Origin of the sequence: Streptomyces gobitricini (assembly GCF_039532985.1) — a bacterium.
Classification (GTDB): domain Bacteria; phylum Actinomycetota; class Actinomycetes; order Streptomycetales; family Streptomycetaceae; genus Streptomyces; species Streptomyces gobitricini.
This window is the reverse complement of the sequence record NZ_BAAASR010000015.1, coordinates 210085-267755: the sequence shown is the minus strand read 5'-3', so window position 1 is coordinate 267755 and position 57671 is coordinate 210085. Positions and strand designations below refer to the sequence as shown.

The following is a 57671-nucleotide window of genomic DNA, read 5'->3' as shown; positions in this document are numbered from 1 at the left end:
CCGTCTCGAACGGCAGGTTGCCCAGCCCGAGAGGGGGGAAGACCGGCACCTCGGGGCAGTCCACCGTGCCGTCCGGAAGGACCAGGACCGGTGCGAAGTGCCCTGCGGTCGCCACGCTGCACCGGCCGGTCGCCGGATCGTAGATCGCGTACAGGCAGGTCGCGCCGGTGATGCCCTCGCCGTCGCCGGCCTCCTCCTGGTCGATGCGGGACACCAGCTCGTCCAGGTGGCCCAGCAGCTCGTCCGGCGGCAGGTCCAGCGCGGAGAAGTTGTGCACCGCCGTCCGCAGCCGCCCCATCGTCGCGGCGGCGTGCAGACCGTGCCCCACCACGTCGCCCACCACCAGCGCGACCCGCGCCCCGGGCAGCGGGATGACGTCGAACCAGTCACCGCCCACCCCCGCCTGCGCCGGCAGGTAGCGGTACGCGATGTCCAGAGCGCTCTGCTCCGGCAGCACCCGCGGCAACAGGCTCCGCTGGAGCGTGACGGCCATGGCGTGCTCCCGGGTGAAGCGGCGCGCGTTGTCGATGGCGACCGCCGCCCGGGCGGCCACCTCCTCGGCGAAGGCGAGGTCCTCCTCCTCGAACCGCTCCGCCCGCTCCGAGCGCCAGAAGTTGGCCATGCCCAGCACCACCCCACGCGCCTGCAACGGCACCGTGACCAGCGAGTGGATGCCGTACGCCAGGGCCGCGCCGGCGCCTTGGGGGTCCTGCGCCCGCCAGCCGTGGGCGACGTTCAGATCCGGCTCCAGCACCGCGTGCCCGCTCCCCAGGGCCGCCGCCATCGGCGTGGTGGGGACGGCGAACCGGATGAGGTCGCCCACCGGCTGGAGCGGGTGGTCGTCACGGATGCCGCTCACCGCCGCGCGCCGCATCTCGGTGTGCGTGCCCGACGGCTCCTCACCGCGCAGGACGGGGTCGAGCAGCTCCACCGTGACGAAGTCCGCGAACCCGGGGACCGTCACCTCCGACAGCTCCTCGGCGGTCCGCACCACGTCCAGCGACGTCCCGATCCGCACCCCCGCCTCGTACAGCAGCTTCAGCCGCTCCCGGGCCACCTCCGCCATCCCCGACACCGCCCGCAGCTCGGTGGTGTCGCGGAGCGTCGCGACCGTGCCGGACGCCCCGCCGTACGGGGCGGTGGGCCGGGTGTTGACGGCCAGCAGACGGTCCCCGGCCAGGTGCACCTCGTCGGTGACGGCACGGCCCGAGGCGAGCAGCTCCGCGGTGCCCACGTCCAGACCGAGGTCGGTGACCGGGCGTCCCTCCGCGTCCGGCGGCAGCTCCAGGAGTCGGCGGGCCTCGTCGTTGACCAGCGTCAGCCGGCCGTCGTCGCCGATGATGAGGACCCCCTCGCGCGCCGCGTGCAGAACGGCGTCGTGGTGTTCGTACATCCGGGTCATCTCGGTGGGGCCGAGGCCGTGCGTCTGGCGGCGCAGCCGCCGGCTCACCAGCGCCGAGCTGCCGACCGCCAGCGCGAGCGCGGTACCGGCGGAGCCCAGGAGCACCGGCAGGTGACGGTTGACCGCGTCCCCCACGCTCTCGATCGAGACACCCGCGCTCACCAGCCCCACCACCGAACCGTCGGCGTCGGTGACCGGGACGACGGCGCGGGCCGCGTCGTTGGGAGCACCCTCGAAGATCTCCGTGAACGCGGTCCCGGCCGCGGCGCGCTCCACGCCCTCGGCCCGGCTGCCCACCAGCGACGGCTCGTTGTCGGCGACCCGCGTCCCGTCCGGGGCCATCACCGCGATGAAGTCCAGGCCGGAGCCCTCCCGGGCCCTGATCACCGAGCTCTGGAGCGCGGCGGTCGGGTCCGGGCTCGTGAGCGCCGCCGCGGTGCCCGGGGCGTCCGCGAAGGACTCGGCGGCGGCGAGCGAGCGGTTCTGGGCGTCCCGCTCGCCGTCGTAACGGGCCTGGAACGCCAGTGCGACCACCGCGGCGGTGATCAGGAGCACCGCGACCAGGATCTGGAGCAGCAGGACCTGTCCGGCGACGGTGCGCACACCCAGCAGGGGCCGCACGCCCCGGTGCGGCGGGCGCTGAGTCTCCGAGGGCCGGGGCCGGTCAGGAGCGCTCGGTACGCGTCCCGGGGCCGGGCGGCCCGACGCTCGCCTGGTCCGTCCGAGACGTCCGCTCATGCCCTATTTCTAACACCGCATCGGCCGCCGGAGCGACCTTACGGCCGGCCGCGGCGGCCGGACCGGCCGCGTCGGCCGCGCAGACGGGCGGCCTCCCGGAGGGTTCGGCCCCCTGACCGCGGGCCTCGTCACCGACGCGCGGGCCGGGAGCAGGGCGGTGGCCCGTACGGCGTCGGGCTCACGGGAACGGACCGGCGGGGCAGCAGCCAGCCGCGTGCCCTCGGCATGGCCGCGCACGCCCGGACCGCGCACGCCCGGACCGCGCACGCCCGGACCGCGCACGCCCGGACCGCGCACGCCCGGACCGCGCACGCCGGGACCGCGCGGGCGTGGTCGCGGGACGGCGAAGCGGTCGTCGCTCCGGTGAACGCGCCCGCCGCGCCATCCGTACCTAGGGGCGGACGCGTCCCCCGGTCGCCGTCGGCAACCGGAGTCCGAACCACCAGCAGGAGCAGCGGAGTTGAGTCACAGGCGCATACCCAAGCGAAAAGCCGTCCTCGCAGGAGCCGGGGCGGTCGGCATTGCCGCGGCGGCGATCCTGCTGCCCAACGCCAATGCTTCCCAGTCCGGACCGGAACCGCGGCAGGTCACCGCCAAGACCCTGAGTGCCGCGTCCGCCGCACAGGTGGCCAGGCGACTGGGCGAGTCCCTCGGGGACTCCTACGGCGGGGCGTACTACGACGCGGCCAAGCGGCAGCTCGTCGTCAACGTGGCGGACGGCGACGACGCGGAGAGGGCCGAGGTCGAGCAGGCCGGCGCGGTCGCCCGGCCCGTACGGAACAGCACCGGGGAACTGACGTCCGCGACGCGGACGCTGTCGCGGGAGGCGGGGATACCCGGGACCGCGTGGGCCGTCGACCCCAGGACGAACCAGGTCCTCGTCACCGCCGACCGCACGGTCACCGGCGACCGGTGGGAGAAGCTGGAGTCGGCGGTCGATTCCCTGGGGGCGGGCATGGCCCGGCTCCAGAAGTCGAAGGGGGAGTTCAAGCCCTTCGTCGACGGCGGGGACGCCGTCTTCGGCGGTGGCTCACGCTGCTCGCTCGGCTTCAACGTCACCACGCGGGACGGCCGGAAGGGGTTCCTCACCGCCGGGCACTGCACCGCCGCTTCGCAGCAGTGGGCCGACCAGAACGGCACGCGGCTCGGATCCGTACGGGAGAGCGTCTTCCCCGGCCAGGGCGACTTCGGCCTCGTCACCTACGACGACGCCGACGCGGAGGCGCCGAGCGTCGTCGACGTGGGCGGCGGGCGGAAGCTGCGGATCAGGCAGGCGGCCGAGGCGGCGGTCGGACAGCAGGTGTTCCGGATGGGCAGCACCACGGGGCTGCGGGACGGTCAGGTCACCGGCCTGAACGCCACCGTGAACTACCCCGAGGGCACCGTCACCGGGCTCATCCAGACCAACGTGTGCGCGGAGCCCGGCGACAGCGGCGGCTCCTTGTTCACCCGGCAGGGGGATGCCATCGGCCTCACGTCGGGCGGCAGCGGAAACTGCGACGTGGGCGGTGAGACGTTCTTCCAGCCCGCGACCACCGCTCTCGCCGCGGTCGGCGCCACCATCGGCGGCTGACGCCCGCCGGGGCGCCGCGCGACCGCCCGCGCGTTTGCACCCCTGCCGGGATCCGGGTGCGCCCCGCCACGCCTCGCTTCCTCGCGCGGGTGACGGAGCCGGGTGGCCGGGGCACACGGGTCGCCTCCCGCCCCCGCGGCGCACATCCCAAGCCGTGCGTCGCGGGGGCATGGGCGCCCTCGTCCGGATCGTGAGGTCCGGGATGTGCGTGCGCGGGGCGTGCGGGTCACTCCCCCCGCCTGGGCCGCGTGCCGCGGGCGGTACGGGTCGTCCCCCCTCGCCCGGGCAGGGCGGGCGTCCTGTGGTGGCGGCCAGCCCGTGGCCGGGAGCCGGGGCCGGCGCCGGTGCGGCGCGGTCCCGCCCGGTGCGCCGCACGGCACGGGTGGCGACACGCTCCCCGGGGACGGGCGGCGGCCGGAAACGCGGCGCCCGGGCGCGGCCCGCCGCCCGCGAGGCGCCGCGGCCGTGAGTCGTGCCGCGCGCCGGTGGTGCCGGGCGCGGTCGGCGCGGGGTCGGCCCCCTCCCCGGGGGCGGGCCTACGCGCCGGGGATGAGGATCAGGGGCGTCCAGCGGTTCCGGGGGGCGTCCCGGCCCGCCGCGGACCGGCGGGGCGGGCGCTGCCGGCCGCGCACCAGCAGGGTGAGTGCCGCCAGCGTCACGGCGGTGCCCACCATGCCCAGCGGCGTCACGCCCGGCGGTCGCTCTCGTCCCATGGTGGTCACTCCCTCGGTCGGTCCCACCGACAGAGTGCTCCCGGCGGGCCGGTGCGGCGGCCGCGCGGGCCCGCGCCGGGCGGGAAGCCGCCCGCCCGGCCTAGTACGGCACCGCCGGGAGTTGGGCCGACCGGGGGAATCCGGGTGTCTCCGCACCGGCCGGGGCGCTCCATCCAGCATGGTGAGGGCCATGCCCTCGTACCCATCCGCCGACGTGACGCCGGTCGCCGCCCCTTCCCCGGCCCTGCCGGCCCCCCGCGCGGGCACCCCGTTGGCGGGGCGGATGTTCACCGCCCTGCACGACCGGAAGCTGGTCTACAACGCCTGCTGGGAGGATCCGGCGCTCGACCGCGCGGCCCTCGGCATCCGGCCCGACGACCATGTTTTGGTCATCACCAGCGGTGGCTGCAACGCGCTGGACTACCTGCTCGCCGGAGCGGGCAAGGTGACGGCCGTCGACGTCAACCCACGCCAGAACGCCCTGCTGGAACTGAAGGCGGCCGGTGTCCGGCGCCTGTCGCACGGCGAGTTCTTCGAACTGTTCGGGGCGGGCCGCTCCGGACGGGCCCACGAGATGTACCGCGACGCGCTCCGCGGCGACCTGTCACCCTTCGCGCGCCGGTACTGGGACGGGTACATCGAGGCCTTCACCGGGCGGGGCTGGCGCAACTCCTTCTACTACCGGGGCACCTCCGGCTTCCTCGCCAAGGGCCTCATGCTCTTCCTGCGCCGCTTCCAGGGCCTCGGCCCCCACCTGGAGGAGCTGCTGGAGGCGCCCACCCTCGCCGAGCAGCGGCACATCTACGAGTCCCGGCTGCGCGACAAGCTCTGGTCGGCGGCGCGCCTCGGCGCACAGCCGCTCGCCCTCAGCTTCGCCGGGGTGCCGCCCCAGCAGCGCCGGGAGATCACCGAGGAGTACCCCGGGGGCACGGCCCAGCTCATCCACGACGGACTCGACGCGATCTTCGGCCGGCTGCCCGTCACCGACAACTACTTCTGGCGCGCCTACATCACCGGCTCGTACACGCCCACGTGCTGTCCCGAGTACCTGAAGGCCGCCAACTTCGCCCGCCTCCGCGACGCCCTGCCCCGTCTGGACGTGCGCACCACGACGGTGACCGGATACCTCACCGCCGCGACGCCCCGGCCGGACGTGTCGAAGTTCGTGCTGCTGGACCACATGGACTGGATGGCCTGGCGCGACCAGGCCGCCCTGGCGGAGGAGTGGCAGGCCATCGTCGACACGGCCCGCCCCGGCGCCCGGGTCATCTACCGCAGCGCAGGACTGCGCACCCGCTACCTCGACCCCGTGAGCGTCGTCCACGAGGGCCGTACGCGACGGCTGACGGAACTGCTGCACCGCCATCCGGAGCTCGCCGCCCGCCTGCACGAACAGGACCGGGTGCACACCTACGGCAGCTTCCACATCGCCGACCTGCCCTGACCGAGGGAGCGCCCATGGGCATCCGGACCGACCTGCGCACCATCCGCCACATGGCTTTCCCGCGCGTCGCGGGCACGACACCCGCCGAGCGCATGGAGTCGTACTACCGCTCGACGGCCGACGACTACGACGCCTTCCGGGAACGGCTCCTGCACGGCCGCCGTGACCTGATGGATCTGCTGCCGGCCGCACCGGGAGGCCATCTGGTCGACATGGGAGCGGGCACCGGCAGCAACATCGCGCACCTCGACGAGCGGCGGCGCAAGGACTTCCACCGGATCACCCTGGTCGACGTCTCCTCATCGATGCTGGACGTCGCCGGCCGACGGGTCGAGCGGTGCGGCTGGGACAACGTGGAGACCGTCCTCGCGAGCGCCACCGACTACCGGCCCCGGGACGGACAGGCCGACGTCGTCATGTTCTCCTACGCGCTGACGATGATGCCCGACTGGTTCGCGGCCGTCGACCACGCCCGCGCCATCCTCCGGCCCGGTGGGACGATCGCCGTCTGCGACTTCTACGTCTCGCGCAAGCACCCCGCCGGCGGCGCGCGCCACGCCGCGTGGCGCCGCCACCTGTGGCCCGCCTGGTTCAGCCACAACAACGTCTTCCTCTCCCCGGACCACCTGCCCTACCTCCGCGCCCGGTTCACCGCGGTCCACGTGCGTGAACGCCTCTCCCCGGTGCCGTACCTGCCGGCCCGCGTGCCGTACTACCTCTTCATCGGCACCAAGGACTGAAGGGCGGGCCGTACGGTCGGCACCCACCAGTTCGCCCGGCCGAGCAGCGCCATCAGGGCGGGCGCCAGCAGCAGCCGGATCACCGTGGCGTCGACGAACACCGCCACGGCCAGGCCCACCCCCACCACCTTCAGCAACAGCAGACCGGACGCCGCCAGCGCAGCCATCACGACGATGACGACCAGCGCGGACGCCGTGAACAGCCCCGCCGTGCGCTGGACGGCACGCGCCACCGCCTGCCGGGTCGACGCGCCCGCCTCGTGCTCCTCCACCGTCCGCGACAGCAGTAGCACCTCGTAGTCCATCGACAGACCGAACGCCACACACAGCACCAGCACGGGTACGACGGTGTCGGTCACCCCGGTCACCGTGAACCCGCCGAGCCATCCGCTCAGATGCCCGTCCTGGAACACCAGCACCATCACACCGAACGTGGCGCTCAGGCTGAGGACGTTGAGGACCAGCGCCTTCAACGGCAGGACCACGCTCCGCGTGCACCACCCCAGCAGCAGTAGCGTCACCACGGCGATCAGCGACAGCGCCGGCACGACGCGCGCCCGGATGGTGTCGCCGAGATCGGCGAGCCATGCCTGCGTGCCGCCCACCAGCGCCGGTACCGGCGAGGAGACGGCCCGCACCGCCCGGGCCACCCGCGCGCCCTCCGCCGTCTCCGGGCCGACGTCGGTGACGACCGCCGCCCACACGCCCGCCGGTGACGCGTAACCGTGCCCCGGCACCGGCGGCCCCACCCGGCGGCCCGCCCGGTACGTGCCCGTCGCCGTCTCCACCCGCGCCACGTGCTCCAGCCGCGCCAGCCGCCGGGCGTAGCCGTCCAGCGCGGAGGCACCCGCGCGGGCGTCCAGGCCCGGCAGCGCCACCTGCACGGGATGGAGGGCGTGGTGGTCGAAGTCGCGGCGCACCGTGTCCGTGGCCTGCCGCGTCGCCGAACCGGCCGGCAGCGCCCGGTCGTCGAACGTGCCGAACCGGGCGCCGGTGAACGGCAGGACCAGCGCGGTCAGCAGCACGCCCAGCACCAGCACCACCGGCACCGGCCGGCGCATCACCCCGTACGCGAGGCGGTACCAGCGGCCGCCGTCCCGGACCGCCCAGGGGCGACGGCGGCGTACCGAGAGCGCGTCGATCCGCGGGCCGAGCAGGAGCAGCGCGGCGGGCAGGGCGGTCACCGCCAGCAACGCGCTCAGCGCCACCACGGCGATCCCGCCGTACGCCACCGAACGCAGCATGCCGAGCGGGAACACCAGCAGCGCGGCGAGGCTGCCGATCACCGTCGCGGCCGAACACACCACCGTGCGGCCGGTGCTGCACACCGTGGCCACCAGCGCCAGGTGCGTGGCCTCGCCCCGGTCACGCTCGTCGCGGTACCGTGCCCGCTCCTCCCGGTAGCGGGCCAGCATGAACAGGCTGAAGTCGACCGCCAGCGCGAATCCGAGCGCCGTGGTCAGGTTCAGCGAGATCACCGACACCGTCGTCAGATGGGACAGCCCGCTCAGGAACGCGATCGCGCCCACCACCGCGCACACCCCGACCAGCAGCGCCAGCCCGGCCGCGACGACGCCGCCGAAGACGACGACGAGGACGGCCGCCGTCAGCGGCGCGGCCAGCAGTTCCGTACGGTGCAGGTCCATCCGGCTCTGCCGCTCGATGGCCAGCCCCACCGGCGTCGGACCCGTGGCGGCGACCGTCAGCGGACCGTGCCGGCCCGTCAGCTCACGCAGCAGCGGCTCGACGTCCTTGTGCGCGGTCGCCTCACTGCTCGCCACCCGCAGCAGCACCAGCGCAGACCGCCCGTCGCCGCCCCGCAGTGACGCGGGGCGCCCCGTCCAGTACGAGCGCACCCCCACCACCTTCGGCAGCGCGCGCGCCCGTTCCGCGAGCCGGGTCCCGGCGCGTACCGCCGCCGGGTCGTCCACCGATCCGCCCTCGGGCGCCGTGGCCACCAGCGTCACCGTCGGGCTGCCGCTCCGGAACGCCGTGGACAGCGTGTGCTCGGCGCGCGCCCATTCGGAGCCCGGGGGCGTCGTACCGCCGTGGTGCATCTTCCCGGTCACGCCCACCGCCGCCACCGCCGCGACCAGCAGCGCGCAGCCGGTCAGCGCCAGCGTACGGACGGGGAAGCGCAGGACCAGTTCGGCGAGCGCGCCCAGCGGGTCATCGGGCAGGAGACCCGGCCGCCGTTTCACGATCCCGGACCGCACATGTGTCTCCTGACGCCTTCGCCCCGGAGCCGTCACCGGGGTCGGACTCGGACTCCTCAACCTTCCACACGGGCCGCCGGTACGGTCGGCGCGACCCGGCGGGTGTACTCGGACGGGGGAAGCGGCGCTCAGACGCCGTCCGGCTCCGGGTCGGGCTGCGGCCGTGTGTGCGAGGCGGCCCTGGTGTGGATGAACAGGTCCTGCCGGCCGGGCGGAGTGGCGCTGTGCCTGGGCAGCGGAAGCTCGTACCGCACGGGCTGCCGGTGGTCGGCCATCTGGCGCCGCACGTTGTAGACGCTGCCGAACTTCCACAGCATCCGCGCGAAGTTCGTCTGGCCGCGCGCGAGGTTGCGGCCCAGCACGCTCATCGCGCCGATGGCGTTGCGCAGTCCCAGGTGCTTGCGGTTGAGCACGGCCTGCGTCCGGACCAACTCGCGGTAGAACTCCTCCAGGGGGAGGGTCGTGGGCACGACGGCGTGCTGGATGTCGAAGAGCCGGTAGTCACGGGTCGTCAGCTGGCGGGACTCGGTGTGCCAGATCTCGGTGCCCGGGTAGGGCGTCATCACCGTGAGGTGGACGATCTCCGGTACGGACAGGGCGAACTCCCTGACGAGGCGGAAGCGTTCCGCGTCCCAGGCGGGGTCGACGATGAGGTTGATGGCGACCATGATGCCCAGCCGGCGTGCCGTCTCCAGGGCCTTGAAGTTGTCGTCCGGGCTCACCCGTTTGCGGTACAGGTCCAGGCCCTCGGCGTCCAGGGCCTCCATGCCCAGGAACATGTACCGCAGGCCGAGCCTCGTCCAGCGGGCGAAGACCTCCTCGTTGCGCAGCAGGACGTCGCTGCGGGTCTCCAGGTAGTACTGCTTGCGGATGCGCCGGCGCTCCAGCTCGGCGGCGATGCCATGGCCGTGCTCGGGCCGGATGAACGCCACGTCGTCGACGATGAAGACATTGGGCTCCCGGATGGACGCCATCTCCTCCGCGGCCGCCTCGGGGGACGCCTTGCGGTAGCTGCGCCCGTAGAAGGTCCACGCGGAGCAGAAGGAGCAGTCCCAGGGGCAGCCGCGGGTGAACTCGATGGAGGCGCACGGGTCGAGCTCCCCGATGAAGTACCGGTTGCGCTTGCGCATCAGGTCGCGCGCGGGCCGCGGGCTGTCCAGGCTGTCCAGCAGCTTCGGGGCGGGCCCGCGGCCCTCGGCGCACACGACGCCCGGGACGTCCTTCAGGCCGCCGTCGCGTGCCGCGGCCAGCAGCGGCTCGACGGCCGGCTCGCCCTCGCCGCGGACGATCGCGTCGACCGCTCCCTCCGCCTGCTCCAGCACGTGCTCGGCGATGAACGAGATGCTGTGGCCGCCCAGGAAGACGAAGCACCCCGGGGAGGCGGCCTTGGCGTGGTGGGCGATCTCGATCGCCTCGGGGATGTTGGCCAGGTAGTTCAGCGAGATACCGAGGGCCTCGGGCGCGAACGACTCCAGCTCCCGGTCGAGCAGGTCGCGCGAGAGCACCTGGAGGTCGACGACGCGCACCTCATGACCGGCGTCACGCGCTGCCGCGGCCACCCGTTCCAGACCCAACGGCTCGAGTCGCAGGAAGATCTCCGAGTACATCAGAGCACTCGGGTGAACCAGCATCACGCGCATCTCAGTCTCCAGCCGACGGCGGCACAGGGCAGCTACGTGTACCATTTCTGCCTCTTTGCTCACATTTCTCGCAGGAGCCACGCCGAGGGCCGGGGATACGGGCCCGCCCGGCCGCCCGGCCGCCCGCTTTCCGCGAGAACCCGGCGCGCCGCGCCCCCGCGGGGGCGGGCCCGGGGGCGGAGGAGTGGACGGGGCGCGGCGGGCGGGCCGGGCGGGGCCGGGCGCACCAGCCAGTTCCCCACCGCGACGGGCGGGCGGCGGTGGGACCGTGGGGGCCGGCGGCTGGTTCCGGCCGGGGGCCCGGGGCGGCCGAGGAGGCCGGGCCGGCGGGTCGCCGACCGCGGGAGGGACGGGGCGGTCCGCGCCGGGGTGCGACGCCGGTCCGCGCGAGCCGGGAAGCCGCGTACGGCCAGGCGGTGCGCGGCCGTGGTCCGGCCACGGCTCCGGACGGTCGCGGGCGGGGCCCCGGCGGAGGTGATCGCCACCCGGAGCGGTCTTCCCCCGCCGCAGGCGGCAAGGCCCCGAAGCGGGGCCCGCCGCGCGGCACGCGGACCACCCCCGCCCGTCCCCCGGGCCCGGCGGGGCACGACCGGCGGGCGGGCCGCGCGGGCATGCCGACCCGCCGCCAGGAAGGGGCGGTCTTGTGGCGGGGCCGGGAGCGGGCCAAGGTGAACGCGACCGGCCGTCCCCCTCGATCGGAGCGCCCGTGGCACCCTTCCTCCTGCCCCACCAGCGGATCGGCGACGGACCCCACCGCGTCCTCGCCGTCCACGGCTGGCTCGCCGACCGCGCCGCCTACGCGCCCCTCCTCGCCGATCTCGACGGCGACGCGCTCAGCTATGCCCTCGTGGATCTGCGCGGCTACGGCGAGGCGAAGGACGCCCCCGGCCCGTACACCACCACCCAGGCGGCCGCGGACCTGCTCGCCCTGGCCGACCGGCTCGGCTGGGAGCGCTTCTCCGTCGTCGGGCACTCGATGGGCGGCAGCGTCGCCCAGCGTGTCCTGGCCGCCGCGCCGGGCAGGGTCCGCAGGCTCGTCGGCGTCTCGCCGGTCCCGGCGGGCGGGCTGCTGATGCCGCCGGAGCAGTGGGAACTGTTCGCCGGGGCCGCCGGGAACCCCGCCAACCGCCGCGCCATCATCGACGTCACCACCGGCGGTAACCGGCCGGCCGCCTGGCTCGACCGTATGGTGCGCCGCTCCCTGGACCGCAGCGACCCCACGGCGTTCCGCGCCTGGCTCGACTCCTGGGCGTGCGAGGACTTCCACGCCGAGGTCGCCGGCAGCGACGTACCCGCCCTCGCGGTCGTCGGGGCGCTCGACCCGGCGCTCGGCGCCGAACTGATGCGGCACACCTGGCTGCGCTGCTACCCCAAGGGCCGGGTCACCGAACTGCCCCTCGCGGGCCACTACGCGATGGACGAGACGCCCCTGGAGCTCATCCGGGTCGTCGAGGACTTCCTTCGCGCGGACGGACCGGCGTGACCGTCCCGCCGCGGCCGGTGCCCGACGTCTTCGACCCCCGGCTGTACGCGCGCGGGATCCCGCACGACGCCTACCGCGAACTGCGCGACCGGCACCCGGTGGCCTGGCAGGACGAGCACGAGGTGCTGGGCTGGCCCGCCGGGCCCGGCTTCTGGGCGGTGACCCGGCACAGCGACGTCGTACGGGTCCTCAAGGACGCCCGCGGCTTCTCCTCGTGCCTGGGAGCCACGCAGATCCGCAACCCCGACCCGGCCGACCTGCCGTTCATCCGCCGCATGATGCTCAACCAGGACCCGCCCGCCCACGGCAGGCTCCGGCGCCTGGTCAGCCGAGCGTTCACACCCGCGCGCGTCGAGCGCTTCGAGGCCGCCGCCACGACCAGGGCCCGGGACCTGCTCACCGCCGCGTACTCCGCCGCCCGCGACGGCGACGGCACCGTCGACGCCGTCCGCACCGTCACCGACGAGTACGCCCTGCTCAACCTCACCGACCTGCTCGGTGTGCCGGCGGGCGACCGGGAGCTGCTGCTCACCTGGACCGAGCGCGTCATCGCGTACCAGGACCCGGACGAGCCCCCGGTGCCCGGTCCGGACGGCACGCCCGTCAACCCGCGTTCGCCCGCCATGCTCAAGGAGATGTTCGGCTACGCCCAGGACCTCGCCGCGTACAAGCGGGACCACCCCGGCGACGACGTCCTCACCTCCCTCGCGCACGCCGATCTGTCCGAGGGCGAGCTGGAGATGTTCTTCTTCCTGCTGACGGTCGCCGGGAACGACACCGTCCGCAGCGCCGCCCCCGGTGGGCTCCTCGCCCTCGCCGCGCACCCGGAGGAGCAGCGGGGACTGCGCTCGGGGCGGTTCGGCGTCGCCACCGCCGTCGAGGAGCTGCTGCGGTTCCACCCGCCCGTGCTGCACTTCCGCCGCACGGCGGCCGAGGACCGCGTCCTGCGCGGCCGGCGGGTGCGCAGGGGCGACAAGGTGGTCGTCTTCCATGCCTCGGCCAACCACGACGAGCGGGTCTTCACCGACCCGCACCGCCTGGACCTGGCCCGTTCCCCGAATCCGCACGTGTCGTTCGGCGACGGCCCGCACGTCTGCCTGGGCGCGCACTTCGCCCGGCTCCAGCTGCGGGTCCTCCATGAGCAGGCGCTGCGCGTCCTGCCGCCCTACGAGCCCGCCGCGCCGCCCCGGCGACTGGTGTCCCACTTCATCAACGGCCTGAAGTCACTGCCCCTGCGTCTCCTTCGATGACACCAGCACGCCGACCTTGTCGATCCGGTGCTCGGGATTGCCCCTGTCGTCCCGCCAGAAGTTCCCGGCCGCGTCGTCCTCCGGCGTCGCGCACGTGGAGACGGTGATTATGGCCTTGGCCGGCCGCTCGCCGGGCTTGCCCGGAACGGCGGCACGCTGCTCGGCGAGGGAGGCCGCGGAACGGAAGGACGTCTTGCGGGTCTCGGTGATCCGGTACTCGTGGACCGTGCCGCCCGAGGTCACGAAGACCGAGTCGCCCACCTCCAGGGCCGGCAGGTCGCGCAGCGGGCCGCCGGAGGAGAGGCGGTGGGCCGTGACCAGGTAGTTGCCGATCTCACCCGGCCCCACGCCGCCCTCGGGACCGTACGGGCTGGCCGCCACGCCACGGTTCTGGATCCTCGTGCCCGGCCAGTCGTCGGTCGTCCCCTCGTACGGCACGACCCGCAGATCCTTGACGCCGATGTCCGGGATGGCCAGCACGGCGGCCTGCGTGCGGGCCGTCTCACCGGGCGGCGGCTCGGGTGAGGGCGCGACGGACACGGAGGGCGCGGCGGGCGTCGGGGCGGGGGCCGCGGGCGCTGGATCGGCCACGACCACGGCGGTGGGCGTGCCGGGGACGGGGGCCGCCGCCATGGGGCGCTCGGCGGCACCGCTGCCCCCGGTGGCGCAGCCGACGAGCGCGACGACGAGGGCGCTCGTGAGCGCGGCGGAAGCGGTGCGGATGCTGAGCATGGGGTTCCGGATCAGTAGCCGGTGCGGGCCACCGCTCGGAAAGGGCGGCCGCTTCTGGTCACACCACCGTAAACCGGTCAGGTGTTCCCTGGGTAGTCCCGACAGCGCAGCGCGACGGCACCGTAGCCGACGGTCGCGCCGCCGCCTCCGTTCGCTGGACTTGAACCAGGAAGGACTCGCGGCCGGACCGTGCCGCGCACGCACGGTGGAGCGGCATGTGAGGTCCCGGATGCGGGACTCCCTGGCGGCTGACCGGGCTGACCGGGCTGACCGGGCTGACCGGGCCGACCTGACTGAGCGGGCCGTCCGCCTTCGCCGTGGCACCGGCCGCCGCCCGGGCGCGGAACGAGTCCCGCCGCCAGGACGACCACACCGGCTCGATGATCCGGGCCCTCACCCGGAACGGTGAGGGCCCGGATCATCGAGCCGGTGTGGAGCGGTGAACCGTCTGTACGGCGACGAGCGCTCCCGGACTCCTACGCGACCAGAAGGGGCGGCGTCACAGACGCCACGCGGTCCCCGCGCCGTTCACCGGCGACGTGGGCGATGAGCCCCGGGCCGCGGCACGGGCCGTTCGCGGTGGCGAGGTACGGCGCCGGCCACGCCCCGTTCACCGGCGCCCCTGCGGATCCGGCAGCGGCACGCCGACCGCCGGTGCCCGCGGTCACCGCCTCCCGGCGCCCTGGGAGACCCGGCGTGCGGCGCGGCGGCGCTTCAGGGCGCGCCGCTCGTCCTCGGTGGTGGCGCCCCAGACGCCCGCCTCCTGGCCGGACTCCAGCGCCCACTCCAGGCACGGCTCCCGCACCGGGCAGCGACGGCACACGGCCTTCGCGTCCTCCGCCTGGAGAACCGCCGGGCCCGTGTTCCCGATCGGGAAGAAGAGGTCCGGGTCCTCGTCGCGGCACACCGCCTGCTGGCGCCAGTCACTCATGGAAGTCTCCCAATCCGTCGAATGGTTCGTCCTCTTCGGGTCGCCGCGAGGGGAGGGGTCGAAACAGATCGCCGTAAATTGGCGTCAATTGCCTGACACTCGAAGCCGGACGGGCGCGGCGGTGGCCGGCTCCGGCAGGCGCAGCCCGCGCCAGCCCGGCGTGAGCGAGCCGAGGACGCTCGCGTGCCGGGCACCGGTGCATGCCGGGACCGTCCCGGCGAGCCCATGGACGGTCAGGAAACCGAGCACGGCGAAGGCGTACGCCTCCTTGGCGGCCGACGGCAGCCCCAGGTCGCCGGAGCCGCGCAGGGGCACGCCGCCGAGTTCCGTACGGAGCATGGCCATCAGCACCGGGTTGCGGGTGCCGCCGCCCGAGGCGAACACCTCCGTCGCGCGCACCGAGCGGGCGGCGTCGGCCACGGTCCGGGCGGTGAGCCGGGTGAGGGTGGCGACGACGTCCTCGGCGGGCAGCGCCTCGTGCCCGGCCAGGGCGGCCCGCAGATAGGGCAGGTGGAACCGTTCCTTCCCGGTGGTCCTGGGCGGCGGCTGCGCGTAGTACGGATCGTCCAGCAACCGCCGCAGCAGCGCCTCGTCGACCCGGCCCCGGCCGGCCAGGGCGCCGTCCTCGTCGTAGCCGAGCCTGCCGCCGGTGAGGTGGTGCACGGCGGCGTCGATCAGCGCGTTCGCCGGCCCGGTGTCGAACGCGGCCGGGGGGCCGGATCCGGCGGCCACCGTGATGTTCGCGATGCCGCCGAGGTTGAGGGCCACCGGCACGCCGGGGCGCCCGCGCAGCCACAGGAGGTCCACGATGCTCACGAGCGGAGCACCCTGGCCGCCGGCGGCGACGTCGCGGGTGCGGAGGCCGGACACGACGGGACGGCCGGTCGCCTCGGCGATCCAGGCCGGCTCGCCGAGCTGGAGGGTGCCGTGCACCGTACCGTCCTCGCACCAGTGGTACACGGTCTGCCCGTGCGAGACGATGAGGTCGGCGCGCCCGCCGCACAGCTCCTCGTCGGCCCGTACGGCGAGGGACGCGAAGGCCTGGCCCACGCGGGTGTCCAGCCGGCACACCTGCTCCATGGTGGTGACCGCCGGCGGCAGGGCCGCGGCCAGGGCGGCACGCACCTCACCGGGGTAGGGCGCGCTCGCCATGCCGAGGGGCGTCAGGACGAGCGTGTCCGCCTCCAGCGAGAGGTCGGCGGCCGCGGCGTCGACCGCGTCGTACGACGTCCCCGACATCAGCCCGATGACCCGCATGGCCCTCCTCGTCTCAGTCGCGCAGCGCGCGGCGGTGGTCCCCGCCCCGCAGGGTGGCCAGGGCCAGGGCGCTGACCGCGCACGTGACGGCCACGTAGTAGGCGGGGATGTCCGCCTCGCCCGTCCGTTCGACGGCCGCTGTGATGACGAGCCCCGCACAGCCCGCGAAGACCGCGTTGGACAGCGCGTACGCCAGACCCAGGCCGGTGTACCGCACCCGGGTGGGGAACATCTCGGCGAGCATCGCCGGCCCCGGCCCCGCCATCAGCCCGACGACCGCCCCCGCGGCGCACACGGCGAGGCCCTTCGCCGCCGTCGGGGCCGCGGGATCCCGCAACAGGTCCAGCAGCGGGAACGCCGCCAGCGCGGCCACCACCGCGCCGGAGACCATCACCGGGCGCCGGCCCACCCGGTCGCTCAGCGCCCCCGCCGGGAGGATCGCCGCGGCGAAGCCCGCGTTGGCGAGGACGGTGGCGGTCAGCGCCTGCCGGAACGAGGCGTCCAGGACGCTCTGCAGGTACGACGGCAGTACGACCAGGAAGGTGTACCCGGCCGCCGACCAGCCCATCAGCCGCCCCACGCCCAGCGCGATCGCCCGCACCGTCTCCCGCGCGGACGCACGCACCGTGTGCGGTTCCGCCGGTTCCGCCGGTCCGTGACCGCGCCGCCGTCCGCCCGCCGCCCCCGGTGCCGTGCGGCCCGGTTCCGCCGTCCGCGCGCCGACGGCGACCGGTGCTCCCGGCGGGCGCCGGAACGACGGTGACTCCTCCAGCCGGAGCCGCAGCCACAGCGCGCCCAGGCCCATGGGCAGCGTCAGCAGGAACGGCACCCGCCACCCCCAGGACCCCAGCTGCGCCTCGCTCAGTACGGTGGCGAGCCCCGCCGCCACCGCGGCCCCGCCGAGCAGGCCCAGGGCCACCGTGAAGGACTGCCACGCCCCGTACAGGCCGCGCCTGCCCGGTGGGGCGAACTCCGTCATGAGGGACACGGCACCGCCGAACTCCCCACCGGCCGACAGGCCTTGCACGATCCGCAGCAGTGTCAGCAACCAGGGCGCCGCGGCGCCGATCGTGGCGTACGAGGGAAGGAGACCGATCAGGGTGGTGGCCGCCGTCATCAGCAGCACCACCAGGATCAGGGTGGGGCGCCGCCCGGCGCGGTCGCCGAGCCGGCCGAAGAGCGCCGCGCCCACCGGCCGGAAGAAGAACGCCAACGCGAACGACGCGTACGTCCTGACCAGCGCCTCCGCGTCGCTTCCGCCCTCCGGGGTGAAGAAGGTGGCGGCGATGACCGTGGCGAAGTAGCCGTAGACCCCGAACTCGTACCACTCGATGAAGTTCCCCACCGAGCCCGCGACGAGCGCTCGGCGCGAGCGCGGCGGCTCGATTGGCCCCGAGGGCCCCGCCGCCTCCTCTGCGGGGCCGTGCACGGAGGTCGTCATACGGTGCCCTTCCGGCGTGGTCGGCTACGACATCGCTTCCCTTCCCGGTCCGCCGGGGAAACGGTGCGGCAGTACGGCAAGGCCGGTGGCGCGCGCCTGGGCCGTCCCGTTCACGGCCGTACGGTGCGAGGCGCCGCCGGCGGGCGGGCCCGGGCCCTTCGGGGTCGCCCGGTGCGGCACCGCCCGTGGACGGCGGCCGGGCGGCACGGCGAGCCTCCGGGGGCGTGGAGCATGGATGCGTGGACGAGGCGCCGGTGGCGCGGCGGAAAGCGATGGACGCCAACGGACCGTGCGGTGCGGTTCGCCGGGTCGGCCGCAGGGGCCGGCGGCCGCGATCCGCGGGCGTTACGCCGAGGTGCTCGACACCACCCGCTCGGCACCGGGGCTCAGGGGTCTCCCTTCCAGGCGTCGGTCAACCGGGCCGCGTCAGCACGGTGTTCGCTCTGAACGGCTCAGGCGCGGGCAGCCGCGCCGGCACGGAGATGGCGGCACATGCCGGCGGTCGGCACGTGGACGCGGCACGTGGACGCGGCACGGGCACGGGGGCCACGGGCAGGGCGGCGCCGGGCACGGGTGGCGGCGGGCACGGGCGGCGGCGGGCAGAACGGCGACGGGAGCCGCTCACCGAGCGGCTCCCGTCGTGACGGTGGCCCGCTGAGGGCGGAGCCCGTCATGTGCCGTTGGTCGCGTCGGGCTCTCTCTGCCTGCGCATCAGCGCCGAACCGGCCAGGAGCGCCGTGAACATCGCGCACGTCACCGCCGCGGCGCCCGACCATGCCCACGACCGTCCCAGGCTGCTCTCCAGCAGGGTGAACCCGCTGCTCCCCGCCATCCCGTGGAGCGCCACCACACCCACGGACACCGCGGCCGCGGAGCCCCACACGCGGGCGGAGTCGCGCACGATCAGCCACTCACCGAGTACCAGGCACACCACGGTGACGACGAGGGCCATGGCGTCCGAGTACCCACCGGACCGCAGACCGGCGAGGTTCGTGGGCAGGTGGAGGATGCCGCAGGCGAACAGGGCCGCCGCCGCGGGCCAGCGGAGCGCGGAGCGTGACGTCGGAGCGTCGTCACCGGCGGCCGGCTCGTGGTCGAGGACCTTGGTCTCCGGTGCCGGTGCCGCGGTGGCCGAAACGGACCGGGGCGGGCGGACGCGCGGGTTCTCGGGTACCGACGGGAGGGGGCCGGACGGCGCCGCGTCGGGCGTCGTTCCGGGCGCCACGCCCGGTGGCACCAGCGGGGGCTCACCGTCGGCGGTGCCGAGGATGCTCACCAGCTGGACGACGTCCTCGATGGGCCTGCCGACGGCCGCGGCGCGCAGCGTCGTGTCGCTGTCGTCGAGCGTGTGGCCCGCCGCGTTGAGCATGGCGACCAACTGCCGGACCTCTTCCAGGGGCCGCGCGACCGCGGCGGCACGCAGCGCCTCGTCGGCGGGGCTGTCGACGGCCTTGGTGTTCTTGAGCTGGGTCACCAGAGCGGCGACCTCCTCCAGCGGGCGGTACGTGGCCGCGGTCCAGATCAGTGTCCGTATGCGCTCGTCACTGTCCTCGTCGTCCGCGCCCGTACCCGCCGTCTCGCCGAGGACGGCGTCGACCAGCGCGGCGTCGACCGCGGCGGCGGAGTCCGCGTCGGGGGCGGCGCCCTCCGCCGGTGCCCCCTCGGTGGGGGCCGCGTCGCCGGACGCCGTGTCGCCGGGTGCCGCTTCGCGGTACGTCGTGTCGTCGGGCGCCTCGCCGGCCGGTGCGGTGCCGGTGCCCGTGCCGTCACCCGCCGGGTCGGCCGTCGTCCCGTCGCCGGCCGGCGCGCCGTCAACGGGCGCCGCCTCCGCGGCGGGGCGCTCCACGGCGGCGGCGTCGCGGTACGTGGTCCCGGGGTGCGCGGGCTCGGGGTACGCCGCCTGCGGGTACGCCCGTTCCGGGCGCGCGCCCACGCGGTACACGGCTTCGTCCGGGCCGGCGCCCGGGGCGTCGGCCGTGGCGGGCGCGGGCGGGGCGTACCCGGCGGCGTCGGTCCGCGCCGCGTCGTCGGCCCCGGGCGCCGGGGCGGGCGCCGGAGCGGGCGCGGGCGCGCCGTTCGTGGATGCCGTGGGGGGCGCGGGGGGCGCCACCTGCGTGTACGTGCCGTTCGTGTGCGTCGTTCCCGCCGGGGGTGCGGGCGGCGCGGGCGGCGCCGCTCCCAGGCGTACGGCCTCGGCGTGTGCCGCGTCGACGGGCACCGTGCCGAACGGCGGCGCCTCCGTGTGCGCCGCGTCGACGGGCACACCGGCGGTGCCGGGCCGGTCGGGCGGGTGGGGCGGCTTCGCCCGGTCAGGGGCCGCTGCCGCGGGGCGAGTTGTGGGGTCATCGGTTGTCATGGCGTGGCTCCGTTCGCCGGACTCCGGTGAGGCACACACCGTGTCGGTCGTCGTGCGCCGACTGGGCGCGCGGTTTGCACCATCTAATGGGCAATCACGCCAATTGCGCCATCCGGGATGAGCAGATGGGCGACCCGCGCCCCACGCCGCCCACCACCGGTCAACGGCTGCGAGCGTTTTGTACCACAAGAAACGATTTCCGCCATTTGCGCCCTCTGGCGGAGTGCGGTCCACTGGAAGTGGAAGCAAGTATTCCTTTCCGCACGAAGGGATGGTGGCATGACGTCCATCGAGCCTGAACTCCGGGACCGTACGAAGGTCGGGGAGAGCGAGATCGAAGCCGCTCTCAACCCGGGCGAAGCCGAAGGTTTTTACCGCGACACCCGTGAATGCGGGATCCTGGCCCTCGAGGCGGGCGCGGGCAAGCTGCTGTTGTCGCCCCCGACGCCGCGGCCGAAGAAGGGTTGAACGGGCAACTGAACAGGGGAGGACGGCGCTTGGAGCCCTCGGGCGGCCGTGGCGCGTACGCCTTCCCACTCACCACGGCCTCCGCTCCCACGGGCGGAGGCCGCTCCCTGTCCGGCCGGATTCCGGTGCCGTTGCCGCGCCGGACGCGGCGCGGTGAAGCGCGGTGGAGGGACCGGAGCACCCGCTTGCTCCATCCGTGGCGAGCCGTCCCTTCCCACCGCCCCGGTCCCGGCGGACGGACCGGCTGACCGCCCGCCTCGCGGCCGAGTCGCGGACGGCGGTTCGCCGGGAGGGCGCGGGAGAGCCTCTCCGCCGTTTGCACCCCATGGCGGACTGGGTTCCACTGGGAAGTGGAAGAAGGTATTCCTATCCGCGTAAGGGGATGGTGGTATGACCTCGACCGAACGTGAGCTCCGGGACCGTACAAGGGTCGCGGACAGCGACATCGAAGCGGTCCTCAACCCCGGTGAGGCCCAGGGCTTCTACCGCGACACGCGTGAATGCGCGGCGCTGGCCCTGGAAGCCGGCGCCGGCAAGCTGCTGTTGGCGCCCCCGGCGCCGCGGCCGAAGAAGGGCTGAAGGGCAGCTGAATGGAGCACTCCAGCACTTCGACGCCCCTGACGGGCGCGGTGCGGGAGCTCGCCACCCAAGTGGTCTCCGCTCTCACGAGCGGGGACCACACCCAGGTCTCCGCCGGTCCGGCGGTCACCATCGGGGACGACGACCTCGGCCTCGCCGCGGTACGCGTCTTGGGGGCGGACGTCCTGCTGCCGAGCGTCCTCCACCGCACCCCTCCCGCCCCCTCCGACCTGGCGGTGTGCGAGAAGGCGGTGCTCGCCTACCCACCCGGGCCCACGTCCTCCGCCACGTCGCGCTGGAGCCACTGGGCCATGACCCGCACCCTCCGCGACCTGGGCGCCCCGCCCGCCGAGGCGTCCCCGCGGGACGCCGAACCGGACGACGCCACCTGGCTGGAGGGCCTTCCCTGGCAGGGTCTGACGCACCACCTCGCCCTGCTGGCCGCGCTCGCGGTGCCCGGCCACGACAACGCGGTCGGCCGCGTCGCGGGCCGACGCACCGTCGACGTCGCGCGCGGCTTCGTCCGCGCGGTACGACGCCGCGGCTGGCTCCAGGCCGCCGGTGCCGGACGCTGGCTGGCCGTCCTCGACGACGTACCGGAGACGCTCGGCCTGGACGCCGGGCTGGAGTTCGTGGCGCACATGGGCGGCGAGGACCCGCAGGTGGCGATCCACCTGCACGTGGCACGGCACCTGCGGGCCGGAGTCCCGCTGTGACCGCTACGACGGCGGGCACGACCACCGTCGACGTGCGCCGGGTGGCCGAGGCCGCGCTCGGCTGGCTGTCCGCCAACCGCGCCGGCTTCCGGCTCGGTGACGACGCCCTGGAGCCGGACGCCGACGTCAACACCTCCTGGAAACCGCTGGGCGAGCTCGCCCAGACGTGCGTCTGCGTCCGCCGTCGCACCCGGCCCGGGACCTTCCTCCACGACACCGCCACCGACCTGCTGGAGCACGCCTGGCGCGAGACCCGCCAAGGGGCCCTCTTCCTCGACCTGCAACGGCTCGAACCGTGCGCGACGTACCCCCTGGAGGTGTACGCCGCGTTCGCCTCGGGCGGCCTGCGCCACCCCGCGTACGAGGACTTCACCGCCCACCTCGTGCGCACCCGCAGCTGGCGCACGACCGAACTGCTGCCCAACCGGCTGCTGAGCATCCTCAACTCCGAGCGGCGCTCGGGCCTCACCCCGCACGAGGCGGCCCCCGGCGCCCTGCGGCGCACCTGGCTGGGCGGCCTCCCCGAGCCGTGGACGTTCGAGCGCACCGCCGGGTACACCCTCACCCACGTCGTGTTCCACCTGACGGACTGGGGGCACGACGTGCACGGTGTACCGGAGGACATCGCGGACTACCTGGTCACCTGGCTCCCCGCCTGGCTCGACAGCTGCGTGGAGACCTCGCACTGGGACCTGTGCTGCGAACTGCTCGCCGTCGCGGCGAGTCTGCCCCGGCCCCCCGCGCCCGAACTCACCGAGGACGCCTGGGCGGCGGTGGCCGAGGCCCAGGACGGTACGGGCGCCCTGACGGAGATGGGACGCGGGCCGCGTGGTGAGGACGTCCTGCGGGTCTTCGCCAACTGCTACCACTCCACGCTGGTCGCGGCCTTCGCCGCCACCCTGACCGCCGCCCGCCGGCCAGACGGCCGGGACACCGACCGACCTCATCCAGGAGTGCCGGCATGACAGCCGCCAGTACCCGCCTCGTCCACACCGTCGGCGTGGGCGCCATCGAATGGCTCTACGCGCACCGCGACGGGTTCCGGCTGGAACCGGACGTCGACCCGGCGATCGGCTTCCTGGAGCGCTTCAAGCCGGTCGGCGAACTGGCCGTGATCTGCAAGGTCCTCTTCCGCGAAGGGGTGGCGGGCTCCCGCCAGGCCGACCTCGCCCGCCGGCTCCTCGACCACGCCTGGCGCGAAGTCCTGGACGGCGGCCGGATGCTGGTGCGCGGTCAGCGCATCGAGCCGACGTCCCCCATCCCCTTCGAGGTGTACGTCCCCTTCCGGGAGCTCGGCTACAGCCAGCCCGAGCTGGAACGCGCCATCCGGATCAACCACCGGCTCACCGGCTGGGCCGCCCTCGAGGTACAGCCCGTCCGGCGCCTCGGCCTGAGCGCCTTCGAACGCCGCTTCGGGCTGGCACCGAGCCTGCCCGAGGACGAGGCGCTCTCCCGCACCTGGCTCGGCCGCACGCCGGAGCCCTGGACGGTCAGCCCCCACACGGCGTACGACATCACCCACACCGTCTTCCACCTCACCGACTGGGGAGAGAACCCCGGCGGCCTGCCGCCCGCCGTCGCCGGACATCTCGCGCTGTGGCTGCCGGCCTGGCTCGACGACTGGCTGGATCTGGAACGCTGGGACCTGCTCGGCGAGTTGCTCGTCGTCGACGCCTGCCTGCCCGCCCCCACGTTCGACGCCGCCGCCTGGGAGGGCTTCGCCGCGGTCCAGCAAGCGGACGGCGCCATGCCCGCCCTCGGCCCGATGCCGGAGGGCGACCCCGAGGACGTCTTCGACATCGTGTACCACTCCACCCTCGTCGCGGCTTTCGCCTCGGCGCTGGCCACATCACGCGCCCTGGAGCGGCTCACCGCCGAGGCGCCCGCATGAGCCGACCCGGCCCCCATGACGGGCAGGACCGCGACGACGCGGAACTCCTCGACGAGGCCGTACGGGCCGTGGCCGCGCCCGACGTCGTCTTCGCCCTCTCCCGGCATGGCCGCCGGACCGTCCGCGCGGGCGGCACCGCGCCGCCCGCGCCCGTACCGCGCGAGAGGCTGCGGTACGAGATCGGCTCGGCGTCCAAGACCTTCACCGGCCTGCTGCTGGCCGACCTCATCACCTCCGGCGCCCTGACCGGCAACGATCCGGCCGCCTCCCTCCTCGACCCGGCGAGGCCACCGGGACGGCACCCCGTGACCCTGACACACCTGATCACCCACACCTCCGGACTGCCCCCGCTGCCCGCGGACTTCTACCCCCAGGCACTGCCCCGCTGGTCCACCAACCCCTACGCCCACTACCCGCCCGAACGCGTCGTCCGCGCCTTCTTCCGCGCCCGCCTCCGGTACCGCCCCGGCACCCGGTGGCGCTACTCCAACTTCGCGGTCGCGGTCCTCGGACACACCCTCGCCGTGGCCACCGGCACCCCCTGGGAACGGCTCCTCACCGACCGCGTACTGCGTCCCCTCCGGCTCGGCGACACCGCGCTCCATCCCACCGGCCCCGGCACCGACGCCACCGGCCACCGGGAGGACGGCACCACCCCCACCCCGCCCCTGCGCATCGGCGGCTTCGCGGCGGCGGGCGCGATCCGGGCCACCCCGCACGACCTGCTCACCTTCCTCGAGGCGCACCTGCGCCCCGACGGCTCCCCGCTGACCGCCGCCCTGCTGGAGGTACGCCGCCCCCTGCTGCGCCGCGGTTTCGGGCACGTGCACACCCACTCCCTGACCTGGTTCCACCACCCGGCCGAGGGCGGAACCATGTACTTCCACATCGGGGCCACCAGCGGCCAGACCGCCTTCCTCGGCTTCCGCCCCGACAGCGGCACCGCGCTCGTCGCCCTCTCCACCCGCCGCTACAGCCGCAAGGACAGCCTCGTCCCGACCGCCTACGCGCTGCTCAGCTCCTCGGAGGCCCGCCCGGGCTGACGACCGGATCCGTGCCCGGCCGCCCCGGCCGGATCGGACCCGGTCCGTTCGCGACCGCCACCGGTGATGCCGCCACCACCCTGACCCCCGGTCCGTCGCCCGCCACTTGCCGCCCGCCGCCCGTCGCCCGCCACTCGCCGCCCGCAGGTCCCCGTCTCCCGAGCCGGACCGCTCCCCCTGCCGAAGGGCCTCGCCGGCCCCATCCGCGCCCTCGTCGAGGGCGGCGGCCCCCTCAGCGCCCGCGTCAAGGGCGGCCCGGCCACGACCCGACACCCGGTCCGCGCCTCACTCGCCGCCCTGGGCCCGTACCAGCGTCTCGCCCGCCTCCGAACGGTAGTAGAGCACCGCCCGCCCGGCCCGCCGGTGCCGCACCAGCCGGGCGTCCAGCAGCACCTTCAGGTGGCGGCCCACCGAGCCCAGGCCCTGCCCGGTCAGCGCCACCAGCTGCGTGGTGCTCTTCGGCGTGTCCAGCAGGACGAGCACCCGCGCCCGCGCCGCCCCCAGCAGCGCGCCCAGCGCCTCCGGCACGGCCACCGCCGGTCCGTCACCGCCGGCCAAGGGACCCGCGCACGGGTACACCACGGCGTACCGGTGCGGCGCGTCCCACGAACACCAGCCCTCGCGGGGCGTCACCGGCACGAACATCAGCCGTGCACCGGAGATCTCCCGTGGCGGGTACGGGTGCTTGTTGACCTGGAGCCGGTCCCCGCCTAGCCAGCGCATCCCCGAGCGCATGTCGTCCAGCGCGCCCGCCCAGCCGCCCCGGCTCAACCGGGCGGTACGCGCCACGACATCGGCCTCCAGGATCCGCCGCCGTCTCGGCCACTCGGGCAGGACCGTGCGCGTCCACACCCACTCCACCAGCCGGGCCATACGCTCCGGCAGGTCGTGACGGTGCAGCAGGGCAGGGAGCGGCCCGCCCAGCGACACGGTCAGATCCGCGCGGGCGACCTCCGGCGGCCAGGTGCGGATCCGCTCCAGCTCCTCCTCGAAGTCACCCGTGCCCTCGCCGTCGGGGGTGGGCGTGACGAAGTCCGCGTTCCACGTGCGCCCCAGAGCCGCCCGGACGAGCAGCGCCGTGACGGGGTCGCCGGCCAGCCGCTCACGGTAGAGCGGCACGTGGGCGTCGAGCCACCCCTGTTCACCCGGGTGTGCGGCCGTACCGCGCTCCAGCGTCTTCAGGCACGAGACGGCCTCGGCGAGCGGCGACACCACGAACCGGCTCCCGGCCAGCGTGTCGGCGTTGACCTGCCACCATCCCATGCCACCCCCACCTTTCGCACAGGGGCGAAACAGTAACGCCCCCACCGAGCGGCCTCCGAGACTCCGTCCATGCGTACCTACCGGGATCTCTTCCGCACACCGGAATTCACCCCCCTCTTCCTCGCCTCCGCCGCGCAGGTGGCGGCCCAGACCGTCAGCGGGCTGGCGCTGGGCACCCTCGTCCACCGGGCGACCGGCTCGGCGTTGCTGTCCGCGCTCGCGATGTTCGGCCCGGCGCTCGCCCAGGTCGTCGGTGCGACGACGCTGCTGTCGGCCGCCGACCGGCTCCCCCCGCGCGCCACGATCACCGGCCTCGCCGTCCTGTTCGCCCTCGGCACCGCCGCCCAGGCGATCCCCGCGCTTCCGGTGTGGGCGGTCTTCGCCGTCCTCGCCGGGCTCGGTGTCCTCGCGTCGCTGGGTGGCGGAGTGCGTTACGGGCTTCTCCACGAGATCGTCGCCAAGGACGGCTATCTGCTCGGTCGTTCCCTGCTCAACATGTCCACGGGCGTCATGCAGATCTGCGGGTTCGCCCTCGGCGGCCTGCTCGTCACCGTCCTGTCGCCGCGCGGTGCGCTGCTCACCGGCGCCGCGCTGTACGGGGCGGCCGCCGCCGTCGCCCGCTTCGGACTCGCGCGCCGGCCGCCCCGGGCGACCGGGCGCGTCTCGGTGGCCACGACGTGGCGTGACAACGCCCGCCTGTGGTCCTCCCGCCCCCGGCGGTACGTCTACCTCGCCCTGTGGGTGCCCAACGGCCTGGTCGTGGGCTGTGAAGCGCTCTTCGTCGCCTATGCCCCCGAGGACGCGGGTACCCTCTTCGCGTCCGCCGCCGCCGGCATGCTGGCCGGCGACATCATGACCGGCAGGTTCCTGCCACCGCGGTGCCGCCGGCGGCTCGCCGTCCCGCTGCTCCTGCTGCTCGCCGCTCCCTACGGGCTCCTCGCGCTCCGCCCGCCCCTGCCGGTGGCGGTGGCAGCCGTCGCGCTCTCGTCGCTCGGCTACTCGGCGAGCCTGCTGCTCCAGGAGCGTCTGATGGCCCTGACGCCGGACGGACTCGGCGGTCACGCCCTCGGGCTGCACACCTCCGGCATGATCGCCATGCAGGGTGTGGGCGCCGTCCTCGCGGGCACCGCCGCCGAACTCACCTCGCCCGCCACGGCGATGGCGGTCATGGCCACCGCCTCGGCCACGGTCACCCTCTGCCTCGCCCGCGGCCTGCGGCCCGGCGGCCGGGGACGTCCTGCGGCTCTCGCGCCCGACGGGCCTCCGAGAACCCGCTGGCGTGCGCGCCGGTAGGCCCGGCGTGGCCAACACCGCGCCCGCGTACCCCAGTTGATAGTACGACTAACTTTTGTCGTGCTTTGGGGCGCCGACGGCCCGGACATCCACTGGGAGGAAGCGACACATCCCTGGAGGAGACCGCATGGTGGACGTCGAGCGACTGCTGGCCGACTGCCTGCGGGACGCGCGCACCGCGTCCCTCGGCGTCCTGCCGCTCGCCGCGGAGGGCGCCGCGTACGCCGAGGCCCGACGCACCTTCCTCGCCGCCGGGCTCAGGGCACTCCGCGACGACCTGCCGGAGACCGGCTGGGTCCAACTCAATCTGGCACCGTGGCCGGACGCCTGGCCGGCACTCTACCGGCGGCTCGCCGAGGTCGCCCACGAACTCATCGGCTGCGGCTGGGCGAACGACTTCTTCTTCATGCACAAGCCGCCCGGTCTGCGCATCCGGTTCCACACCGGCCGCCCGGCGGGCGCGGCGGCCCTGCGCGCCGAGCTCCTGCGCCGCTTCGACCGCCGTGACGGCGCGTGGACGAGCCCGGCGGAAGGCGTGTACGAGCCGGAGAGCTACCTGTTCGGCGGACCGCGCGCCATGCCCCTCGTCCACGCTCTGTTCACCGCGGACTCCCTGGCGTGGCTGGACCACCACGCGGCACGGGACGGGGGAGGGGCGCCGGCCCCCGCCGACTGGCGGGTGTCACTGACCCTGCTGCGCGCGGCCCTGGACGGCCTGGGCGTGGTGGGCTGGGAGCACCGGGGAGTCTGGGAAGTCGTACGGGAGGAGACCGGACGCCGCCTCGTCGACGGCCTGCGCGACACGCCCCGGCAGCGGGCCGCCGAGGGGATCCGCGCGTACTGGAACCTGTCCTGCGAGGAACAGCTCGCCACCCTCCCGGAGGCCTGGCGGACCGGCCTGCGCGGTCACCAGGACGCCGTGCGGCGGGCCGCCTCACGCTGGCGGACCGACTACTTCGAGGCGGGCGACGCGACCGTCGGCCCCCGCCGGGCCGCCGCCCACCACGCCATCTTCCACTGGAACCGGGGCCGGTTCTCGCTGGCCCGTCAGAGCCTGCTCGCCGAAGCGCTCGCCGCCGACGCCGCGACCTCTGCGGCCCCTGCGGCCCCTGCGGCGCGTGCGGCCCGTGCGGGCGCGCCGGGCTCCACCGGCGCCACGGTCTGCTCCGGTGCCCCGGACGGGCCTCCGGGTGCCCCGGACGGTCCTCCGGGTGCCTCGGACGTACCCGGCGCCTCGAACGTACCCGGTGTCCTGGACGTCCCCGGCGCCTCGAACGGGCCCGGCGCTCCGGTCGTACCTGGCGCCCCGGACGTACCTGGTGCCCCGGACGGGTCCCGCGCCCCGGACGGGCCCGGCACTCCGGATGTACCCGGCTTCCAGGGGGTGTCCGGTGCGTCCGGCGCGGGGGCCCGCTGAGATGGGCGGGGAGCGGACCCCGGTTCCGGGGACAGCCGGAGGGACGGACAGCGGACCGGGCGGGGGCGAGGGCGCGGCGGTGCTGCTGCGGATCGCGGGAATGCCCCTCGCGGCCTGGACGTCCGCCGGTGACCCCGACCTGTTCGGCCGGGTACGGGACCACGCCCGCGCCGAGGAAGGGCGGACCGTCCGCGCACGGGACCTCGCCGAACGGCTCGGAGCGGACGTGGTGCCGCGCCCGGACCTGGCGGCCGGCGACCGCGGAGCGGTACTGGCGCTGCGCAGGCGCCTGCACGCGGGCCACGCGCCCGGCGCGCGCGAACTGGACCTGCTGGACCGCCTGTCGGGCCGCGCCGTCACGACCGGACTGGTGGACGAGGCCCGGGCGCTGGCGGACGAGACGGAGCGGGCCCACACCGAACGGGCGGAGCTGGAGCGGGCGGTGGCCGACGGGCACCGGCGGGTGGCGGCGCTGGCCTGGGACCTGACCCGCACCCACCCCGTGCTGCGGGACCTCGTGGAGAGCGCGGCGCCCGGGCTCCTCGCGGACGTCGAACGGCGCTTGGCGTGCGGCGAGTCCTGGACGGGCCGGAGCCTGCGCAAACGCACGGCCTGCGTCTGGCGCCTCATCGGCCGGGCGGCCGCCAAGACCACCCCCAGGGGCTGGGCCGGGCAGCTCGCCACCGCCCCGCTGCTCACGGGGGCACCCGGCGACCTGCTGATCGCCCCCGGCACCACGCTCGGCGCCCTCGCCGCCGGCGCGACGGAGAACGTCCACCTCGTCCGCTCACGGCCCCCCGGCCCGCCCGACCTGCGCACCGCCGAGGCCGGCACCCTGCTGGCGCCCGCGCCCCTGCACTTCACCGAACCGCCGTGCTCGGTACGGGCCTACGTCGTCGACCCGCGTGAACCCGGCAGGCTGCGCCACGTCGTCCTGCGTCGCACCCGCGTCCTGGACACCGTCCTGCGCCTGCTCGCCGAAGGGCCGTGCCCGCTGGGCACGCTGGAGAAGACCCTGCTCGGCATGGCGGGCGGTGCCAAGGCCCCGGATCCGGCTGTCCTGCGCGGCTTCCTGCAGCACCTGCACACCGTGGGGCTCCTCCAGGTGTGCGCCCCTCCCCGGTTCCGGTACAGCGCCTGGACGCCGCCCGAGGCGGCCACGGCGAGGGGCGCCCTGCCCCGGCCGTGCGAGGACACGGACGGCGGCTGGTTCCTGGACTCGTACCGCGCCCCGGTCGCCCCGGTGCCCGCCGCGGCCGCCGAGCGCGTACGGCGAGGCCTGCGGGTGGCGGCACGGATCGCGGCCCTGCGCGACGCGGACACCGCTACCGCACCGCCGCCGGCGCCCGAGCTCGCCGGGATCACCGAACAGCCCCGCCCGGTCAGCGAGATCCTCGCCACCCTGCTGCCTCTCGCCGACGCCGACGCCGACGCCGACGACGGCAACGGCAAGGACAACGGCCGGCGTCCCGCCACCACCGTACGGCCGCACCGCTACCAGGGCTGGCCCGTGCCCACCGACCCCGGCTCCGGCTACGCACGGCTTCTCGCCCACCTCGCCGCCGCCCCCGGGCCGGGCCCCGTCGACGTGGACGACGCGCTGCTGGACGCCCTCGGCGCCCCGCCCGCCGACGACGCCCTGCCGCCCTGGCCCCTGGACTGCCTGCTGCGCCCCCTGCCGTCCATCCGGGGCGGCGGGCCGGTGGCCGTGCTGGAGACCGCGTCCGCCGCCGGCGTGCTCGACGCCCGGTTCACCGACGGTCTGCACGCGCTGTACGGCGGCCACCACAACGCCGACGCCCACCGCGCCTTCCTCGCGGCCGTCGAACGCCGCACCGGCGTACGGTTCGTGGAACTGCTCGTACCGCCGCTCGCCGAGCGCGCCGCCAACGCGGTGCGCCGCCCGGTCACGACCAGGTGGTGGACCGGCGACCCCGACCCGACGCCGTACTACGGGCGGTCCGGCGGCGGCGCCCACTACCTCCCGCTGGACCGCATCACGGTGCGCCGCAGCGGTCCGCGGATCGTCGCCGAGGCCGACGGCCGGCGCCTCGTGCCCGTCCACCACGCCACCCGCACCCCCGCACCGCCGTACGACCTGCTGCTGCGGGTGCTCCTCGCCGCCGGTCACCCGGCCGGCTCCCACCTCCTGCGCCTGGACGGCCTGGACGGTGCCCTGCCCGGACACACGCGGCTGCCCCGGCTGACCGCCGCCGGCGAACTGGTCCTCGCCCCGGCCACCTGGCGACTGGACCGGACGCGGCTGTGGGGGCCGGGCGACGACGCCCTGCACAAGGTCCGCGTCCTCGCGCTGCTGCGGAGCGCGCACGGGCTGCCCCGGCACGGCTTCCTCCGCACGGCCCCGGGCGCGAAGCCCGTCCCGGTGGACCTCGAGGCGCTGACGGCCGTACCGGTCGTCGACCGGCTGTGCGCCCAGCGGCCCGGCGGCGAACTGCTCTTCGAGGAGATGCTCCCGGCCCCCGCGGACCTGCCGCTGCGGGACCCGCTGCACGGTGGCGCCGCCGTCGCCGCCCAGGTGCTGCTGAGGCTTCCGTACGACATCGCGGCCGCCGCCGACGCCCTGGCGCACGGCGTCCCCCAAGACGTCCCCGGTGGCCCGCCCGCATCGGGCGGGCGGACCACCGGGGCGGCCATCGCCCACTGACGGGAGAAGGGAACCCACCATGCCCGGAACCATCGAACTCACCGACCTCGACGCCCTCATCGACGACCTCGACGAGCGCATCACCGACACGGAACTGGCCCAGACGCAGGCCATGAGCCAGGTCTGCACCATCATCGTCTGCGCGACCGTGGTCATCTGCGCCTGACGCGGGCGGGCGCGCCCGCGCGGCGCCCCCGCCTCACCAGGAGCCGCCCGGCAGGTCCGGGCGGCTCCGTCCACCCCCGGCCCCGTACGGCGAGGAGCCCCGATGGACAGCCCGCACGACCCGGTCGTCGAACTCTCCGTCACCTACCTGGAGAAGTGGACGGCGCGGTCTCCGTGGACGGCCACGCCCTGCGACCCCGGCATTCCCGTCCTCGCCCGCCTGGTCGCCGAGACCGGCGGCCCCGGGGCCGTCACCGCGGCGGGCCGCGCGGTCGCCCTCTGGGCCAGGACGGCGGGGCGCGGCCCCGGCCACCCCGGGCTGTACGACGGCGGCCTGGCCGGCACGCTCGTCGGACTGCGGCTGGGCGCCCGGCTCCACCCGGTGCTGCACCGCGCGGCGGACCGGCTGCGCGACCACCTGACCGGCGACACCGTCGCCACGGGCTGGCGGACGAGGGACGTCGGCTTCCCCGACTACGACCTCATCACCGGTCCCGCCGGCATCCTGCTGGCCCTGTGCGCCGGCACCGACTCCCCGCCGCCCGTCACCGCGACCCGTCATCTCACCGCTCTCTGCGACCACGACGACCTGCCCCGTCTGCGCACCGGGCAGTACGAGCATCACCCGCACCTGTCCTGGACGCACGGACGCGTCAACACCGGCATGGGGCACGGGGTCGCCGGGGTCGTCACCGCGCTCACCGCCGCCCTCCGCCGCACCGGCGACCCCGGGACGGCAGAGGCCCTGCGCCGCGCCACCGGCTGGCTGGCCGCCCGGTCCCACGTCGACGAACGCGGCCTGCGCACCTGGCCGGGCGCCGGACTCGACGGCCCACCGCCCAAGGGCGCCGACCCGCGCCAGGCCTGGTGCTATGGGACGCCGGGCGTCGCCTGGGCGCTGTGGGACGCCGCCGACGCGCTGGGCGACCGGGCGGCGGCCGACCGGGCCCTGGGGGCCTTCACCACGCTCGCCGAACGGTACGACGAGGACTTCCACCTGTTCGGTGAGGGCCCGGACGACCTCCTCGGGCTGTGCCACGGCGCGGCGGGCGTCCTGGCGGTCGCCGACGCCTTCGACCGCCACGCCCGTGCGCCCGCGGCGGCCGCCCTGAGCGCCCGCCTCCGGGCCGGGCTGCGCGACCGGCTCCCCGACGCGCTCGCCACACCCTGGCCGGCCGGGCTGCTGGTGGGCGCGCCGGGCGCGCTGAGTGCCCTGCTCACGGCCCGGGGCGCGCCCCGGGACTGGCTGCCCTGCCTCGGCCTGCGCTGACAGCCCCCGATAGGGTGAACGGCCATGAGCGTGAAGGGCTTTGACACGTACCTGGCCCGCCTCGGCATCGCCGATCCCGGCGCCCCCTCCGCCGAGGCGCTGAGCGCGCTGCAGCGGGCCCATCTGGAACGCGTCCCCTACGAGAACGTCGACATCCAGCTCGGGCGGCCGCCCGGCATCGAACCCGCCCTGTCCGTACGCCGGTTCGCCGCCGGAGAGGGCGGTTACTGCTTCCACCTCAACGGCGGCTTCGCCGCGCTGCTCGAGGCCCTCGGGTACGACGTCACCCGCCACGTCGCAGGCGTCCACCACGACCCCTCGGGACGGGGCGCCAACGGCAACCACCTGGCACTGACGGTACGGGTCGACGGCGAAGCCTGGTTCGTCGACACCGGCCTCGGCGACGGGCCGCACGAACCGCTGCCGCTGCGCCCGGGCACCTACCGGCAGGGCCCGTTCACGTACCGGATGGAACCGTCGGTCACCGAGCCCGGCGGATGGACGTTCCACCAAGACCCCGGCAGCTCCTTCCCGGTCATGGAGTTCGCCGCGCGGCCCGCCACCATGGCCGACTTCGCCGAGGAGCACGTACGGCTGTCCACCGCGCCGGACTCGCCGTTCCTGTCGGCCTTCACCGCCCTGCGCCGTGACGCCAAGGGACTCGACCTGCTGCGGGGCCGTGTCCTGACGCGTGTCGACGCCTCCGGACGCACCGAGCGCCCGCTGGACACGGCGGAGGAGTGGTTCGCCGCGCTCACGGACGTCTTCGGCCGGAACCTGGACGGGCTCGGCGCCGGCGACCGGACCGTGCTGTGGGAGCGGGTGACGCGCGCCCACGAGAAGTGGCTGGCCGACCGGTCGGCGTCGCGGAGCTGACGTCAGCCCCTGAGCTCCGCGCGGTCCGCCAGACCGGCGACCAGCCGTGCGGCGTCGGTCCGGAACACCGCCGCGCCGTCCGCCGCCCGCCGCTCCCGCGCGGCACCCGGACGGGCGAGTTCGCCGACGGCCGCCAAAAGGCCGGGCAGGTCGCCGGCGTACGTGGTCAGCCCCTCGGCGGCCATCTCCCGCACCCCCGCGGCACCGTGCCCGGCGATGGGCCGGTAACCGACCACGGGAACACCGGCCGCGAGGGCCTGCGCCGCCGTCTGGCCCGCCGCGTTGTCGACCAGGACCCGCGCCGACGCCATCAGGCCCGGCATGTCGTCCGTCCAGCCGAGTGCCCGCACCCCCGGGAGCCGCTCGGCGCGCCGCCGCAGCCGCTCGTCGCGCCCGCACAGCAGCACCGGCTCGAACCCGTGCCGGGCGAGCGCCCCGGCCGTGCGGAGCAGCCCCGGTCCGACGCCCCACGCCCCGCCCGAGAGGAGCACCACCGGCCGCCCGCCCGCGTCATGCGCCCGCCCCCCGGACGTGTGGAACTCCGGCGGCACGACCGGCCCCGTGGCGATCGCCGGCCGTCCGGTGCCGTCGCGGGCCGCCCGGGCGGCCGTCTCGCTGACGCACAGGTACAGGTCGTTGCCCGGCTCCAGCCAGGCGCGGTGCACCGCGAAGTCGGTGACGAACACCGCGCACGGCACCCGCAGCGCACCGTGGCCGCGCATCCGCCCGGTGACCTGGCCCGCGAGGTGGAAGGTGGAGACGATCACCTCGGGCCGCCACGCCGCCACGAGCGCGGCCGTCCGCCGCTCGGCGAGCGCCGCCATCGGCGAGACGTCCGGCTTCCGGCCGGGACGCGGCCGGGGAGCCAGGAACAGCGCGTGGATCGCCGTGTACACCACGGGCAGCCGCCTGATCACGAACCGGTAGAAGCCGCGCACGGCCGGTCCGGTGCCCGGCGGGAGCAGCGTCAGCACGTCCCGGACCAGGACGTCGTGGCCGTCGGCGCGGAGCCGGCGCGCCAGTTCGCGGGCCACCGCGTCGTGCCCCGCGCCCATGCTCGCGGTCAGGACCAGGCATCGCCGCCCCATGTCCGCCCTCCGTTCCGTGCCGTTCCATGGTGTGCCGTCCCGCCCCCGGGTGCCGTCCCGAGGGCGGCCGAATCGGACTGTTCGGGTGGATCGGCGGGCGCGGTGGAGGGTGCCGGGAGGCGAACCGGCGGGAAACCGGGAGGCTGGAAGGGCACGGTCGACGACAGTCCGGAGGATCCGCCATGCCCCCTACGCCCCGTCACGAGGCCACGCCCCGTCACGAGGCCCGGCCGGGAGGGGCACGGTCCACCGGGCGCCCGGCCGGGCGCCCGGTCTCGCTGATCACGGGCGCGTCGTCCGGGATCGGTGAGGCTGTCGCCGACCGGTTCGCCGCCGACGGCCGGTGGCGGCTGCTGCTCAGCGGGCGGGACGAGGAACGCCTCGCGGCCGTGGCGCGCCGCACGGGCGGCGGCGCGCTGCGGGCGGATCTGGGGGAGCCGGACGGGGCGGAGCGGCTGGCGGCGGACGCCCTGGAGCGGGAGGGGCGGGTCGACATGCTGGTGGCCGCCGCGGGCATCGGCTGGGCGGGGCCCTTCACCCGGATGCCGGCCGACGCCGTCGACCGGCTGATCACGTTGAACCTCACCTCGGTCGTGCACCTGGTGCGGCTCCTGCTGCCCGGAATGGCGGAGCGGGGCTTCGGCCGGGTGGTGATGATCGGTTCCATGGCCGGCCGGGTGGGCGTGGCCAACGAAGCGGTCTACGCCGCCACCAAGGGCGGGTTGCTGGCCTTCGCCGACAGCCTTCGCTACGAGCTGGCCGGTACCCGCGTGGGAGTGACCGTCGTCCTGCCGGGCGCGGTGGACACCCCGTTCTTCACCCGGCGGGGCGCCCCGTACCACCGGGAACGCCCGCGCCCCGTGACACCCGAACGGGTGGCCGAGGTGGTGTTCGACGCGGTCGTGCGGGGCCACGACGATGTGTTCGTACCGTCCTGGCTCGGCATGCCGGCCCGGCTGCACGGGGCGGTGCCGGGCTTCTTCCGCTCGATGGCCAAGCGGTTCGGCTGACCGCGGTGCTGGCACTCTCGATCTGCCTGGCCCTGCTGGCCGCCCTCGGCAACGCCGGAGCGTCCGTGCTCCAGCGGCGGGGCGCCGCCACCGCCCCGGTGCCGGCATCGGGGCGGCGGGGTTCGTGGATGGCGGGACTGGTGCACCGGCGCGTGTGGGTGTGGGGCGCGGCGCTGCTGGCCGTCTCGGGCATCCTCCAGGCGCTCGCCCTGGCCACGGGCCCGCTGTCCGTGGTGCAGCCGGTGATGAGCACGGAGCTGATGTTCACGCTGGTCGTCGGTGGCATCGTGTTCCGGCGCCGGCCGGACACCCGGACCCGGTGGGCGTTCGTCGCCATGGCCGTGGGCCTCGCGGTGTTCCTGGCGCTGGCCGACCCCACGGGCGGCCGCGCCACCGTGCCGCCGGCCGACTGGGGGTGGACCGCGCTGGGCGCGGGTCTCTTCGTGGCGCTGCTGGGCGTGGTGTCGCTGCGGCTGTCGTCGGCGCCGCGCGCCGCGGTGCTGGGCACGGCGACGGCGACCGGTTTCGCGTGCACGGCGGCGCTGCTGAAGGACGCGCTGGGGCGGTTGCCGGACGGTGTCGGAGCGGTGCTGACGACATGGCAGCCGTACGCCGCGGTGGCCGTGGGGCTGGCGAGCTTCCTCCTGCTCCAGGTGACGCTGCGGGCGGGCAGCCTGGTGGCGTCGCAGCCCGCGCTGACCCTGGGGGACGCCCTGCTGAGCGTGGTGCTGGGCGTGACACTGTTCGCGGAGCGGGTGCACCTCGGGTGGCGGGTCGTCTTCGAGGTGCTGGCGCTCGCGCTGCTGGTGGCCGGATGCGTGCAGCTGGCCAGGTCACCGCTGGTCACGGACGACCCCGAGCACCCGGAGGAACGATGGTGAACGCCCTCCCCGTGGGCCTGCTGGGCGCGGTGGCCGCCTGGCACATCGGGCCCGCCGCGAGCTGGCTGCCCGGTGCGCGCGCCGCGCTGTGGCCGGGGCTCGACGGGCGCGGCGACCCGTCGCACGTGGCCCTGACCTTCGACGACGGCCCGGATCCGGCCACCACGCCGCAGTTCCTCCGCGTCCTGGACGCCCTGTCGGTCCGGGCCACGTTCTTCGTCCTGGGCGGCCGGCTGGAGCGCCACCCCGGTCTGGGGCGGCTGATCGCGGCGGAGGGCCACGAGCTGGCCGTCCACGGCTGGCGGCACGACCGGCCCTGGTGCCCCCACCCGCTGCGCGACGCCCGCGACCTGGCGCGTACGGCGGATCTGGTCGCCGGCGCGGCGGGGCGGCGCCCGCTGTGGTATCGCCCCGCGTACGGGATCCTCACCGGCGGCCGGTGGGCCGCCGCCCGCGCCGCCGGGCTGCGCACGGTGCTCTGGTCGGCGTGGGGGCGCGACTGGACGGCCGAGGCCACGGCGCGGAGCGTGAGCGCCGAGGTCACCCGGACGCTGCGTGGCGGCGCGACGGTGCTGCTGCACGACACCGATGTGGTGAGCGCGCCGGGAGCGTGGCGGGCGGCGCTGGGAGCGGTACCGGACCTCGTCGCCGAGTGCCGTCGGCGCGGCCTGCGGGTCGGCCGGCTCGACGACCACGGTCTGGGCTGATCACCGGAGCGTGAATAGCTCATGCATTCGATTTACCTCGTACGCTGGAGTCATGACCGCGCATCTGCAGGGCTCGCTCTTCGACCAGACCGACGAGGTCCGCCTGGGGCCGCTGACCGGTGTCCGCCGGACCGAACTCGGCGACGGCGCGTGGACCGACCTGCTGCCCGGCTGGCTGCACGGCGCCGACGCCCTGTTCGAGGAGCTGGCCGGAAGCGTCCCGTGGCGGGCCGAGCGGCGCACCATGTACGACCACGAGGTCGACGTACCCCGCCTGCTGGCCCACTACGGCGAACGCGACCGCCTGCCGCACCCCGTGCTCGACGAGGCCCGCGCCGCGCTCACCGCGCACTACGCCGCCGAGCTGGGCGAGCCGTTCACCACCGCCGGGCTCTGCTACTACCGGGACGGCCGGGACAGCGTCGCCTGGCACGGCGACCGCGTCGGGCGCGGGTCGCGCGAGGACACCATGGTCGCCATCCTGTCGGTCGGCGAACCCCGCGACCTCGCCCTGCGCCCCCGGCGCGGCGGCCCCGCGACCCGCGTCCCGCTCGGACACGGCGACCTGATCGTGATGGGCGGCACCTGCCAGCGGACCTGGGAGCACGCCGTCCCCAAGACCGCCAAGGGGGTCGGCCCCCGGATCAGCGTCCAGTTCCGGCCGCGGGGCGTGCGCTGACCCCGCCCCGGGCGACCCGGTGCACGCGCTGGCTGCCGAGTTCGTACCGGGCCCCCACGATGGCGAGCCGGCCCGCCGCCACCCGGGCGCGGAGGTCCGGTTCCGCGGCCAGCAGGCCGCGCACATGGCGCACATTGGCCGTGATCGTCGTGTCGACCCGCGCCGGTCCCGTGTGACCGCGGTCGATCACGGGCCGTATCCGTTCGGCGATGTAGTCGATGTGGGCGGGCGGCCGCTCACCGCTCTCCTCCGCGGCCACCGCCGCCGCGACCGCCCCGCACGACTGGTGGCCCAGCACCATGACCAGCGGTATCCCCAGTTCCAGGACGCCGTACGCGATGCTGCCGAGGACCGCCTCGTCCAGGACCTGGCCCGCCGAGCGGACCGTCATCAGGTCGCCGAGACCCTGGTCGAACACGAGCTCGGGCGGGACGCGGGAGTCCACGCAGCCGAGGACCAGCGCGAACGGGTGCTGACCGGACAGGGCCGCCACCCGGTCCGCCGCGCTCTCGTGCGGATGGGCCTGGTGCTTGGACCGCCAGCGCCCGTTGCCGCGCGCCAGCTCGCGCAGCGCCGCCGCCGGAGTGGTGGGGCGGGGCCCGACGGGCCGGGCCGCCGCCACGGCCGCCGCCGGAGCGAGGACCGCCCCGGCACCGAGGGCGGCGGTACCGCCGAGTGCCGCGCGCAGCAGCGCGCGGCGGCCGCGCGGGGAGGAACGCGGGGGAGCGGGGACCGAGAGGGCTGCCGGGCCGTCACCGGGATGCTTCGTCACATCGCGAGAACCTACGACCGGCTGTTCGGCGACTGTTCGACTTTGAGCCCTGTTGGCCCACCGATGGCGGACCCATGGACGAGGCATGGGGCACCCATGGGAGAGCCATGGGCGAACCCCGGATTCCCCCGCCCGCGCGCCCGGGCCAGGCCCAGGAGGACCGCACGCGGCCCGTGGTCGTCCGGCCACCGGCGGTCACTCATGGTCGCCGCGGGCCGTACGGTGTTAGAAAGGGGAGCGTGGTCCACTTCTTCGACCGATTCCGTGGTGCCTCGGTTCGGTCACTGGCCGGGAGGCTCCCACGGAGCGTCGCAGGACAGGTCTTCGTCCTGCAGGTGGCGCTCGTCCTGCTGCTGGTGCTGGGAGCGGTCCTGGCACTGCTCCTCCAGTCGCGCGGCGACAGCGACCGGGAAGCCCGCAACCGCTCGATCGCCGTCGCCGAGACCTTCGCCCACTCCCCGGGCCTGGAGAACGTACTCAAGACGAACCCCGACCCGTCGAGCGTCCTGCAGCCCCTCACCGAAGAAGCCCGGAAGAGGGCGGGGGTCGACTTCCTCGTCGTGATGGACACCACGGGCATCCGCTACACCCACCCGCAGCCGGAGCGGATCGGCGGACGGTTCGTCGGCACCATCGAGCCGTCCCTCGCGGGCCGCGTCCACACCGAGAGCGTCGACGGCCCCCTCGGCGAGGAGGTCCAGGCCATCGTCCCCGTCACCGGCTCGGACGGGGAGGTCATCGGTCTCGTCTCCGCCGGCCTGGAAGTCCGCAACGTGACCGGCGTGGTCAACCGCCAGCTGCCCGTCATCCTCGCCACCAGCGCCGCCGGCCTGGCCGTCGCCACCGCCGGCACGGCCCTGGTGGCCCGGCGGCTGCGCCGACAGACGCACGGCCTCGGCCCCACCGAGATGACCCGGGTGTACGAACACCACGACGCCGTCCTGCACGCCGTGCGCGAAGGCGTCGTCATCGTGGGCGGCGACGGCAGACTCCTGCTCGCCAATGACGAGGCCGAACGCCTGCTGCGACTTCCCCCCGACGCGGAGGGCCGCAGCGTCAAGGACCTGCCCGGCCTCGACCCCGGCATGGCCGAGCTGCTCTGCTCCGGCCGCGTGGCCACCGACGAGGTCGTCCCCGCCGCCGACCGGCTGCTCGCCGTCAACCAGCGCCACACCGACCGCCACGGCGGCCCCGCCGGCACCGTGGCCACCATCCGTGACACCACCGAGCTGCGCTCGCTCACCGGCCGCGCCGAGGGCGCCCGCAGACGGCTCAACCTGCTGTACGACGCCGGCGTCGGCATCGGCACCACCCTGGACGTCGTCCGCACGGCCGAGGAACTCGCCGAAGTCACCGTCCAGCGCTTCGCCGACTTCGTCACCGTCGACCTCGCTGACCCCGTCCTGCGCGGCGAGGAGCCCTCCGGAACGGCCGCCGACATGCGCCGCACCGCCGTCGCCGGCATCCGCGACGACCACCCGCTCTACCCGCGCGGCAAGATGATCGGCTTCGTGCCCTCCACACCCCAGGCACGCGGCTTCGGCAGCGGCCGGGCGGAACTCGTGCCCGACCTGTCCGAGGCCCCCGGCTGGCAGGCCCAGGACCCCGAGCGGGCGGGCCGGATCGTCGAGTACGGCATCCACTCGCTCATCGCCGTCCCCCTCAAGGCCAGGGGAGTGGTGCTCGGCGTCGCCAACTTCTGGCGCTCGGAGAAACCCGAACCCTTCGAGGAGGAGGACCTCGAACTGGCCGAGGAACTCGTCGCCCGCGCCGCCGTCAGCATCGACAACGCCCGCCGCTACACCCGCGAACACGCCATGGCCGTCACCCTCCAGCGCAGCCTGCTGCCCCGCGCCCTGCCCGAACAGAGCGCCCTGGAGGTGGCCCACCGCTACCTGCCCGCCCAGTCCGGCGTCGGCGGCGACTGGTTCGACGTCATCCCCCTGCCCGGCAGCCGTGTCGCCCTCGTCGTCGGCGACGTCGTGGGACACGGCCTGCACGCGGCCGCCACCATGGGCCGGCTGCGCACCGCGGTGCACAACTTCTCCACCCTCGACCTGCCGCCCGACGAACTCCTCGGCCGCCTCGACGACCTCGTCGGCCGCATCGACCAGGACGAGGACGACGCCGGCGGGGGCGCCGGAATGACCGGGGCGACCTGCCTGTACGCGGTGTACGACCCCGTCTCCCGGCGTTGCTCCATGGCCCGCGCGGGGCACCCGCTGCCCGCGCTGGTCCACCCCGACGGCCACGTCGAGTTCCCCGATCTCCCCGCCGGGCCGCCGCTCGGTCTGGGCGGCATACCCTTCGAAACCCGCGAACTGGAACTCGCCGAGGGCAGCCAGATCGTCTTCTACACCGACGGCCTGATCGAGGACCGCACCCGGGACATCGACGTCGGCATCGAGCTGCTCCGCCAGGCCCTCGGCCGGCCCGCCGCCACCCCCGAGGAACGCTGCCGACTGGTGCTCGACGAACTGCTCCCCGCCCATCCCAAGGACGACGTGGCCCTGCTCGTCGCCCGCACCCGCGCCCTGGGCCGCGACCGCGTCGCCGACTGGGACGTGGACTTCCACCCCGGCGCCGTCGGAGGCATCCGCTCCGCCGCGGTGCGCCGCCTCGGCGAGTGGGGCCTGGACGACCTGTCCTTCGCCACCGAGCTGATCCTCAGCGAGCTGATCACCAACGCCATCCGCTACGGAGCGCCCCCCGTCCGCGTACGCCTGCTGTACGACCGCGGCCTGACCTGCGAGGTCGCCGACCACAACAGCACCTCGCCCCACCTGCGGTACGCCGCCACCACCGACGAAGGAGGCCGCGGGCTCTTCCTCGTCGCCCAGCTGGCCGAACGCTGGGGCACCCGGTACACCCCCCAGGGGAAGGTCATCTGGGCCGAACTCCCGCTCCCCGGCGCGGGCGCCACCCCCGGTGACGGCACCGGAACCCTCCCGTTCGACGTCTTCAACGCCGGCCTGCTCTGAAACGCCGGTCCGGTCCGAGAGGTCCGTCGAAAGATCCATCCGCGCGATCCCGCGGATCCATCCGCGGGATCCACCCGAGAGGGGACCATGTCCACCCCGCACGGCCCGACGCTCCGCGAACTCGCCACCCAGGCGCTCTCCTCCACCCGCACCGGCTACGACCTGCTGGCCCCCACCTTCGACCACACCCCCTACCGCACCTCCGACCGGGTGCTCGGCGCCGTCGCCGACGCGCTGCGGCCGCTCGGACCGTTCCGCGCGGGCCTCGACGTGTGCTGCGGCACCGGAGCCGGGATCGGCGTGCTGCGCGAGCTGTGCCACGAGCGCGTCACCGGCACCGACTTCAGCACCGGCATGCTCGACCGGGCCCGCGCCGCCCACACCGGCGGCCCCGACGGCACCCCCGAGGTCCACTGGGTCTGCGCCGACGCCCGCGCCCTGCCGTTCGGCCCCTCCTTCGACCTGGCCGTCAGCTTCGGGGCGTTCGGGCACTTCCTCCCGGCCGAGCGGCCCGGCCTGTTCGCCGGGGTGCACCGGGCGCTGCGCCCCGGCGGCCGGTTCGTCTTCCCCCTCCCCGCCCCGCCCCCGGTCGGCTCCCGGCCGTACTGGGAACTCCTGGCGTTCGACGCGGCCATGCGGGTGCGCAACCTGCTGTGGCGGCCGCCCTTCATCATGTACTACCGCACCTTCCGCCTCACCGACGTGGTCACGGAGCTCACCCGCGCCGGCTTCCGGGTGGAGCTCTCCCCGCTGGAGGAGTTCGGCCGCAGGCCCGACGGAGCGCCCCGGTGCCGCATGGTGACCGCGCTGCGGACGTGAGCCGTCCGGACGACGGCCGGTTGCGGGGGCCGTGAACAGCCGGTCGAGTGGGAGACCGGTCCGCGATGCGCCGAATCAGGCCCGGCGCGCGGACAACGGCACCGCCCCGAATCACCTCTTCGGTGTCGTACCAGTGGTTATCCGAGAGGCAGTGAAGAAGACATGGCCGTCGGCGCATCGCGTGTCACCGTCCCCCCGGACCCGGGCGAGGGACCCGGGCACGGGCCCGAGAAGGGGGGCGGTGACCCGCGTGGGTCCCGGACGACCGCGTGGACGGTGGGTCTGTCCCTGCTGCCGCTCGGTCTGCTCGCGGCCGCCTCGTACCTCGGCCGGTACGTCCGTCCCAGCGCCGACGAGTGGTGCTTCCTGCCCGTCGTGCGCGACGAGGGCGTCCTCGGCCTGGTCGGCAAGTTCTACCTCACCGACAACGGGCGGGTCGGCAACGGTCTGCTCGTCGGGCTGTACGCCCGGTTCCCGGTCGCCGGTCACCAGTGGTACGGCCTCGTCAGCGGCGCCCTCATGCTCGGGCTGCTGTGGGCGCTCACCGTGTCGCTGCTGCGCAGGGCCGGACAGAGCGTGCCGCGCGGGGTGCCGCTGCTCGTCGCGTCCATGATCACGGCGGTGTTCCTGTTCGCCACGCCCAACACGTACAAGACGTTCTACTGGCCCGCCGCGTCCGTCTCGCACACCCTCGCCCCGGTCCTCGCGTGTGCGGCCGCCGTCCCGCTGGCACGGGCCCGTGGCCGGCGTGGCCGGATCACGGCGCTCGCGGTCGTCCTGGTCGCGGGCGTGTTCGTGGGGACCCTCTCCGAAGAGGCGTCCGTGGTGGCCCTGGTGGTGCTCTCGGGCGTCGTGATCTTCGCCGGACTGCTCTTCACCGACCGGGCCAGGGCGTTCGCCCGGGGCTGGTCCTTCGTCGGCATGGCCGGTGTCGCCGTCGGCACGCTCGTGCTGGTGACCTCCCCCGGCTCGCGCAACCGGCGCGAGCGGTTCGGCGCCGAGACCACCTCCATGCTCGCCCCCGAGTCGCTGCTCGCCTCGCTGCGGGCGTACGTCCGCATCCTGGAGACCGTGCTGACCACGTGGCAATACGTCGGGGCCGTCGCCGCCGGAGTCCTGCTGGGCCTGCTCGCGTCGCGCCGCCCCGGCTCCCGCGAACGGCGGGTCCTGCTGCCGTGCCGCCCGCTGCTGCTCACCGGTCTCGGCGCGGCGGCGTTCCTGGTGTCCGGCTACCTGTGCACGGTCATCACCTACCCGGTGTTCGGCCCCCGAGTGGTGGCGGCCGAGCGGACGTGGAACGACTACCTCCTGCTGTACGTGCTGCTCCTGGTGGGCGCCGGCGCCTTCCTGGGCCGTGCGCTGCGGTCGCGCGGGGCCGTCACGGGCGCGGCCACCGGGGTCGCCGCCGCGCTCTGCGCGGTGACGGTCCTCGGACTGGCCGTCCCGCTGTACGAGCTGGGCCACGACATGCGGGTACGCGCGCAGAAGTGGGACCGACAGGACCGGTGGCTGCGGGAGCGGGCGGCGGAGGGCGCGAAGGTGCTGCCGTACAAGCCGGTGTCGGTCAGCGGGATGCTGGAGCCGTTCAGCGCGAACGGCACCCGTATCTGGCCCGCGCAGTGCGTCGCCGACTACTACCACCTGGACAAGGTCACTCGCGGGACGCGCCTTCCCTGACCCGGCCGTCCCCGGGCGGCCGCCGCGACGCGGAACGGCGGGTGGCGGCCGCCCCGGAGGTGATGGCCCAGCGGGCGAGCACGAAGGACAGCGGGGTGACGAGGAGACCGGCGGCGATCGCCGCCACGTTCTCGTCCATCCCCAGCGCGCTGACGCCGAGATGGAGCAGGATTCCGCTGCCCACCACGTTGGCCGCGCCCGACAGGGGATAGCGGGCGAACGCCCGCCAGGTGGGCCTGGTGCGGACGGTGACGTACGAGTTGAGCAGGAACGAGCCGACGACGCTGACCGCGTACCCGATGGCGTGGGCGGCGAGGTAGGGCAGCCAGATGTTCAGCGAGGCGTACACGGCGAAGTAGACGGCGGTGTTGGCGAGGCCGACGAGGGCGAAGGAGACGAACTGGCGGACCGCGGGCCTCCGCGGGGCGGCGAACGGTCTCACGGCTTGGGCCGGGCCCGTCCCGCGTGCTCCAGCGGCGCCGCGTGAGGGTCGCCCGGGTCGCGGTGGACGCCGGCGGTCCGGTCCGTCTCCCGTACCACGTAGTGCGGGCGGCGCTTGGTCTCGTGGTAGATGCGGCCCACGTACTCGCCGATGACGCCGAGCGTGGCGAGCTGGACACCGCTGAGCCCGACGATGGCGGTGATGAGGGTGGCGTAGCCGGGTGTGTCCACCCCGTCGAGGACCGCGTTGGCGATGATCCACAGGGCGTAGACGAGTGCGGACAGGAACAGCCACAGTCCCGTGTGGATGGCCAGGCGCAGCGGCCGGCTGTTGAACGACAACAGCCCGTCGATGCCGTAGTTGAGCAGCCGCCGGCCACCCCACTTCGACCGGCCGGCGGCCCGCGCGACGTTCTCGTAGGCGAAGCTGACGGTGTCGAACCCGATCCAGGAGAACAGGCCCTTGGAGAAGCGGTTGCTCTCCGGCAGCGAGAGGAGGGAGTCGACCGCGCGGCGCGACAGCAGCCGGAAGTCGCCCGCCCCGTCGACGATCTCGACGTCCATGAAACGCCGCACCAGGCGGTAGTAGACGCGGCTGAGCGCGGTCCGCGCGGCTCCCTCGCCGGTCCGGTCGCGCTGGGCGATCACCTGGTCGTAGCCGTGCCGGTGCAGCTCCAGCATGCGGGGGAGGAGCTCGGGCGGGTGCTGGAGGTCGGCGTCCATGAGGACCACCACGTCGCCGCGGGCCATGCGCATACCGGCGAGGAGCGCGGACTCCTTGCCGAAGTTCCGGCTGAAGGAGGTGTAGCGCACACGCCCGTCGGCCGCCGCGAGGTACCGCAGCCTGTCCATGGTGCGGTCACCGCTGCCGTCGTCGACGTAGCAGACCTCGAAGGCCACGCCGGTCGGTTCGAGGGTGGCGACCAGGGCCGTGTGAAAGGCGTCGATCACCTCGCTCTCGTCGAGACAGGGGACGACGACCGACATACGGACCATGGGCTGCTCACTCCATGCACTGGTGTGCGGGGCGGCGGCCGGGAGTTCGGGCCGCCGCATAGGGAGGATGGCCATGGGGCCACCGGGGTTGCCTGCACAGGGCGGCGGACTTCGCCCTTTCCAGCCAGTGGAGCGCGGCGGCGGCCGGTTCACAGCCCCACGCCGTCCACTCGGGTGACCGGGAGCGGGCGCGCGGGCATGCGTCCGCCCCGCCACCCGGGATACGGGGACGGGGCGGAGGGGGACGGGGGGGCGAGGTGGGAGGGGTCGGGGGAGCCGTGTCAGTCGCCCTTGGCGACCTCCTTGTTGACCGCGGCGGGGGAGTCGTACTCCTTGTCGGGGAGGGAGTCCAGGGCCTTCATGACCTCCTGGCCGGCCTTGTGCTTCGATGCCTGATCGACGATCTCGTCCTTCGACGCCGGGTAGTTGACGCCGCCGAGGGCCTTCTGCATTTCGATGGGGTTCACAGCCATGGTCCGAGGGATACCCCCGCGCCCCGGCGGGGTACCGGGGCCGAAGTCCATGTCACGACAATGGAGCACAGGTGCCCTTTCTCCCCACGCAGCGCGGATCCGTCACGGTTGCATCACAATGTCGTGTGAGGACCGGAGAGTGCGGGCACATCCATGTGCGGGAGGGCGACCCGGTTCGGGGACCGGCGCATCGCCCGGTCCCGGGGAGGCCGGCCTGGAGAAGACACCGGCGTTCCCTCTCTCCTTGCTTCGTGGCGTGGGAAAGGCAGGTACGTTCATGCTGTTGGCGCATCCCGCAGTGCTTCGTGAGCTCGTCGCCCGTTACGAATCCCTGTGCACAGCCTCCCAGGAGCTGGCCCTCGCGCCCGAGCTGAAACGACGGCTCGACGATGTCGCGTACACGCTCTGCGTGACCACCGGAACGCGGCAGCTGGACCAAGCGCTGGCCGCCGCGCGCGCCAGGCTGGCCACCACGGCCACGGCGGCGACGGCCACGGCCACGGTCACGGTGGCCTCCGCGACGGTCACCGCCACCTGACGGTGGACTTTCGGCGGCCCCGGCCCAGGGGTTGACCGGGGCCGCCACGGGTGTCCGCGGGGAGTGCGGAGCGCCCGGCCGGAACACCAGGGGCGGCGCGAGGAGGGAGCGCCGTCGCACCGGTGTTCTGCTCGGTTCCCGGGTCCGTTTCCCCGGGGTGTCCGAGCAGTAAATATATTTACCGTTGAGTAAGCAAGCGTATGAATTTTTTCATGCGCTCTTGGTCGTGAAAAGGGCGGAAAACGCCCTTGTGGTGAGGGTGAGGGCCGTGGGGCTCCGAGTCAGTCGTCGAGGAAGAAGTTGTGCTGCTCGGCCGCCTGCTCGTACCCCTCCAACCGCAGCTGCGTGCGCTCCGGGTTGGCGTCCGCCATCGCCTGGAGCACCGACGCCGCCAGGACGCCGGGCGCCGCGTACGAGTCGAAGACCAGCCGCGAGCCGGTCCCGGCCGTCAGTGTCACGTCGGCCTCCTCCACCAGCGGCCCGAGCGTCAGATCGGTGATCAGCGCGATGCGCAGCCCCGCCCGGCGGGCCGACCGCATCGCCGACAGCGTCTCGTGGGCGTGCCTCGGCATGGCGAAGGCCAGCACCCACGTCCCGCCCGCCTCCCGGGACTGCAGCAGCGCGTCGTAGGCCACGCTGCCACCACGGGTCACCAGGCGTACGTCGGGGTGGATGCGGCGGGCCGCGTACGCGAAGTACTCCGCGAGCGACACCGAGATACGCAGTCCCAGGACGGTCAAGGGTACGGAAGCGGCCAACTCGCCGCCGACGCCCAGGATCTGGCCCGGATCGGCGACCAGGCGACGCAGGTGCTCCAGGTTCTCGATCTCGGCGTCGATCGCGGCCTGCAGCTCGTTGCGCCGGATCTCCTCGCGGGTGTCCGGCGTACCGGCCACCGCGCTGAGCGCGATGGGCTGCAACGCCTCCCGCAGGGCGGGGAACCCGCTGTACCCCAGCGACGTCGCGAACCGCGTCACCGACGGCTGGCTGACGCCCACGCGCTCCGCGAGGTCCGTGATCGACAGGAACGCCGCCTCCGTCAGGTGGTCGATCATGTACTGGGCGATACGGCGTTGGGCGGGCGACAGCCGGTGGCCGCCGAACAGCGCCATCACCCGGTCCATGGGAACAGCGGGCGCCGACTCCTCCGTGGAGGACGGCTTGCCCGGCGTGATCGCAGCCGCCTGCGCGCGTGCCTGCTGCCCTGATGGCACCCCGTATGCCTCCTTCTTGTCCTGATTCCGCTCAACATAGCTCAACCGGCGAGGCCGCTTCCGGGAGCACCGATGTGCACGAGGCGGCCGCTCGGGAGCATGCTGGCTGTGTGCCCCGGCACCGCGCCGCACCGCCACGGCGCCGCCGGACCCTCCCGCTGAACGAGGCTGGGACATGCCAGGCAGACCAGACAGCAACGGCACCGGGAACGGGCACGGGAAGGCCACGGCTCTCCCGGATCCCCTGACCCTGGAGCTGGCCGCTGCCACCGTGGACGCCGTCGAAGCCACCGGTGGCTTCGCGGGTGGCGTCTACCTGCGTCCCGCCACCCCCGGCCTGCTGCGACTCGCCACGCTCGCCGGGCTGCCCGCCCGGTTGTTCCGCCCCTGGTGGCGCATGCACATCAACCGTCCCTTCCCGGTGGCCGAGTCCTACCGGTCCCGCACGGGCATCCATCTCGCCGACGCCGAGGACGCCATGCGGCGCTTCCCCCAGCTCATGGCGGGCCTGCCCTTTCCCTTCGGGTCGCTGTACGAGCCGGTCACGCACGGCCGCGAGGCGTTCGGCGTGGTCGTGGTGCTCCGCACGGCAACCCCCGGCCGCCCGGTCGCCCCGGCCGACCGGGACCGGCTGCGGCAGACCGCGCGGCGCCTCGGCGCGGAGCTCGCCGGCCTCGCCGCGCGGGGCACCCCCGTCGCCTGGCACGATCCGCCCGTCAACGTCCAGCTCCCCGCCCGCGCCACCCCGCCCGTCCGGACCGGCCACCTCCACTGGGATCCCGCCACCGGCACCGTCACTATGGACGAGCCCCTCCACGCCATCCTGGGCGCCGGGCCCGCCGCCTCGGCCCCGAGCTCGCGCCAGGACCGTGCCGCGGGGAGCGGCGGCGATCCGGTCGAGGGCCTGGACGGTGACGCGGAGGCCCGGCCGGGACCGGGCGCGGTACAGGGACGCGACGCCACGACGGGCACCGGAGCGGAGACGGGCTCCGGCCAAGGCGCGGACGGCCCCGACGCGCCCCCCGACGCCGACGCGCCCCCCGACGCCGACGCGCCCCCCGACGCCGACGGGGGCCCCGACACCGGCCGCAGCGCCGGCACCGCGGCCATGGGCGCCCCCGCCACCCCCGACGCCACCGCCCCCGCCGCCCCCGACGGCGGCACCGCCTCTGCCGCCCCCACCACCCCCACCACCCCCGGCAACGCCACCGCCCCCGACGGGGATGGCAGTGGGGGCCCTGGGGCCGGGGGCGCCGGGGGGCCGGAGTCCACCGGCGCCGACGCGCTCACGGCGCTCCTCGCGCCGGAGGACGCGTACGGCCTGTGGACCGTGGCACGCCAGGTGGCCGGCTCCGACGGGGTACGCGCCCGCCGCATCTGGTTGCGGGCCCGAGACGGCCGCCCCTGCCTGCTTGAGGTGACCCGCGGGGAGGGAGGGCTGCACGGCTCCCTGGTGGAGCCGGGCGCGGGGCCCGTCGCCGCCGCGGGCGCCGACCGGTTGCCCGACGGGGTCTGCTCACTGGACCGGCTCGGGCGGATCATGTTCGTCAGCCGCAGCGCCGAGTCCCTCGTCGGCCGCCCCCGTCCCGAGCTCGTCGGGCGGGTCCTGTGGGACGCCCTGCCCTGGTTCGGGCGGCCCGCGTACGAGGACCACTTCCGGGCCGCGCTGCTCTCCGCCGAGCCCGTCCACTTCCCGGCCCGGCGCGACGCCGACGCGTGGCTGTCGGTCTCCCTCTACCCCGGGCACGAGGGCATCACGATGACCCTCGCCGCCGCCGACCGGCCGGCGTACACGCCCGGATCGGTCGTCGCGCCCGGCGCCGGACTCGGTTCCCCGGCGGACCGGGCGTCGATGCTGTACCGCCCGGTCGCCCTCGCCATCGCGCTCACCGAGGCCGTCACCGCCCGGCAGGTCTCCGTGGTGGTGACGGAGGAGCTCCTGCCCGCGTTCGGCGGCCGCCAGCTGGCGATCTACCTCCTCGACGAGCGTCACCTGCACCTCGCCTGGGAGACCGGCTTCCCACAGGGGTTCCTCGACCGGTTCGACGGCGTAGGACTGGACGCCCGGCTGCCCGGGGTCGAGACCCTCACCACCGGCCGCCCCATCTTCTTCGAGTCCATGCAGCGGCTGGCCGCCGCCTACCCCGGCATCCCCCTGGACGCCCACGTCGGCGCCCGGGCCTTCCTCCCCCTCATCGCCTCCGGCCGCCCGGTCGGCTCCTGCATCCTCGGCTTCGACCAGCCCCGCGGCTTCAGCCCGGAGGAGCGCACCGTCCTCACCGCCCTCGCCGGCCTCATCGCGCAGGCCCTCGAACGGGCCCGGCGCTACGACTCCGAGGCGGCCCTCGCCCGCGGCCTCCAGGACGCCCTCCTGCCGCACCGGCTGCCCCGGCTGCACGGCGTCGACACCGCCGGCCGCTACCTCCCCGGCACCCAGGGCATGGACGTCGGCGGCGACTGGTACGACGTCATCGACACCGGCCGCGGCATCGCCCTCATCATCGGCGACGTCCAGGGACACGGTGTCGCCGCCGCCGCCACCATGGGCCAGCTGCGCAGCGCCGTACGGGCCTTCGCCCTCAGCGGGCACGACCCCGAGGAGGTGATGAGCGGGACGAACCGGCTGCTCATCGATCTCGACGCGGGCCAGTTCGCCACCTGCTGCTACATCGTCCTGGACGCGGCGACCGGCGGCACCCGCGCCGTTCGCGCCGGCCACCTCCAGCCCCTGCTGCGTCACCCGGACGGCACAACGGAGGTCCTCGATCTGCCCGGCGGTGTGGTCCTCGGCATCGACCCCGAAGCGTCCTACCCCGTCACCGAGCTGCGACTCGCCCCCGGTGACGTCCTCGCCCTGTACACGGACGGGCTCGTCGAACGGCCGGGCACCGACATCGACCTGGGGATCGAGCAGCTGCGCCGCGCCCTGTCCGGCATCGGCACATGTCCGCTCGCCGACACCGCCGAGCGGCTCATCCGCGAAGCCATGCCGACGGGTGACCGGCCCGACGACATCGCCCTGCTCCTCGCCGCCCGGTCGGCGGACGGTGACCGCTCCCGGAGCCGTACGGCGTGAGAGCGGTTGTGCCACACGGGGCGCCGACCCACCATGAGGAGACGGAGAAGGCAGGTGCCATGAGCGCGGATCACGCGGCCGAGGGTGCCGACTTCCGCGGCCCCCTCGACGTCACGAAGGCGGCCACGGCCGTCCTGGACGCCGACGGAACGGTCGTCGGCTGGGGCCCGGCCGCCCACGCCCTGCTGGGCTACCCGGCACACGAGGCGGTGGGCAGGCCCATCGGCCACTTCGTCGTGGACCGCCCCGGCGAGTACCACATGGCCACCCCCCTGCCCGGCGCCGCACAGGCCCGGCGCCGAGTGCTCCACATGCGCCGCCGGGACGGTCACATCATCCGCGTGGCGACCGCGACCCTTCCGCTGTCGCACACCGGCACCGGCCCCGCCCGGCTGCTCGCGGTGGCCGACGCGCACGAGACGGAACGGTGGGAGGCACTCCAGTCGATGCTCCGGGGCCTGGCGACCCAGTCGCCCGTCGGCCTCGCCATCTACGACACCGACCTGCGGGTCGTATGGACCAACCACGCCCTCTACGAGGAGATGGGCACCTTCCAGTACGCCGGGCTCGGCCCCGACGAGATGGTCACCGAGGGCGAGATCCTCTCCGACGGCTACCCGGGCACGCTGGAGGAGGCCATGCGCCAGGTGCTCGACACCGGCGACCCGGTCATAGAGCTCCACTACAGCGGCCGCCCGCCCACCGACCCCGAGCACGACCACGTCTGGTCCTGTTCGTACTACCGGCTCCAGGACGCCGACGGCCGGGCGCTGGGCGTGTGCGAGGAGACGGTCGACATCACCGACCGCTACCTCGCCCAGCAGCGCCTGGACCTCCTGGTGCGGGCCGGCGGCCGGGTCGGCACCTCCCTGGACATGACCCGCACGGCACAGGAACTCTCCGCCGTCGCCGTCCCCGCGTTCGCCGACGGCATCACGGTCGACCTCCTCGACGTCGTGCTGGAGGGCGACCAGCCGGCCCCCGGCACGGCGGCGACCGCCGGGCGCGTCGTACGGGTGTGGGAAGGGCCTTCGGACCGGCCGCGGAACACCGGGCCGGCCGACTTCGACTACCCGGCGGATTCGCTCCAGGCCCGCTGCCTGGCCGCCGGGCACCCCGTCCTGGAAGCGTCCCCCCGGGAGGACGGCCCGCACTCCCGCCTCGCCGTCCCCCTGCGCACCGAGGGCGCCCCGCTGGGCGTGGTGACCTTCTGCCGCGACCGCCACCCCGACCCGTTCGGGTCCGACGACCTGCCGCTGGCCGACGAACTCGTGGCCCGCGCCGCCGTCTGCATCGACAACGCCCGCCGCTACACCCGGGAGCACGCCGCGGCCCTCACCCTCCAGCGCAGCCTGCTGCCCCGCCACCTGCCCCGCCTGACCGGGGTGGACGTCGCCCACCGCTACCTGCCGGCCGACAGCAGCGCCGGGGTCGGCGGCGACTGGTACGACGTGATCGCCCTGCCCGGCACCCGTGTCGGCCTCGTCGTCGGCGACGTCGTGGGCCACGGCGTACGCGCAGCCGCCACCATGGGCCGCCTCCGCACCAGCGTGCGCGCCCTCGCCCGGCTGGATCTCCCGCCCGACGAACTCCTCACCCGCCTCGACGAACTCATCACCCAGGACGTCCACGAACAGAGCGCCGTCAGAGGCGCCGCCCAGGCCGAGACCGACGACGCCGCCCTCGGCGTCACCTGCCTGTACGCCGTGTACGACCCGGTCACGGGGCGCTGCAGCATGGCCCGCGCCGGAAGCCCCCTGCCCTCCGTCGTCGACCCCGTCACCGGAGGGATCAGCCACCCCGACGTGCCCGCCGGACCGCCGCTGGGACTGGGCGGACTGCCCTTCGAGAGCGCCGAGTTCACCCTCTCCGAGGGCAGCCTCATGGCCCTGTTCACCGACGGGCTCGTCCAGGGCCGCACGCGCGACCGCGACACCGAACTCGACACGCTGCACACCGTCCTCGCCGAGCACCGGCGGCCCCTGGAAGAGCTCTGCGACCGGATCGTGACCACCCTGCTGCCCGGCCCCGTCGACGACGACGCCGCGCTCCTCCTCGTCCGCACCCGCACGCTCGACAGCCACGAGGTGGCCGCCTGGGACCTGGCCGACGACCCCGAGGCGGTCGGCAGGGCCCGTGCCCTGGCCACCGGGCAGGTCGACGCGTGGGGACTCGACGGCGAACTGTCCTTCACCACCGAACTGGTCGTCAGCGAACTCGTCACCAACGCCATCCGCTACGCCTCCGGCCCCATCCAGCTGCGGCTCATCCGCGACCGGACCCTGATCTGCGAGGTCTCCGACACCGGCCACACCTCGCCCCACCTCCGCCGGGCGGGCATCGACGACGAAGGCGGACGGGGCCTGTTCCTCATCGCGCAGATGACCCAGCAGTGGGGCACCCGCTACACCCCCACCGGCAAGACGATCTGGGCCGAGCAGCCGCTCCCGCCCTGACCCTCTGACCCTCTGGCCTTCTGGACCTTCCGCTGACCTTCTGACGGCCCCGTGTTTGACCACCGGACGCGCCGGAAACCCGGGGAAGAGCCCCAGCCCCGAGGGAGGTATGTCATGGCAGTGTCCGAACAGGTCGGCGACGCACTGTGGAACGAGTTCCACACCGTGGTCAACATGACCTCGCGCGAACTCCAGGAGTGGCTGAGCGTCGAAGCGGCCGGCGAGGAGAGCGAGGAAGTCCCCGACCGCGCCGGGAAGCCCCTGGGCCGTCGCGTCCTCGGCATCCTCGGCAAGCGGCGTACCGACCTCACGCCGGACGACGTGCGCGCCATGGAGCGTGTCTGCGAGATCGTCCGCTCCCAGCGCGACCCGTCCCTGGACCCGCAGGCGGGCGGCACCGACTGGCGCCACGGCCTGATGGACATCGGTCACGACCCGCTCAAACCGACCTGACCACCACGGCCCACGCGGATTCCCCACCGGACGTGGCGTCCGTCGTCATGCTGAGGAGGATCCGTTGCGTCTCCACCACAGCCGCCCCACCGACCCCGGCTACCGGCGCAAGCGCCACGGCCGGGGCTTCAGCTATCTCGAACCCTCCGGGCGTCCGCTGCGCGACCCGGCGGAACTCGCCCGGATCAAAGCCCTGGTCATCCCGCCGGCCTGGCAGGACGTGTGGATCTGCACCCGGGCCAACGGCCACCTCCAGGCCGTCGGCACCGACGCCGCCGGGCGCCGCCAGTACCTGTACCACCCGCGGTTCCGCGCCGAGCAGGAGCAGGCCAAGCACGAGCACGTCCTGGACGTCGCGCAACGGCTCCCTGACATCCGTGAGGCCGTCGAGGCCCACCTCAACGACCGCGGCCTCACCCGGCGGCGTGTCCTCGCCACCGCCGTACGCCTGCTCGACCTCGGCTTCTTCCGCATCGGCAGCGACCGCTACACCGAGCTGAACAACAGCTACGGCCTCACCACCCTGCTGCGCGAACACTCCTCCTGCCAGGCCGGGGCCGTCCTCTTCACGTACAACGGCAAACACGGCAGGGAGATCGTCCAGACCGTGGCCGACCCGGCAGCCTGTCGCACCCTCACCGCGCTGCTGCGCCGCAGGGGCGGCGGCGAGCGCCTCCTCGCCTACTGGGACCGGCCCGCCTGGCGGGAGGTGAACGGCGAGGACGTCAACACCTACCTCAGGGAGCTGGCCGGCCTGGAGATCTCCGCCAAGGACTTCCGCACCTGGCACGCCACCGTCATGGCGGCCGTCGCGCTCGCCGTCTCCGAGTCCGTCGCACGCAGCGAGACCGCCCGGAAACGCGCCATCGCCCGGGCGGCCCGCGAAGTCGCCGGCTACCTCGGCAACACCCCCGCCGTCTGCCGGGCCTCCTACATCAACCCACGTGTGATCGAACTGTACGAGGAGGGCGTCACCGTCGCCGCGGCCCTGCCCCGCCTCGGTGACGAGGGCGCGTACGGCATCCCCGCCACGCAGGGACCGGCCGAACGGGCCGTGCTCCACATGCTGCGCACCGGACGCCCGCCCGAGAAGGTCTGATCACGGCCAGGACGGCTCCTTGCGCGGCACCACCACCAGCTCCGACACGGCGCTGCCCGCCGGCACCGACAGCGCGTACAGCACCGTGTCCGCCACGATGTCCGGGCTCTGGAGCATCGACACGTCGGCGTCCGGGAACCGCTCCAGGATGAACGGCGTCTCCATGCCGCCCGCGATGACGCCCGTCACGCCGATGCCCGGGCAGTCCCGCTGCGCCTCCTGGAACAGCGTGTGCGTGAACGCCCGCAGACCCGACTTCCCCGCCGCGTACGGTCCCGCCTCCGTCCAGGTGCGGTTCGACGCGGTGGACAGGATGTTCACGATGTGACCACCGCCCCGGGCGATCATCCGGCGGTAGGTCTCCAGGCACAGGTACATCGGCCCCAGCAGGTTCGTGGTGACCACCCGGGTCACCTCCTCCGCCGTGAGGTGCTCGATCGGCTTCGAGACGTCCACGGCCGCGTTGTTGACGAGGATGTCCACCGCCTGGCCGTCCTGCTCCAGCTCCCGGAACACCTCGGCGACGGCCCGCGCGTCCGTCACGTCCAGTTCCACGAACCGGGCGTCCCTGCCGTCCTGGGCCAGCTCCTCGCACAGCTCCCGCGCCAGCTCCTTGCGTACGTCCGCGACCAGTACGGACGCGCCCGCACCGGCCAGCCCCCGGGTGATCGAGGCACCCAGCCCGCGCGCCCCGCCGGTCACCAGCGCCTGCCGGCCCCGAAGATCGACCCGTACTCCACCGTTCATGTCCCAACCTCCGCGTTCCGCTGTCACTGACTCCACTGTGGCCCGCGCCACTACGGACGGCATGCCGGACGGTCACTGTGAGCAAGCACACCAGAAGTGCCGAAAGCGCAGGTCAGGACGGAAACAGCGGCTCCACGCAGCGTTGACCCGGTCGGCCGGGTCCCCCGTGGCACCAGGCGCTCTGTCACCATGGTCGACGCTGCGGGACCGCCTCCGACGAGGCACGCGGCACCAGACAGACCCGGTGGACCGGCCGTGCAGTGCAGCAGGTGCCTCACTTCCGCCGAATTCCGCCATCCGAGTCCACCGGCTCGTCACCCCCCCGTAGCTCACCGTGCCTTCTTCTTCCATGCCCCCCGCCCCCGCCCGCCCGCGCGCCGACCGCTCGCCGTGGCGTTCCCTCACCTACCGCAGCATGCGCTGGTGGTCCGTCGCGAACCTGGTGTCCAACGCCGGTACGTGGATGCAGCTCACCGTGCAGAACCTGCTGGTTCTCCAGATCACCGGCTCCCCGGCCGCCACCGGCCTGTCGCTCTCCGTGCAGGCCGCGCCGGGACTGCTCATGAGCGTCGCCGGAGGCGCCGCCGTCGACCGCTGGCACCGGAAGCTCACCGCCGCCGTCAGCCAGGCGCTGCTCGGCGTGGTCGCCTTCGCCACGGCACTGCTCATCGCCTTCGACCAGCTCGACCTGGGCGTCCTGATGGTGCTCGCCGCCGTCACCGGTCTCATCGCCACCATCGACGGCCCCGCCTGCGCCCTGCTCGGCAACGACCTGGTCCGCGCCGAGGACGTGCCCTCCGCCATCGGCGTCGGGTCCCTGGTGAGCAACGCCGGGCGGCTCGCCGGCACCGGTCTCGCGGGGCTCGCCGTCGGGGTCTTCGGTACGGCCGCCGCGTACGTCGCGAACGGCGTGTCGTTCCTGTTCGTCGCCGCCGTCATCCCGTTCCTGCGTCCGGTGGCGGACGCCGCCGGGCGGGCCGCACCCGCCGTGCGGCGCGACGAGGCCCCCGACGCCATGACGGTCCGCGAGGGACTCGCCTTCTTCGCCCGCCGCCCCCGGCTGGTGGCCCTCGCCGGCATCACCGGCATCAGCGCGGTCTTCGGCCGGAACTACGGCCTCACCCTCGCGGTGCTCGTCACCGGACCGCTCGCCGGCGGCGCCGGCGCCTTCGGCACGGTCTCCACGGTCCTCGCCGTCGGCGGCATCATCGGCGCCGTCCTCGGCGCCCGGCTGCGCAAGCCCTCCGTACGGCTCGTGGGCACCCTGGCGGCGGCGGGCGCGCTGCTCCAGGCCGTCGCCGGGCTCTCGCCGTCGCTCGCCGTCCTGCTGGTCCTCGTCCTGCCGATGGCCGTCGTGGAATCGGTCTCCGACACCGCCGGCACGACGGTCCTCCAGACCGACCCGCCCGCCGACATGCGAGGCCGCGTCCTCGGCGTGTGGGGCAGCATCAAGACCGTCTGGGGACTCGCCGGCCCGCCGGCCCTCGGCCTGCTGATGGAGCTGGCCGGAGCGCGCGGGGCCCTGGTCGCGGGCGGCCTGCTCATCGCCGGCGCGATCGGCGCGGGGCACCTCCTTCGGCGCCGCCGCACGCGGGAGCCGGTCCTCACCCCGGTCCCCACGCCCCACCCGGCCCTCTCCACCGCGGCCTGACCCCACCCACAACCGACACCCGGCATCCGACCGTGGGGCACCCGCCGCCTCCCAACCCGCACCCGGCATCCGGCCCGGGGTGGGGCCGTGCAGGGTCGTCCCCGCAGGGGTCGGCGGCGCCGTAACGGCTCCGCATCTCGGTACCCAAGGCCGCCGGCCCCGAGGAGACGAGCCCGGAGGGGCCACGCCCCCCACCACCGTCCGACGCCGCCCGCCCACGCCACGTTGCCACCCCACCGTCCACCACACTCGTACCGCCCAGAACAGCCTGCCACCACGGGGCGGTGGAACCGCCCACCGGACGGGCCCCGGGGGCGGCGACCGGGGCCCACCCGGCCCCGGTGGCGGCGG

At 74.8% G+C, this 57671-nt stretch carries 47 protein-coding genes (1 of these 47 running past the window's edge); 30 read left to right on the top strand and 17 right to left on the bottom strand.

The genetic code is table 11. The features are described 5' to 3' along the window. On the bottom strand, positions 1 to 2140 hold the 5' portion of the coding sequence (locus ABD347_RS13720; protein WP_344360587.1) for a SpoIIE family protein phosphatase. It extends 647 nt beyond the left edge of the window; the window shows 2140 of its 2787 coding nt (coding positions 1-2140); it begins with the start codon at positions 2138 to 2140; its stop codon lies off the left edge, out of view. Positions 2141 to 2600: 460 nt separating this feature from the next. Between ABD347_RS13720 and ABD347_RS13715 the strand changes: the two genes are divergently transcribed. Continuing rightward, the gene (locus tag ABD347_RS13715) at positions 2601 to 3713 is read left to right on the top strand and encodes a S1 family peptidase (protein WP_344360585.1); all 1113 of its coding nucleotides are present in this window, start codon (positions 2601 to 2603) and stop codon (positions 3711 to 3713) included. 536 nt (positions 3714 to 4249) lie between these two features. Here ABD347_RS13715 and ABD347_RS13710 read toward each other — a convergent pair. Further along, entirely contained in the window at positions 4250 to 4426 is a 177-nt protein-coding gene (locus ABD347_RS13710) for a hypothetical protein (RefSeq protein ID WP_344360583.1), read from the bottom strand. 190 nt (positions 4427 to 4616) lie between these two features. Here ABD347_RS13710 and ABD347_RS13705 point away from each other — a divergent pair, with 190 nt between their 5' ends. Together ABD347_RS13705 and ABD347_RS13700 are read left to right on the top strand one after the other, a co-directional pair. After that, positions 4617 to 5870, top strand: coding sequence for a BtaA family protein (locus ABD347_RS13705; RefSeq protein ID WP_344360581.1), 1254 nt, complete (start codon positions 4617 to 4619; stop codon positions 5868 to 5870). 14 nt (positions 5871 to 5884) lie between these two features. After that, a complete protein-coding gene (locus ABD347_RS13700; protein WP_344360579.1) occupies positions 5885 to 6610 on the top strand; it encodes a class I SAM-dependent methyltransferase in 726 nt (241 codons plus the stop codon). On the opposite strand, the gene ABD347_RS13695 is transcribed toward ABD347_RS13700, so the two are convergent. Beyond that, entirely contained in the window at positions 6583 to 8826 is a 2244-nt protein-coding gene (locus ABD347_RS13695; RefSeq protein WP_344360577.1) for an MMPL family transporter, read from the bottom strand. The two genes, ABD347_RS13700 and ABD347_RS13695, sit on opposite strands and share 28 nt — an antisense overlap. A gap of 128 nt (positions 8827 to 8954) precedes the next feature. After that, on the bottom strand, positions 8955 to 10466 hold the full coding sequence (gene hpnR, locus ABD347_RS13690; RefSeq protein ID WP_344360881.1) for a hopanoid C-3 methylase HpnR: 1512 nt from the start codon (positions 10464 to 10466) through the stop codon (positions 8955 to 8957). A gap of 706 nt (positions 10467 to 11172) precedes the next feature. On the opposite strand from hpnR, the gene ABD347_RS13685 reads away from it, so the two are divergent. Both ABD347_RS13685 and ABD347_RS13680 read left to right on the top strand, forming a co-directional pair. Further along, positions 11173 to 11949, top strand: a complete 777-nt coding sequence (locus tag ABD347_RS13685) for an alpha/beta fold hydrolase (protein WP_344360575.1) — start codon at positions 11173 to 11175, stop codon at positions 11947 to 11949. Beyond that, a complete protein-coding gene (locus ABD347_RS13680; protein ID WP_344360573.1) occupies positions 11946 to 13199 on the top strand; it encodes a cytochrome P450 in 1254 nt (417 codons plus the stop codon). Before ABD347_RS13685 ends, ABD347_RS13680 begins: the two co-directional genes overlap by 4 nt. On the opposite strand, the gene ABD347_RS13675 is transcribed toward ABD347_RS13680, so the two are convergent. The 5 genes from ABD347_RS13675 to ABD347_RS13655 all read right to left on the bottom strand — a co-directional run bounded on the left by ABD347_RS13675 (position 13173) and on the right by ABD347_RS13655 (position 19916). Beyond that, positions 13173 to 13931 carry a class E sortase gene (locus tag ABD347_RS13675; protein ID WP_344360571.1) on the bottom strand — a complete coding sequence of 253 codons (759 nt, stop codon included), beginning with the start codon at positions 13929 to 13931 and terminating at the stop codon, positions 13173 to 13175. The two genes, ABD347_RS13680 and ABD347_RS13675, sit on opposite strands and share 27 nt — an antisense overlap. A gap of 664 nt (positions 13932 to 14595) precedes the next feature. Then, positions 14596 to 14862 carry a WhiB family transcriptional regulator gene (locus tag ABD347_RS13670; RefSeq protein WP_344360569.1) on the bottom strand — a complete coding sequence of 89 codons (267 nt, stop codon included), beginning with the start codon at positions 14860 to 14862 and terminating at the stop codon, positions 14596 to 14598. Positions 14863 to 14946: 84 nt separating this feature from the next. After that, positions 14947 to 16119 carry an anhydro-N-acetylmuramic acid kinase gene (locus tag ABD347_RS13665; protein ID WP_344360568.1) on the bottom strand — a complete coding sequence of 391 codons (1173 nt, stop codon included), beginning with the start codon at positions 16117 to 16119 and terminating at the stop codon, positions 14947 to 14949. 13 nt (positions 16120 to 16132) lie between these two features. Further along, a complete protein-coding gene (locus ABD347_RS13660) occupies positions 16133 to 17560 on the bottom strand; it encodes an MFS transporter (protein WP_344360566.1) in 1428 nt (475 codons plus the stop codon). Between the two features lie 670 nt (positions 17561 to 18230). Further along, a complete protein-coding gene (locus ABD347_RS13655; RefSeq protein WP_344360564.1) occupies positions 18231 to 19916 on the bottom strand; it encodes a hypothetical protein in 1686 nt (561 codons plus the stop codon). Between the two features lie 279 nt (positions 19917 to 20195). On the opposite strand from ABD347_RS13655, the gene ABD347_RS13650 reads away from it, so the two are divergent. The 6 genes from ABD347_RS13650 (at position 20196) to ABD347_RS13625 (ending at position 24613) form a co-directional block, all read left to right on the top strand. Then, positions 20196 to 20384, top strand: a complete 189-nt coding sequence (locus ABD347_RS13650; RefSeq protein WP_344360562.1) for a hypothetical protein — start codon at positions 20196 to 20198, stop codon at positions 20382 to 20384. 390 nt (positions 20385 to 20774) lie between these two features. Further along, positions 20775 to 20963, top strand: coding sequence for a hypothetical protein (locus ABD347_RS13645; RefSeq protein ID WP_344360560.1), 189 nt, complete (start codon positions 20775 to 20777; stop codon positions 20961 to 20963). Positions 20964 to 20974: 11 nt separating this feature from the next. Continuing rightward, positions 20975 to 21679, top strand: a complete 705-nt coding sequence (locus ABD347_RS13640; protein ID WP_344360559.1) for a hypothetical protein — start codon at positions 20975 to 20977, stop codon at positions 21677 to 21679. Next, positions 21676 to 22644 carry a DUF6895 family protein gene (locus ABD347_RS13635; protein ID WP_344360557.1) on the top strand — a complete coding sequence of 323 codons (969 nt, stop codon included), beginning with the start codon at positions 21676 to 21678 and terminating at the stop codon, positions 22642 to 22644. Before ABD347_RS13640 ends, ABD347_RS13635 begins: the two co-directional genes overlap by 4 nt. Then, complete coding sequence (locus ABD347_RS13630; RefSeq protein WP_344360555.1) at positions 22641 to 23570, top strand: DUF6895 family protein; 930 nt, start codon at positions 22641 to 22643, stop codon at positions 23568 to 23570. The genes ABD347_RS13635 and ABD347_RS13630 overlap by 4 nt, the downstream gene beginning before the upstream one ends. After that, complete coding sequence (locus tag ABD347_RS13625; RefSeq protein ID WP_344360553.1) at positions 23567 to 24613, top strand: serine hydrolase domain-containing protein; 1047 nt, start codon at positions 23567 to 23569, stop codon at positions 24611 to 24613. Before ABD347_RS13630 ends, ABD347_RS13625 begins: the two co-directional genes overlap by 4 nt. Positions 24614 to 24898: 285 nt before the next feature. Here the strand turns inward: ABD347_RS13625 and ABD347_RS13620 are convergent, their stop codons facing one another. Next, a complete protein-coding gene (locus ABD347_RS13620) occupies positions 24899 to 25876 on the bottom strand; it encodes an ArsR/SmtB family transcription factor (protein ID WP_344360552.1) in 978 nt (325 codons plus the stop codon). A 69-nt stretch (positions 25877 to 25945) separates the two neighbouring features. Between ABD347_RS13620 and ABD347_RS13615 the strand changes: the two genes are divergently transcribed. The 6 genes from ABD347_RS13615 to ABD347_RS13590 all read left to right on the top strand — a co-directional run bounded on the left by ABD347_RS13615 (position 25946) and on the right by ABD347_RS13590 (position 33562). Continuing rightward, positions 25946 to 27169, top strand: coding sequence for an MFS transporter (locus tag ABD347_RS13615; RefSeq protein WP_344360550.1), 1224 nt, complete (start codon positions 25946 to 25948; stop codon positions 27167 to 27169). Between the two features lie 127 nt (positions 27170 to 27296). Further along, complete coding sequence (locus tag ABD347_RS13610) at positions 27297 to 28586, top strand: thiopeptide-type bacteriocin biosynthesis protein (RefSeq protein WP_344360548.1); 1290 nt, start codon at positions 27297 to 27299, stop codon at positions 28584 to 28586. A gap of 79 nt (positions 28587 to 28665) precedes the next feature. Further along, entirely contained in the window at positions 28666 to 31251 is a 2586-nt protein-coding gene (locus ABD347_RS13605) for a lantibiotic dehydratase (protein WP_344360546.1), read from the top strand. A 19-nt stretch (positions 31252 to 31270) separates the two neighbouring features. After that, positions 31271 to 31417, top strand: a complete 147-nt coding sequence (locus ABD347_RS13600; protein ID WP_344360544.1) for a hypothetical protein — start codon at positions 31271 to 31273, stop codon at positions 31415 to 31417. A 102-nt stretch (positions 31418 to 31519) separates the two neighbouring features. Next, positions 31520 to 32686 (top strand): lanthionine synthetase LanC family protein, encoded by a 1167-nt coding sequence (locus tag ABD347_RS13595; RefSeq protein ID WP_344360542.1) that lies wholly within the window; start codon positions 31520 to 31522, stop codon positions 32684 to 32686. A 24-nt stretch (positions 32687 to 32710) separates the two neighbouring features. After that, complete coding sequence (locus ABD347_RS13590; RefSeq protein WP_344360541.1) at positions 32711 to 33562, top strand: arylamine N-acetyltransferase family protein; 852 nt, start codon at positions 32711 to 32713, stop codon at positions 33560 to 33562. Between the two features lie 2 nt (positions 33563 to 33564). Here the strand turns inward: ABD347_RS13590 and ABD347_RS13585 are convergent, their stop codons facing one another. Then, a complete protein-coding gene (locus ABD347_RS13585; protein ID WP_344360539.1) occupies positions 33565 to 34650 on the bottom strand; it encodes an MGDG synthase family glycosyltransferase in 1086 nt (361 codons plus the stop codon). A gap of 182 nt (positions 34651 to 34832) precedes the next feature. Here ABD347_RS13585 and ABD347_RS13580 point away from each other — a divergent pair, with 182 nt between their 5' ends. The 4 genes from ABD347_RS13580 to ABD347_RS13565 are packed head-to-tail and all read left to right on the top strand — an operon-like array spanning position 34833 to position 37927. Continuing rightward, positions 34833 to 35660 (top strand): SDR family NAD(P)-dependent oxidoreductase, encoded by an 828-nt coding sequence (locus ABD347_RS13580; protein WP_344360538.1) that lies wholly within the window; start codon positions 34833 to 34835, stop codon positions 35658 to 35660. A 5-nt stretch (positions 35661 to 35665) separates the two neighbouring features. Then, positions 35666 to 36541: a DMT family transporter gene (locus ABD347_RS13575; protein ID WP_344360537.1), complete on the top strand. Its 876-nt coding sequence runs from the start codon at positions 35666 to 35668 to the stop codon at positions 36539 to 36541. Beyond that, positions 36535 to 37248, top strand: coding sequence for a polysaccharide deacetylase family protein (locus ABD347_RS13570; RefSeq protein WP_344360536.1), 714 nt, complete (start codon positions 36535 to 36537; stop codon positions 37246 to 37248). The genes ABD347_RS13575 and ABD347_RS13570 overlap by 7 nt, the downstream gene beginning before the upstream one ends. A gap of 52 nt (positions 37249 to 37300) precedes the next feature. Next, positions 37301 to 37927, top strand: a complete 627-nt coding sequence (locus ABD347_RS13565; RefSeq protein WP_344360534.1) for an alpha-ketoglutarate-dependent dioxygenase AlkB family protein — start codon at positions 37301 to 37303, stop codon at positions 37925 to 37927. On the opposite strand, the gene ABD347_RS13560 is transcribed toward ABD347_RS13565, so the two are convergent. After that, positions 37893 to 38699 carry a carbonic anhydrase gene (locus ABD347_RS13560; protein WP_425575649.1) on the bottom strand — a complete coding sequence of 269 codons (807 nt, stop codon included), beginning with the start codon at positions 38697 to 38699 and terminating at the stop codon, positions 37893 to 37895. The two genes, ABD347_RS13565 and ABD347_RS13560, sit on opposite strands and share 35 nt — an antisense overlap. Positions 38700 to 38938: 239 nt before the next feature. Between ABD347_RS13560 and ABD347_RS13555 the strand changes: the two genes are divergently transcribed. From ABD347_RS13555 to ABD347_RS13545, 3 genes are all read left to right on the top strand, one after another. Continuing rightward, entirely contained in the window at positions 38939 to 41680 is a 2742-nt protein-coding gene (locus ABD347_RS13555; protein ID WP_344360532.1) for a SpoIIE family protein phosphatase, read from the top strand. An 87-nt stretch (positions 41681 to 41767) separates the two neighbouring features. Further along, positions 41768 to 42499 (top strand): class I SAM-dependent methyltransferase, encoded by a 732-nt coding sequence (locus ABD347_RS13550; RefSeq protein WP_344360530.1) that lies wholly within the window; start codon positions 41768 to 41770, stop codon positions 42497 to 42499. Positions 42500 to 42661: 162 nt separating this feature from the next. Beyond that, positions 42662 to 44176 carry a DUF6056 family protein gene (locus ABD347_RS13545; RefSeq protein ID WP_344360528.1) on the top strand — a complete coding sequence of 505 codons (1515 nt, stop codon included), beginning with the start codon at positions 42662 to 42664 and terminating at the stop codon, positions 44174 to 44176. Here the strand turns inward: ABD347_RS13545 and ABD347_RS13540 are convergent. The 3 genes from ABD347_RS13540 to ABD347_RS13530 all read right to left on the bottom strand — a co-directional run bounded on the left by ABD347_RS13540 (position 44151) and on the right by ABD347_RS13530 (position 46086). Beyond that, positions 44151 to 44618, bottom strand: coding sequence for a GtrA family protein (locus tag ABD347_RS13540; RefSeq protein WP_344360526.1), 468 nt, complete (start codon positions 44616 to 44618; stop codon positions 44151 to 44153). The genes ABD347_RS13545 and ABD347_RS13540 overlap by 26 nt on opposite strands. Next, on the bottom strand, positions 44615 to 45613 hold the full coding sequence (locus ABD347_RS13535; protein ID WP_344360877.1) for a glycosyltransferase family 2 protein: 999 nt from the start codon (positions 45611 to 45613) through the stop codon (positions 44615 to 44617). Before ABD347_RS13535 ends, ABD347_RS13540 begins: the two co-directional genes overlap by 4 nt. A gap of 281 nt (positions 45614 to 45894) precedes the next feature. Continuing rightward, positions 45895 to 46086, bottom strand: coding sequence for a DUF2795 domain-containing protein (locus ABD347_RS13530; RefSeq protein WP_344360524.1), 192 nt, complete (start codon positions 46084 to 46086; stop codon positions 45895 to 45897). 277 nt (positions 46087 to 46363) lie between these two features. Here ABD347_RS13530 and ABD347_RS13525 point away from each other — a divergent pair, with 277 nt between their 5' ends. After that, entirely contained in the window at positions 46364 to 46624 is a 261-nt protein-coding gene (locus tag ABD347_RS13525; RefSeq protein WP_344360522.1) for a DUF5133 domain-containing protein, read from the top strand. 281 nt (positions 46625 to 46905) lie between these two features. Here ABD347_RS13525 and ABD347_RS13520 read toward each other — a convergent pair whose 3' ends face one another. After that, positions 46906 to 47838: a MurR/RpiR family transcriptional regulator gene (locus tag ABD347_RS13520; protein ID WP_344360520.1), complete on the bottom strand. Its 933-nt coding sequence runs from the start codon at positions 47836 to 47838 to the stop codon at positions 46906 to 46908. Positions 47839 to 48013: 175 nt separating this feature from the next. On the opposite strand from ABD347_RS13520, the gene ABD347_RS13515 reads away from it, so the two are divergent. The 4 genes from ABD347_RS13515 (at position 48014) to ABD347_RS13500 (ending at position 54922) form a co-directional block, all read left to right on the top strand. Next, positions 48014 to 50914, top strand: coding sequence for a SpoIIE family protein phosphatase (locus tag ABD347_RS13515; protein ID WP_344360518.1), 2901 nt, complete (start codon positions 48014 to 48016; stop codon positions 50912 to 50914). A 59-nt stretch (positions 50915 to 50973) separates the two neighbouring features. Continuing rightward, positions 50974 to 53370, top strand: coding sequence for a SpoIIE family protein phosphatase (locus ABD347_RS13510; RefSeq protein ID WP_344360516.1), 2397 nt, complete (start codon positions 50974 to 50976; stop codon positions 53368 to 53370). A gap of 114 nt (positions 53371 to 53484) precedes the next feature. Beyond that, complete coding sequence (locus ABD347_RS13505; protein WP_344360514.1) at positions 53485 to 53823, top strand: DUF3140 domain-containing protein; 339 nt, start codon at positions 53485 to 53487, stop codon at positions 53821 to 53823. Between the two features lie 64 nt (positions 53824 to 53887). Further along, positions 53888 to 54922, top strand: a complete 1035-nt coding sequence (locus ABD347_RS13500) for a DNA topoisomerase IB (RefSeq protein ID WP_344360512.1) — start codon at positions 53888 to 53890, stop codon at positions 54920 to 54922. Here the strand turns inward: ABD347_RS13500 and ABD347_RS13495 are convergent, their stop codons facing one another. Next, positions 54923 to 55669: an SDR family oxidoreductase gene (locus ABD347_RS13495; protein WP_344360510.1), complete on the bottom strand. Its 747-nt coding sequence runs from the start codon at positions 55667 to 55669 to the stop codon at positions 54923 to 54925. 349 nt (positions 55670 to 56018) lie between these two features. Between ABD347_RS13495 and ABD347_RS13490 the strand changes: the two genes are divergently transcribed. After that, positions 56019 to 57320, top strand: a complete 1302-nt coding sequence (locus tag ABD347_RS13490) for an MFS transporter (RefSeq protein WP_344360508.1) — start codon at positions 56019 to 56021, stop codon at positions 57318 to 57320. Positions 57321 to 57671 lie beyond the last annotated feature (351 nt).

What these genes read in the sequence shown, in the direction of transcription:
- ABD347_RS13615 (WP_344360550.1), top strand. Translation starts at nt 25,946, where the DNA reads ATGCGTACCTACCGGGATCTCTTCCGCACACCGGAATTCACCCCCCTC.
- ABD347_RS13550 (WP_344360530.1), top strand. Translation starts at nt 41,768, where the DNA reads ATGTCCACCCCGCACGGCCCGACGCTCCGCGAACTCGCCACCCAGGCG.
- ABD347_RS13640 (WP_344360559.1), top strand. Translation starts at nt 20,975, where the DNA reads ATGGAGCACTCCAGCACTTCGACGCCCCTGACGGGCGCGGTGCGGGAG.
- ABD347_RS13495 (WP_344360510.1), bottom strand. Translation starts at nt 55,669, where the DNA reads ATGAACGGTGGAGTACGGGTCGATCTTCGGGGCCGGCAGGCGCTGGTG.
- ABD347_RS13675 (WP_344360571.1), bottom strand. Translation starts at nt 13,931, where the DNA reads ATGCTCAGCATCCGCACCGCTTCCGCCGCGCTCACGAGCGCCCTCGTC.
- ABD347_RS13570 (WP_344360536.1), top strand. Translation starts at nt 36,535, where the DNA reads ATGGTGAACGCCCTCCCCGTGGGCCTGCTGGGCGCGGTGGCCGCCTGG.
- ABD347_RS13585 (WP_344360539.1), bottom strand. Translation starts at nt 34,650, where the DNA reads ATGGGGCGGCGATGCCTGGTCCTGACCGCGAGCATGGGCGCGGGGCAC.
- ABD347_RS13665 (WP_344360568.1), bottom strand. Translation starts at nt 16,119, where the DNA reads ATGCGGGTCATCGGGCTGATGTCGGGGACGTCGTACGACGCGGTCGAC.
- ABD347_RS13660 (WP_344360566.1), bottom strand. Translation starts at nt 17,560, where the DNA reads ATGACGACCTCCGTGCACGGCCCCGCAGAGGAGGCGGCGGGGCCCTCG.
- ABD347_RS13515 (WP_344360518.1), top strand. Translation starts at nt 48,014, where the DNA reads ATGCCAGGCAGACCAGACAGCAACGGCACCGGGAACGGGCACGGGAAG.
- ABD347_RS13545 (WP_344360528.1), top strand. Translation starts at nt 42,662, where the DNA reads ATGGCCGTCGGCGCATCGCGTGTCACCGTCCCCCCGGACCCGGGCGAG.
- ABD347_RS13710 (WP_344360583.1), bottom strand. Translation starts at nt 4,426, where the DNA reads ATGGGACGAGAGCGACCGCCGGGCGTGACGCCGCTGGGCATGGTGGGC.
- ABD347_RS13600 (WP_344360544.1), top strand. Translation starts at nt 31,271, where the DNA reads ATGCCCGGAACCATCGAACTCACCGACCTCGACGCCCTCATCGACGAC.
- ABD347_RS13620 (WP_344360552.1), bottom strand. Translation starts at nt 25,876, where the DNA reads ATGGGATGGTGGCAGGTCAACGCCGACACGCTGGCCGGGAGCCGGTTC.
- ABD347_RS13655 (WP_344360564.1), bottom strand. Translation starts at nt 19,916, where the DNA reads ATGACAACCGATGACCCCACAACTCGCCCCGCGGCAGCGGCCCCTGAC.
- ABD347_RS13670 (WP_344360569.1), bottom strand. Translation starts at nt 14,862, where the DNA reads ATGAGTGACTGGCGCCAGCAGGCGGTGTGCCGCGACGAGGACCCGGAC.
- ABD347_RS13580 (WP_344360538.1), top strand. Translation starts at nt 34,833, where the DNA reads ATGCCCCCTACGCCCCGTCACGAGGCCACGCCCCGTCACGAGGCCCGG.
- ABD347_RS13630 (WP_344360555.1), top strand. Translation starts at nt 22,641, where the DNA reads ATGACAGCCGCCAGTACCCGCCTCGTCCACACCGTCGGCGTGGGCGCC.
- ABD347_RS13705 (WP_344360581.1), top strand. Translation starts at nt 4,617, where the DNA reads ATGCCCTCGTACCCATCCGCCGACGTGACGCCGGTCGCCGCCCCTTCC.
- ABD347_RS13530 (WP_344360524.1), bottom strand. Translation starts at nt 46,086, where the DNA reads ATGGCTGTGAACCCCATCGAAATGCAGAAGGCCCTCGGCGGCGTCAAC.
- ABD347_RS13525 (WP_344360522.1), top strand. Translation starts at nt 46,364, where the DNA reads ATGCTGTTGGCGCATCCCGCAGTGCTTCGTGAGCTCGTCGCCCGTTAC.
- ABD347_RS13535 (WP_344360877.1), bottom strand. Translation starts at nt 45,613, where the DNA reads ATGGTCCGTATGTCGGTCGTCGTCCCCTGTCTCGACGAGAGCGAGGTG.
- ABD347_RS13610 (WP_344360548.1), top strand. Translation starts at nt 27,297, where the DNA reads ATGGTGGACGTCGAGCGACTGCTGGCCGACTGCCTGCGGGACGCGCGC.
- ABD347_RS13595 (WP_344360542.1), top strand. Translation starts at nt 31,520, where the DNA reads ATGGACAGCCCGCACGACCCGGTCGTCGAACTCTCCGTCACCTACCTG.
- ABD347_RS13645 (WP_344360560.1), top strand. Translation starts at nt 20,775, where the DNA reads ATGACCTCGACCGAACGTGAGCTCCGGGACCGTACAAGGGTCGCGGAC.
- ABD347_RS13510 (WP_344360516.1), top strand. Translation starts at nt 50,974, where the DNA reads ATGAGCGCGGATCACGCGGCCGAGGGTGCCGACTTCCGCGGCCCCCTC.
- ABD347_RS13700 (WP_344360579.1), top strand. Translation starts at nt 5,885, where the DNA reads ATGGGCATCCGGACCGACCTGCGCACCATCCGCCACATGGCTTTCCCG.
- ABD347_RS13505 (WP_344360514.1), top strand. Translation starts at nt 53,485, where the DNA reads ATGGCAGTGTCCGAACAGGTCGGCGACGCACTGTGGAACGAGTTCCAC.
- ABD347_RS13650 (WP_344360562.1), top strand. Translation starts at nt 20,196, where the DNA reads ATGACGTCCATCGAGCCTGAACTCCGGGACCGTACGAAGGTCGGGGAG.
- hpnR (WP_344360881.1), bottom strand. Translation starts at nt 10,466, where the DNA reads ATGCGCGTGATGCTGGTTCACCCGAGTGCTCTGATGTACTCGGAGATC.
- ABD347_RS13590 (WP_344360541.1), top strand. Translation starts at nt 32,711, where the DNA reads ATGAGCGTGAAGGGCTTTGACACGTACCTGGCCCGCCTCGGCATCGCC.
- ABD347_RS13565 (WP_344360534.1), top strand. Translation starts at nt 37,301, where the DNA reads ATGACCGCGCATCTGCAGGGCTCGCTCTTCGACCAGACCGACGAGGTC.
- ABD347_RS13490 (WP_344360508.1), top strand. Translation starts at nt 56,019, where the DNA reads ATGCCCCCCGCCCCCGCCCGCCCGCGCGCCGACCGCTCGCCGTGGCGT.
- ABD347_RS13625 (WP_344360553.1), top strand. Translation starts at nt 23,567, where the DNA reads ATGAGCCGACCCGGCCCCCATGACGGGCAGGACCGCGACGACGCGGAA.